General features: G+C 56.6%; 56 protein-coding genes and 1 pseudogene (1 of these 57 running past the window's edge). 45 read left to right on the forward strand and 12 right to left on the reverse strand.

Going from position 1 to position 57,671, the window contains the following annotated elements:
- Window positions 1-128: 128 nt before the first annotated feature.
- The 6 genes from LAP85_21795 to LAP85_21820 all read left to right on the forward strand — a co-directional run bounded on the left by LAP85_21795 (window position 129) and on the right by LAP85_21820 (window position 8,914).
- Window positions 129-275 (forward strand): hypothetical protein, encoded by a 147-nt coding sequence (locus LAP85_21795; protein MBZ5499040.1) that lies wholly within the window; start codon window positions 129-131, stop codon window positions 273-275.
- Between the two features lie 179 nt (window positions 276-454).
- Complete coding sequence (locus tag LAP85_21800; GenBank protein ID MBZ5499041.1) at window positions 455-922, forward strand: single-stranded DNA-binding protein; 468 nt, start codon at window positions 455-457, stop codon at window positions 920-922.
- Window positions 923-993: 71 nt separating this feature from the next.
- Complete coding sequence (locus LAP85_21805; GenBank protein ID MBZ5499042.1) at window positions 994-1,197, forward strand: DUF2256 domain-containing protein; 204 nt, start codon at window positions 994-996, stop codon at window positions 1,195-1,197.
- Between the two features lie 401 nt (window positions 1,198-1,598).
- On the forward strand, window positions 1,599-3,314 hold the full coding sequence (locus LAP85_21810; protein MBZ5499043.1) for a DUF2813 domain-containing protein: 1,716 nt from the start codon (window positions 1,599-1,601) through the stop codon (window positions 3,312-3,314).
- The gene (locus tag LAP85_21815; protein ID MBZ5499044.1) at window positions 3,311-5,224 is read left to right on the forward strand and encodes an ATP-dependent helicase; all 1,914 of its coding nucleotides are present in this window, start codon (window positions 3,311-3,313) and stop codon (window positions 5,222-5,224) included. The genes LAP85_21810 and LAP85_21815 overlap by 4 nt, the downstream gene beginning before the upstream one ends.
- 603 nt (window positions 5,225-5,827) lie before the next feature.
- Window positions 5,828-8,914: an N-6 DNA methylase gene (locus LAP85_21820; GenBank protein MBZ5499045.1), complete on the forward strand. Its 3,087-nt coding sequence runs from the start codon at window positions 5,828-5,830 to the stop codon at window positions 8,912-8,914.
- Between the two features lie 66 nt (window positions 8,915-8,980).
- On the opposite strand, the gene LAP85_21825 is transcribed toward LAP85_21820, so the two are convergent.
- The 3 genes from LAP85_21825 to LAP85_21835 are packed head-to-tail and all read right to left on the reverse strand — an operon-like array spanning window position 8,981 to window position 11,810.
- A complete protein-coding gene (locus tag LAP85_21825; protein ID MBZ5499046.1) occupies window positions 8,981-10,480 on the reverse strand; it encodes a putative DNA binding domain-containing protein in 1,500 nt (499 codons plus the stop codon).
- A complete protein-coding gene (locus LAP85_21830) occupies window positions 10,477-11,403 on the reverse strand; it encodes a hypothetical protein (protein MBZ5499047.1) in 927 nt (308 codons plus the stop codon). Before LAP85_21830 ends, LAP85_21825 begins: the two co-directional genes overlap by 4 nt.
- A gap of 5 nt (window positions 11,404-11,408) precedes the next feature.
- Entirely contained in the window at window positions 11,409-11,810 is a 402-nt protein-coding gene (locus tag LAP85_21835; protein MBZ5499048.1) for a hypothetical protein, read from the reverse strand.
- 453 nt (window positions 11,811-12,263) lie between these two features.
- Between LAP85_21835 and LAP85_21840 the strand changes: the two genes are divergently transcribed.
- The 6 genes from LAP85_21840 to LAP85_21865 all read left to right on the forward strand — a co-directional run bounded on the left by LAP85_21840 (window position 12,264) and on the right by LAP85_21865 (window position 19,400).
- On the forward strand, window positions 12,264-12,590 hold the full coding sequence (locus LAP85_21840) for a PadR family transcriptional regulator (GenBank protein ID MBZ5499049.1): 327 nt from the start codon (window positions 12,264-12,266) through the stop codon (window positions 12,588-12,590).
- Between the two features lie 19 nt (window positions 12,591-12,609).
- Complete coding sequence (locus LAP85_21845; GenBank protein ID MBZ5499050.1) at window positions 12,610-15,189, forward strand: ABC transporter permease; 2,580 nt, start codon at window positions 12,610-12,612, stop codon at window positions 15,187-15,189.
- A gap of 132 nt (window positions 15,190-15,321) precedes the next feature.
- Window positions 15,322-15,720, forward strand: coding sequence for a hypothetical protein (locus LAP85_21850; protein MBZ5499051.1), 399 nt, complete (start codon window positions 15,322-15,324; stop codon window positions 15,718-15,720).
- Window positions 15,721-15,954: 234 nt separating this feature from the next.
- Window positions 15,955-16,290: a PadR family transcriptional regulator gene (locus LAP85_21855; GenBank protein MBZ5499052.1), complete on the forward strand. Its 336-nt coding sequence runs from the start codon at window positions 15,955-15,957 to the stop codon at window positions 16,288-16,290.
- 83 nt (window positions 16,291-16,373) lie between these two features.
- Window positions 16,374-18,959 carry an ABC transporter permease gene (locus tag LAP85_21860; protein MBZ5499053.1) on the forward strand — a complete coding sequence of 862 codons (2,586 nt, stop codon included), beginning with the start codon at window positions 16,374-16,376 and terminating at the stop codon, window positions 18,957-18,959.
- Between the two features lie 54 nt (window positions 18,960-19,013).
- On the forward strand, window positions 19,014-19,400 hold the full coding sequence (locus LAP85_21865) for a hypothetical protein (GenBank protein ID MBZ5499054.1): 387 nt from the start codon (window positions 19,014-19,016) through the stop codon (window positions 19,398-19,400).
- A gap of 33 nt (window positions 19,401-19,433) precedes the next feature.
- Here LAP85_21865 and LAP85_21870 read toward each other — a convergent pair whose 3' ends face one another.
- Both LAP85_21870 and LAP85_21875 read right to left on the reverse strand, forming a co-directional pair.
- Window positions 19,434-21,929 (reverse strand): ADOP family duplicated permease, encoded by a 2,496-nt coding sequence (locus tag LAP85_21870; GenBank protein MBZ5499055.1) that lies wholly within the window; start codon window positions 21,927-21,929, stop codon window positions 19,434-19,436.
- A 10-nt stretch (window positions 21,930-21,939) separates the two neighbouring features.
- Window positions 21,940-22,266, reverse strand: a complete 327-nt coding sequence (locus LAP85_21875; protein MBZ5499056.1) for a PadR family transcriptional regulator — start codon at window positions 22,264-22,266, stop codon at window positions 21,940-21,942.
- A 232-nt stretch (window positions 22,267-22,498) separates the two neighbouring features.
- Between LAP85_21875 and LAP85_21880 the strand changes: the two genes are divergently transcribed.
- The 17 genes from LAP85_21880 (at window position 22,499) to LAP85_21960 (ending at window position 32,030) form a co-directional block, all read left to right on the forward strand.
- Window positions 22,499-22,756, forward strand: coding sequence for a hypothetical protein (locus tag LAP85_21880; GenBank protein MBZ5499057.1), 258 nt, complete (start codon window positions 22,499-22,501; stop codon window positions 22,754-22,756).
- Window positions 22,757-22,768: 12 nt separating this feature from the next.
- Window positions 22,769-24,073, forward strand: coding sequence for a hypothetical protein (locus LAP85_21885; protein MBZ5499058.1), 1,305 nt, complete (start codon window positions 22,769-22,771; stop codon window positions 24,071-24,073).
- A 49-nt stretch (window positions 24,074-24,122) separates the two neighbouring features.
- The gene (locus LAP85_21890; GenBank protein MBZ5499059.1) at window positions 24,123-24,488 is read left to right on the forward strand and encodes a hypothetical protein; all 366 of its coding nucleotides are present in this window, start codon (window positions 24,123-24,125) and stop codon (window positions 24,486-24,488) included.
- Window positions 24,472-24,672, forward strand: a complete 201-nt coding sequence (locus LAP85_21895; GenBank protein MBZ5499060.1) for a hypothetical protein — start codon at window positions 24,472-24,474, stop codon at window positions 24,670-24,672. The genes LAP85_21890 and LAP85_21895 overlap by 17 nt, the downstream gene beginning before the upstream one ends.
- Window positions 24,673-24,688: 16 nt before the next feature.
- Window positions 24,689-24,901 (forward strand): hypothetical protein, encoded by a 213-nt coding sequence (locus LAP85_21900; protein MBZ5499061.1) that lies wholly within the window; start codon window positions 24,689-24,691, stop codon window positions 24,899-24,901.
- Window positions 24,902-25,126: 225 nt separating this feature from the next.
- Window positions 25,127-25,468 carry a hypothetical protein gene (locus tag LAP85_21905; GenBank protein ID MBZ5499062.1) on the forward strand — a complete coding sequence of 114 codons (342 nt, stop codon included), beginning with the start codon at window positions 25,127-25,129 and terminating at the stop codon, window positions 25,466-25,468.
- Window positions 25,465-25,815 (forward strand): hypothetical protein, encoded by a 351-nt coding sequence (locus tag LAP85_21910; GenBank protein ID MBZ5499063.1) that lies wholly within the window; start codon window positions 25,465-25,467, stop codon window positions 25,813-25,815. Before LAP85_21905 ends, LAP85_21910 begins: the two co-directional genes overlap by 4 nt.
- Window positions 25,816-25,817: 2 nt before the next feature.
- On the forward strand, window positions 25,818-26,030 hold the full coding sequence (locus tag LAP85_21915; protein ID MBZ5499064.1) for a hypothetical protein: 213 nt from the start codon (window positions 25,818-25,820) through the stop codon (window positions 26,028-26,030).
- Between the two features lie 38 nt (window positions 26,031-26,068).
- The gene (locus LAP85_21920; GenBank protein MBZ5499065.1) at window positions 26,069-26,305 is read left to right on the forward strand and encodes a hypothetical protein; all 237 of its coding nucleotides are present in this window, start codon (window positions 26,069-26,071) and stop codon (window positions 26,303-26,305) included.
- A gap of 76 nt (window positions 26,306-26,381) precedes the next feature.
- Window positions 26,382-26,663 carry a hypothetical protein gene (locus LAP85_21925; GenBank protein ID MBZ5499066.1) on the forward strand — a complete coding sequence of 94 codons (282 nt, stop codon included), beginning with the start codon at window positions 26,382-26,384 and terminating at the stop codon, window positions 26,661-26,663.
- Between the two features lie 43 nt (window positions 26,664-26,706).
- Entirely contained in the window at window positions 26,707-26,955 is a 249-nt protein-coding gene (locus LAP85_21930) for a hypothetical protein (protein ID MBZ5499067.1), read from the forward strand.
- Between the two features lie 23 nt (window positions 26,956-26,978).
- Complete coding sequence (locus LAP85_21935) at window positions 26,979-27,323, forward strand: hypothetical protein (protein MBZ5499068.1); 345 nt, start codon at window positions 26,979-26,981, stop codon at window positions 27,321-27,323.
- On the forward strand, window positions 27,320-27,535 hold the full coding sequence (locus LAP85_21940) for a hypothetical protein (GenBank protein MBZ5499069.1): 216 nt from the start codon (window positions 27,320-27,322) through the stop codon (window positions 27,533-27,535). Before LAP85_21935 ends, LAP85_21940 begins: the two co-directional genes overlap by 4 nt.
- A gap of 230 nt (window positions 27,536-27,765) precedes the next feature.
- Window positions 27,766-28,017: a hypothetical protein gene (locus LAP85_21945; GenBank protein MBZ5499070.1), complete on the forward strand. Its 252-nt coding sequence runs from the start codon at window positions 27,766-27,768 to the stop codon at window positions 28,015-28,017.
- Between the two features lie 347 nt (window positions 28,018-28,364).
- Window positions 28,365-28,577: a hypothetical protein gene (locus LAP85_21950; GenBank protein MBZ5499071.1), complete on the forward strand. Its 213-nt coding sequence runs from the start codon at window positions 28,365-28,367 to the stop codon at window positions 28,575-28,577.
- A 403-nt stretch (window positions 28,578-28,980) separates the two neighbouring features.
- Window positions 28,981-29,316, forward strand: a complete 336-nt coding sequence (locus tag LAP85_21955; protein MBZ5499072.1) for a PadR family transcriptional regulator — start codon at window positions 28,981-28,983, stop codon at window positions 29,314-29,316.
- Window positions 29,317-29,327: 11 nt separating this feature from the next.
- On the forward strand, window positions 29,328-32,030 hold the full coding sequence (locus LAP85_21960; protein MBZ5499073.1) for an ADOP family duplicated permease: 2,703 nt from the start codon (window positions 29,328-29,330) through the stop codon (window positions 32,028-32,030).
- Window positions 32,031-32,047: 17 nt separating this feature from the next.
- Here LAP85_21960 and LAP85_21965 read toward each other — a convergent pair whose 3' ends face one another.
- Complete coding sequence (locus LAP85_21965; GenBank protein ID MBZ5499074.1) at window positions 32,048-32,206, reverse strand: hypothetical protein; 159 nt, start codon at window positions 32,204-32,206, stop codon at window positions 32,048-32,050.
- Window positions 32,207-32,576: 370 nt separating this feature from the next.
- Between LAP85_21965 and LAP85_21970 the strand changes: the two genes are divergently transcribed.
- A complete protein-coding gene (locus LAP85_21970; protein MBZ5499075.1) occupies window positions 32,577-32,948 on the forward strand; it encodes a BlaI/MecI/CopY family transcriptional regulator in 372 nt (123 codons plus the stop codon).
- A gap of 345 nt (window positions 32,949-33,293) precedes the next feature.
- Here the strand turns inward: LAP85_21970 and LAP85_21975 are convergent, their stop codons facing one another.
- The gene (locus LAP85_21975; GenBank protein MBZ5499076.1) at window positions 33,294-33,620 is read right to left on the reverse strand and encodes a hypothetical protein; all 327 of its coding nucleotides are present in this window, start codon (window positions 33,618-33,620) and stop codon (window positions 33,294-33,296) included.
- A gap of 542 nt (window positions 33,621-34,162) precedes the next feature.
- Here LAP85_21975 and LAP85_21980 point away from each other — a divergent pair.
- The 14 genes from LAP85_21980 to LAP85_22045 all read left to right on the forward strand — a co-directional run bounded on the left by LAP85_21980 (window position 34,163) and on the right by LAP85_22045 (window position 51,255).
- The gene (locus LAP85_21980; GenBank protein ID MBZ5499077.1) at window positions 34,163-34,639 is read left to right on the forward strand and encodes a JAB domain-containing protein; all 477 of its coding nucleotides are present in this window, start codon (window positions 34,163-34,165) and stop codon (window positions 34,637-34,639) included.
- A gap of 6 nt (window positions 34,640-34,645) precedes the next feature.
- Window positions 34,646-34,915: a hypothetical protein gene (locus LAP85_21985; GenBank protein MBZ5499078.1), complete on the forward strand. Its 270-nt coding sequence runs from the start codon at window positions 34,646-34,648 to the stop codon at window positions 34,913-34,915.
- A 302-nt stretch (window positions 34,916-35,217) separates the two neighbouring features.
- Entirely contained in the window at window positions 35,218-35,547 is a 330-nt protein-coding gene (locus LAP85_21990) for a hypothetical protein (protein ID MBZ5499079.1), read from the forward strand.
- A 14-nt stretch (window positions 35,548-35,561) separates the two neighbouring features.
- Window positions 35,562-36,233: a hypothetical protein gene (locus LAP85_21995; GenBank protein MBZ5499080.1), complete on the forward strand. Its 672-nt coding sequence runs from the start codon at window positions 35,562-35,564 to the stop codon at window positions 36,231-36,233.
- Window positions 36,230-36,427, forward strand: a complete 198-nt coding sequence (locus LAP85_22000; protein ID MBZ5499081.1) for a hypothetical protein — start codon at window positions 36,230-36,232, stop codon at window positions 36,425-36,427. Before LAP85_21995 ends, LAP85_22000 begins: the two co-directional genes overlap by 4 nt.
- Before the next feature lie 9 nt (window positions 36,428-36,436).
- Window positions 36,437-37,111, forward strand: a complete 675-nt coding sequence (locus LAP85_22005; protein ID MBZ5499082.1) for a hypothetical protein — start codon at window positions 36,437-36,439, stop codon at window positions 37,109-37,111.
- Window positions 37,112-37,584: 473 nt separating this feature from the next.
- Complete coding sequence (locus tag LAP85_22010) at window positions 37,585-37,977, forward strand: BlaI/MecI/CopY family transcriptional regulator (protein MBZ5499083.1); 393 nt, start codon at window positions 37,585-37,587, stop codon at window positions 37,975-37,977.
- Between the two features lie 451 nt (window positions 37,978-38,428).
- Entirely contained in the window at window positions 38,429-39,826 is a 1,398-nt protein-coding gene (locus LAP85_22015) for a TonB family protein (GenBank protein ID MBZ5499084.1), read from the forward strand.
- A 52-nt stretch (window positions 39,827-39,878) separates the two neighbouring features.
- Window positions 39,879-41,870, forward strand: a complete 1,992-nt coding sequence (locus tag LAP85_22020; GenBank protein ID MBZ5499085.1) for a redoxin domain-containing protein — start codon at window positions 39,879-39,881, stop codon at window positions 41,868-41,870.
- Between the two features lie 166 nt (window positions 41,871-42,036).
- Window positions 42,037-42,372, forward strand: coding sequence for a PadR family transcriptional regulator (locus LAP85_22025; protein ID MBZ5499086.1), 336 nt, complete (start codon window positions 42,037-42,039; stop codon window positions 42,370-42,372).
- Window positions 42,373-42,384: 12 nt separating this feature from the next.
- Complete coding sequence (locus LAP85_22030) at window positions 42,385-45,069, forward strand: ABC transporter permease (protein MBZ5499087.1); 2,685 nt, start codon at window positions 42,385-42,387, stop codon at window positions 45,067-45,069.
- An 89-nt stretch (window positions 45,070-45,158) separates the two neighbouring features.
- The gene (locus LAP85_22035) at window positions 45,159-47,903 is read left to right on the forward strand and encodes an ABC transporter permease (protein ID MBZ5499088.1); all 2,745 of its coding nucleotides are present in this window, start codon (window positions 45,159-45,161) and stop codon (window positions 47,901-47,903) included.
- A 48-nt stretch (window positions 47,904-47,951) separates the two neighbouring features.
- Window positions 47,952-48,422 carry an energy transducer TonB gene (locus LAP85_22040; protein ID MBZ5499089.1) on the forward strand — a complete coding sequence of 157 codons (471 nt, stop codon included), beginning with the start codon at window positions 47,952-47,954 and terminating at the stop codon, window positions 48,420-48,422.
- 187 nt (window positions 48,423-48,609) lie between these two features.
- Complete coding sequence (locus LAP85_22045) at window positions 48,610-51,255, forward strand: ABC transporter permease (protein MBZ5499090.1); 2,646 nt, start codon at window positions 48,610-48,612, stop codon at window positions 51,253-51,255.
- A 75-nt stretch (window positions 51,256-51,330) separates the two neighbouring features.
- Here LAP85_22045 and LAP85_22050 read toward each other — a convergent pair whose 3' ends face one another.
- Both LAP85_22050 and LAP85_22055 read right to left on the reverse strand, forming a co-directional pair.
- A complete protein-coding gene (locus LAP85_22050; protein ID MBZ5499091.1) occupies window positions 51,331-51,492 on the reverse strand; it encodes a hypothetical protein in 162 nt (53 codons plus the stop codon).
- A gap of 67 nt (window positions 51,493-51,559) precedes the next feature.
- Window positions 51,560-53,689, reverse strand: a complete 2,130-nt coding sequence (locus LAP85_22055) for a redoxin domain-containing protein (GenBank protein ID MBZ5499092.1) — start codon at window positions 53,687-53,689, stop codon at window positions 51,560-51,562.
- 107 nt (window positions 53,690-53,796) lie between these two features.
- On the opposite strand from LAP85_22055, the pseudogene LAP85_22060 reads away from it, so the two are divergent.
- Window positions 53,797-54,105, forward strand: a pseudogene (locus tag LAP85_22060) (helix-turn-helix domain-containing protein).
- Window positions 54,106-54,137: 32 nt separating this feature from the next.
- Here LAP85_22060 and LAP85_22065 read toward each other — a convergent pair.
- From LAP85_22065 to LAP85_22075, 3 genes are all read right to left on the reverse strand, one after another.
- Window positions 54,138-56,765, reverse strand: coding sequence for an ABC transporter permease (locus LAP85_22065; GenBank protein MBZ5499093.1), 2,628 nt, complete (start codon window positions 56,763-56,765; stop codon window positions 54,138-54,140).
- A 2-nt stretch (window positions 56,766-56,767) separates the two neighbouring features.
- Entirely contained in the window at window positions 56,768-57,142 is a 375-nt protein-coding gene (locus LAP85_22070; protein ID MBZ5499094.1) for a PadR family transcriptional regulator, read from the reverse strand.
- Window positions 57,143-57,328: 186 nt separating this feature from the next.
- Window positions 57,329-57,671 carry the 3' portion of an FtsX-like permease family protein gene (locus tag LAP85_22075; protein MBZ5499095.1) on the reverse strand. Its footprint extends 74 nt past the window's final position, so only the last 343 of its 417 coding nucleotides appear in the window; its start codon lies beyond the right edge, outside the window; it ends in the stop codon at window positions 57,329-57,331.

Here is a 57,671-nt window from a genome sequence, read left to right on the forward strand (position 1 = left end):
ATCGCCTTAGCGCGAGGCTCGCAAACCAGCCAACCCCCTCTGGGCAGACACCAAAGGATCTGCAGTGCTGTCCCGGAAAGATTCCATGCGAAAAATCAAGTGGGGGCTTGACAACTTGATTCCACATAATGCTGAAGCAGCTGGACTGTATTCTCTGGGGCATGTGCCAAAGAATCGAGCACAAAGTCGAGGGTGCAGGGCCGCGGGCCGGCGACATCAGCGTGTATGTCAAGCTGCTCCGTCTGATGTTCGAAGAGCTGGAAGCGGCTGTTTAGGCGCCGATTTCGGAAACCTGCAAAAACGCGAACGTCGACGACGGAATCATTTCATATGCGGCTCGATCGTCACCGCCCCACAAACGATCCAGGCGCGAACAAAGCCGATTCCAATTTCGCGTCAAATTTGAGGTTTAGGGCCATTTGGAAACCCGTTACCAACAACAAAAAGCACAATAATGAAATGTGCCATCAACACAGGAGGCGAATCAGTGTCAAGTTTGAACAAGGTAATGTTGATCGGCCGGCTCGGCAAAGATCCGGAGGTCCGGTACACGCAGAACGGCACCCCCGTCGCGACCTTCAGTCTCGCAACAAGCGAGAAATGGAAGGACAACGGCGGCAACCCGCAAGAGAAGACCAACTGGCACAACATCGTGCTCTGGAACAAGCTCGCCGAGGTTGCGAAGCGGTTCCTATCGAAAGGCGCCCTGATCTATCTGGAAGGCAAACTGACGACCCGGAAATGGCAGGACCAGAGCGGCGCCAACCGTTACACGACCGAGGTGGTCTGCAACAAGATGGTGATGCTTGGCGGAAAGCGCAATGGAGAAGCGGAGGAAGGCTCTGCTGAGATATCGGAAGCCGTTGAGCCCGCCGGATCTTCCGAGCCAGCGGGCATTGACGATTCGGACATTCCGTTCTGATACTTGCGAAACGAGTTGACACAGTCCGAGCAATGCATTATATTGCGTTGACAATGGAGGATGTGCCAACTATGGTTCGTCATGTCGAGATGTTGAGACCGCCGCTGGAAAAGGAAGAACTGCCCCGCCGCAAGTGCCCCGTATGCGGCAAGGAGTTCACCCCCAACCGGAAATGGCAGGCCTTCGACACCAAGCCCTGCCAACAGAAGTACTACGCCGCTACGCACCCGAGGGTTTCTGTTGAGCACCTGAAGGGTAGCCCCAAAAAGAAGTAGGACGGCGGGCTTTTATTTCGGGAGCCCGCCGGTTTCTCTTTCCAGGGGCTCGCGCTGGCTGCCAGTGTTGATTTGTAATCCGTAGGTCCGGGATTCAAGTCCCCGCGCTGGCTCCAGTGGTGGAATCAATGGTTGAACTGACACTGAACCAAATCCCGAAAGCCACAGGTAGCAGATAGGTGACAAATGGCGACCGATTGGGTTTGGATTTCCCCCCTTGTTCTCTCATCCGAATCGTTCCGCCTTTTCGCGGCGCTGAGGAATAGGTGCGTCCGTTTCGTCTGGATACGATCTGCGAAACAGTTCTGTTGCTTGTCGATGGTTTTGTATGGCAAGCTTACCTCACCGAGAAGACAGGCCGGATTTGGCTGTAGCCTGGGCAGGACCAAAGAGGCGCTCGCGTGAAGCTCATCCAAATCGACATTGAGAATTTCCGCGGGATTAAGAAGCTACAGGTACCGCTCGATGACCTTACGGTCCTCGTTGGTGAGAACAACAGCGGCAAATCCTCTGTCTTAGACGCACTCAATACATGTCTCAGCCGATCTCTGACCCGAAAGGGTAGCATCTTTGCCGAGTACGACTACCACTTGTGCGACGCTGAAGGCCAGCCTGCCAAAGCGGACCCGATCAGGGTGACTTTATTATTTAGAGAAATCAGAGAGAACGAATGGCCTGATGTGGTGCTCCAGGCGCTTTCCGAAGCGGTGCAGGTTGATGACGATGGAATCAACAGTGTAACACTCCGGATAACGAGTTCTTTTGATGAGGCTACAGGTCAGTTTGCGACACAGTGGGACTTCCTTGACGGTGCTGGCAACCCGCTGACCAAGGCAAAGAATCCTCGTCTAGCGATCCAACTCCAGCAATTGGCACCAGTCTTCTACCTTGCTGCATTGCGTGATGCTGCACAGGAGTTTGGTCCCCGATCTCAGTTCTGGGGTCCGTTCCTTCGCAATCTGAAGATTGATGACGCCGTCCGCAAGCAGCTTGAGGATACCCTTTCTGAGCTCAACCAGAAGGTCCTTGACGCCCACGTTGCGTTCAAGGATGTAAAAGATCGCTTGACGGAAACGACACGCCTTGTCTCTCTTGCTAGCGACGATCCAGTCCACATCGAGGCACTTCCGGGCAGGGCGTTTGACATGCTATCGCGGACTCAGGTGATCCTGAAATCGCGGTCCGGTGCCAGCCTGCCACTACATCGCCATGGCATGGGAACGCAAAGTCTGGCCGTGCTATTCCTTTTTGATGCATTCCTCCGAGTTCGGCTCCAAGTGGACTTTGACGCAAGCGCAGAGCCCATACTTGCCCTTGAGGAGCCAGAAGCGCACTTACACCCATCCGCTATTCGTTCACTTGGTAGCATGTTGCAGCAGTTGAAGGGCCAGAAGATCATCGCTACTCATTCTGGAGACCTGCTCGCAGGGATTCCTTTGAGCTCAGTTCGTCGTTTGGTTCGACGGGATGGTGACATACAGCTGTATCGTTTAAAGGCCGGCACGCTGACGAAGGATGAGCTCAATAAGGTTACGTACCACATCCGTTCACAGCGCGGGAATCTTCTCTTCGCCCGGTGCTGGATTCTTGTGGAGGGGCAGAGTGAGTACTGGCTGCTGCCGGAGTTCGCCCGCCAGCTTGATCACGATTTTGATCTCAACGGTGTGTGCTGCGTCGAATACCGCCAATTTGATCTTGATCCACTCATCCGCCTCGCTGACGACCTCGGTATTGCGTGGCATGCGTTTATGGATAATGACAGCCAGGGGCAGGACGATAAATCAAAGGCCATCGCGCGTTTGAACGGTCGGGTTCAGGGAGAGCACATATCAACTCTGCCCGAGCAAGATGTTGAGCATTGTCTTTGGCAGGCTGGTTATAGTTCAGTTTACGAAAAAGCTGTGTCACGAACTCGCCGTATCAGTATGATTTCAGCCCCCTCGACCGCTGCAGAATATCCGTCACAGGTAATTAGGGCAGCAGAGAAATCGACTTCGAAGCCATACTTGGCCACCGCCATATGTGTTGAATCGGCCAAGCCCGGCTCACCAGGCATTCCACCTGTGATTTCCGGTGCAATCAAAGCTGCGATCGATCTTGCTAAAAGAGCAACATGAACTTAGACCTGTCAGCGTTGAACGACAATCAGCGCCTCGCTGTAGAGTGGGGGGAAGGGCCGCTACTTGTGCTGGCGGGTCCCGGCTCTGGAAAGACGCGCGTTCTGACCTGTCGCATCGCACGTCTTATCGAGACCTCGCCAAACCAGCGCTACAAGATCCTTGGTCTCACCTTCACGAACAAGGCCGCGGCCGAGATGCGCGAACGGATTGAGCAGCTAGTCCCGGATTCATCAGCGCGGACGTTATTGACTACGTTTCACTCGTTCTGCGCGGATTTACTTCGACAACACGGACACCATCTAGGTCTGCGTCCAGATTTCACGATACTCGCACAGCCGGAAGATTGCGAAGCAGTGCTCGAAGAGGCGATCGGACAGGTGGCTGCTTCCGATGATTACAGGGCAGAACGTCTGATGCCGTTGATCGCAAGGTTGCTTGACCTAAATGTCGATGCCGCCCAGGCACGGGAGCGGCTTGAACAGTCTGGCACAGACGACAGTGAGCGACTCGCACACATCTATGAAGTTTATCGACAGAAACTGATTCAAAAGAACCGGTTGGACTTCGGTGCACTCCTCGCCGAGGCGCTGCGATTGCTTGAGACACATGCTGGCGTCCGAAAGCAGGTCCATCGCATATACCCGTTTATCTGCGTGGATGAATTTCAAGACACGAACCTGGCTCAACATCGAGTGCTGAGGCAACTCGTAAATCCCAAAACGCGCAATCTCTTCGTCGTCGCTGACGACGATCAGATCATCTATCAATGGAACGGCGCCAGCCCTGAGAGACTTAAAGAGCTTCGCGAGGAGTTTGAGATGGCCGTGGTTCAACTCCCCGAGAACTATCGATGTCCGGCCGCCGTGATCGAGATAGCAAACAAGCTGATTGCTAACAACCTGGGGCGTTCCACAAATAAAGAATTGCTGGTAGCGCATAAGGCAGAAATCGAAAGTAATCCGATAAGTCTAGAACAATTTGACACCCTGGACGATGAAGCGACCTGGGTGGCAACGAGCATTTCAATCCGACCTGCCGCTGACCGCGCGAAATGCGCCATTCTCGCGCGGACCCGGAAGGTTCTCGATGTATTTATCCATGCACTTGATGAGGCAGGCGTCAGTGGATTCCTCAGCGTGAGGAAGAACGAGTTCCTGACGCCTCCCATGCAATGGCTTCATTCCATGCTTCGCCTTGCCAACGCTCGCCAGGAGGGGGATCAACTCCGACGAGCATGCAAATCGTTTTACACGCTTGAGGGAATCAATCTCGATGTCAGAGATGTTGTCTCCACGGCATCGACTGAGGATGGAGATCTTCTACGAGCATGGCAGCGGGCGGTTCTGAATCGAGGGGAACTCGAACCTAAAACACGAGCGTTTATCCAACGGAGTGTTTCTGAACTCTGCGATCGACTCGATTTTTGGGGCTTCATAACGGCCGCGTTCAATTGGTTCGCCACCCTCGAACCTACTGAAATGGAGGATGTGGAGCAAGATAGAGAGTTCGAGGAAGAAAAGAACGTCTGGCAAGAGCTGGTTAACGAGGTGGTCACGCAGTACGGCAACGAGGCCATCACCTTGCACTTACTTCTGCAAGAACTAGATCTTCGATCTAAGACACCGGCTCCTCCTGCGGGTGCGATTCCGTGCTTCACTATTCATGCCTCGAAGGGAATGGAATTTGGTCACGTGTATCTCGTTGCCATGGTTGAGGACCAACTTCCGAGCTGGGCCGCTGTTAAGAAAGGTCCAAGTAGCTCCGAAATGCAAGAAGAACGTCGAAACTGCTTCGTAGCGGTTACTCGCGCCCAGGAATCCCTCACGCTCACGTTCTCAGAAAAAGTGTTTGGCTGGACAAAGCAGCCATCCAGGTTTCTGGGCGAAATGGGACTTCTCTCGCCTTGATGTAGTAGACATCTTGCCAAGAAACTCATCGGATATGCGACAGGTGAATTTCGGCAAGTCACGCTCCACCGGCTGATTCCTTGTGTGCTGGCGCAAGAGTGCGTAGGCGCCATTAGTTATTTGCAGGGGATTTTTGTTTTGCGATCGCTGGAAAAGAATCTGGATTTTGTGGATATCGCTGCCTGGATCTAGGAGCCCGGCGTCGGCCGCCAAGCCACTCACCGAGTCAGGGAGTCGCAAAACCTTGACTTCCAGATACCTGTCGAATATATACTCACGAATCTGCGAGTCGTCCGGCTGGCACTGACTTGTGCGCCGTGCCCGAGATCAGTGGCAACCAGTGCGGTTTCCGGCTCTGCGGAGGGAGGTGCTGCCATGAAGGCAATATTGACCTCTTTGCCCAAACACTCATGAACAGCGAGATAACCACAGGCCGGGTTGTTGGATCGCCAACCTGATGACCGCCCACCAGAAAGGCCGAAAAGATGTGGGTTCGCGGTAAGGCATGGTTCGAGGGCGCTGGAGGCGGGTCTGGCGCCCTCCTGGTGTTCATCTCCGAACTTTTTCCTGGTAGTTGTTGCTCCCGCATCAAAGGAAGCGCCCGTGCAAACGCTGGAACTCAAGCCAACGCACAAACCTGTACAGAGCTACTACGCGGCTCTGAGACAGTTTGAGGAACTGGGCGTCCGGCATGAGACTGCAGTCCGCTCGGCGTTTCAGAACCTTCTGGCCCATTGCGCCCGGCAACATGATTGGACGCTGGTACCGGAATGGGAAATCCGGCGTCAGCGCAAGCTCCCGCTCCGTGTGGATGGTGCTCTGGTCGATGGCTTCCGCCTGACACATGGCTATTGGGAGGCGAAGGACATCCGCGACGATCTCCAGCGAGAAGTCCGGCGTAAGTTCGAGGTGGGTTATCCGCGTGACAACATTATCTTCCAGACGCCTCATCGTGCGCTCCTTTACCAGAACGATACCCTGGCCATTGATGCTGACCTTACCAAGCCGCAGGCGCTTATCGACACACTTTCCATGCTTTTCAGCTATACGGCGCCTGCCTACGACCAATGGGAGCGCGCGGTCGCCGAGTTTCAAGAGCGCGTGCCGGAGCTGGCCCGCAGCCTGGTTGAAATCATCGAGCGAGAGCGTAAGACAAACCAACGTTTCATCCACGCATTTGCTGATTTCACTGACCTAACTCGGCGCTCGATCAATCCCAACCTGGCTGATGCCGCCGTAGAAGAGATGCTCATTCAGCATCTGCTCACGGAGAGGCTGTTCCGGACCATCTTCAATAATTCCGATTTTTCCCGGCGCAACATCATCGCCTGCGAGATCGAGAAAGTGATCGACGCGCTAACCTCGCAGAGCTTCAGCCGTGCGGATTTCCTCAGGAAGCTTGACCGCTTTTACGTCGCCATCGAACAAGCCGCCGCCACCATTTCTGACTTTTCCCAGAAGCAGCAGTTTCTCAATACAGTCTATGAAAAGTTCTTTCAGGGTTTCTGCGTCAAAGTGGCCGACACGCATGGCATTGTTTACACGCCGCCGTCAATTGTGCGCTTTATGGTCAAGAGCGTGGCGGAAATCCTGGAGAAGGAATTCGGCAAGACGCTCGGCTCGAAGGGCGTGCACATTCTCGATCCGTTCGTCGGCACGGGAAATTTCATCGTGCACCTCATGCGTGAAATCCCACGCAGCGCCCTGCCGCACAAATTCGCGCACGAGTTGCATGCCAACGAAATAATGCTGTTGCCGTACTACATTGCCAGCATGAACATCGAGCATGAGTACTACGAGGCGACCGGGAAATACGAGGCGTTTGAAGGCATGTGCCTTGTGGATACGTTCGAAACAGCGGAGGGAAAACAGTTCAAGCTGTTCACAGAAGCCAACACTCAGCGCGTGAAGCGGCAAAAGGAGTCCCCAATCTTCGTTGTGATAGGCAATCCGCCTTACAACGCGTGGCAGGCCGACGAAAATGACAGGAACAAGAACCGGAAATACCCGGTGATTGATAAACGGGTTGCGGACACTTACGGCGCAGACTCAACGGCGACACTTCAGAACAGTCTTCGCGACCCTTATATTAAGGCTCTTCGCTGGGCATCGGACCGCATCGGCGACGAAGGCGTCGTAGCGTTCGTCACAAATAGCGGATTTCTCGACGGCATCGCTGCAGACGGAATGCGGAAGAATCTAGTGGACGATTTCGATGTGCTCTACATCCTTGATTTGGGTGGAAACGTGCGGAAAAACCCGAAGCTTTCCGGCACGACTCACAACGTCTTTGGCATTCAAGTTGGCGTCAGCATCAACTTCTTGGTGCGGAAGCGGGTTGACAAAGGGAAGAAGACCAGCAAGCCGCTGATCAGCTACGCCTCGACACAGACGGACTGGCGCAAGGAGCAGAAATGGCGGTTCCTCGATGAGAAGGAATCGCTCGTCGGAGTCTCATGGCGACATCTCGAACCGGATGATAAGCACACATGGCTAACCGAAGGTTTGAGGGCAGAGTTTGATGCTTTTGTTCCACTTGGTAGCAAAGCGGCGAAGGCCAGCAGAAACCCAGAATCCATCTTTGGCACATTCAGTAATGGCGTGAAATCGAACAGTGATGCCTATGTTTATGACTTCAACCGCGACGAACTGACAGCGCGCGCTAAGCGGATGGTAGAGGCTTACAGCGCCGAGCTTGATCGCTGGCGTCGTGCCGGAACACCGAAGAACGTCGAGGATTTCCTGCGCGTGAACGAGCGCGAGTTGAAATGGATTCGGCGCACGAAGAAGGAGCTGGCCCGAGGCAAAGAGGTCGCCTTCGATCCCGGGAAAATTCGAGAGGCGCAGTATCGCCCGTTCGCGCGACTTGCCTACTATTTTGGGGACGCATTTAACGAGGATACTTACCAGATCCTGAGCTTCTTTCCCGACTTAAATGCCGAGGAGGAAAACAGGGTCATCTGGCTTAAAGTCGGGATGGAAGTCCCGATGTTCGCGTTGGCTACAAATCGAATCCCTGATCTGCTATCGCAGGGCGGCTCTCAATGCTTCCCCTTCTACACCTATGCCGAAGACGGGAGCGAGCGGCGGGAAAATATCACGGATTGGACTTTGCGGGAAGTCCAGTCGCGTTACGGCGACAAGAAAATCAGTAGGTGGGACATTTTCTATTTCGTCTATGCGGTACTGCATCACCCCCATTATCGCGAGCGTTACGCCGCCAACCTCCGCCGTGAGCTGCCTCGCATTCCTTACGCTCCCGACTTCCGCGGCTTTGCTACGGCGGGAAAGCAACTGGCGGAGCTACATGTCAAATACGAGCAGCAGGAGGAATATTGGTGGCATCGCATCGAAAATCCCAAGGTGCCGCTATCCTACCGCGTGGAAAAGATGAAACTCACCAAGGACAAGCGATCGATCATTTACAACGAATTCCTCACGATTGACGGTATCCCTCCTGAGGTTTTTGAATATCGCCTCGGCAATCGATCGGCCCTGGAATGGGTGATTGATCAGTACCAGGTAAGCACCGACAAGCGCAGCGGCATCACGAACGATCCGAACCGCCTTGATGATCCGGAGTACATCATCCGCCTCATCGGCCAGGTCATTACTGTGAGCCTCGAAACGGTGAAAATCGTAAGGGGATTGCCTCCACTTGAGGCAAGGCAAAATGGGAAGGGCGCATGACTCCCGCGCTAGTTACAATCAGGGGGATTATTCAGGACAGTGCAGCTGAACGCAGTTCTTAATTGCCTACCCCCGGAATTTCCCACCAGCCGCTTCGGCGATTAGACTGCGCCCCGTATCGGTCAATCGATATTTCTGAAGGCGGCTCTTGGGCTTTTCGGGGATCGTCATCTCAATCATGCCCAGTTCCAGAAGCCGCCTTACTTGTTTATGCAGCTCCCCGGAAACGGTCTTGTGACCCAGCCTGGAAGCGAGGCTTGCCTTGCCCTGATCCGCGTCCGCCAATAGGGAAAGGACTCTTGCCGCTAGCGCCGACTCTAGCCGTGACTCTAGCCGTGACTCTAGCCGTGATTCAGACCTCGACGTGGTTTGTTCTGCAGATTCTCCCGAAATTGGCGACGTACCTGCGATCGCTGTGCGCAAGACCGTGGCTTTGAACAGGCATCCCTCCCGGTCATCGGCCAACTCGATTTTAGGCCACGCCTCCAACGCTCGCTGGATACCTGAAGCGAGTCCGCGATAGGGCAGAATCCCCTTGGCAACATGGGAAACCAGGATTGGATTGCGGATATTGGAATTGCCGGCCCGGATCTTGTCCACCGTCAGGTTGTCGGGCAGATGACCAGGACTGATGATCTCGATGCGGTTGTCGAAGATAAAGAGGCGGATCGGCGCGCTGACCAGGTAGTCCCGATGCACCAGGGCATTGACCAGCAGTTCCTCAAAAACCACCGGCGGGATTTCCGGAACGCCGGGAGCGTTCACTCCCCGTCCCGCCTGCACCTTGTGCAGGTTGCGCAGCACGAACGCCATGGCGCCGTCAAACAGCTCACGAATCGGTCCCGCGAAATCCTCAGAGTCAAGAAACTCGGTCGCGTGAATGCTGTTTCCCGGGAACCGGATGGCCTTGAAGGTAAACTGCGGCATAAAGCGATCCGGTTGTTCGGCAAACAGCAGGAGCCCGGCGAGGTTCAGGAACCCCATGTCAGTCGCCAGATTCAGGTTCTGCAGCAGCCGTGTGACGTCGGCCGGCGAATCCGGGTACTCCTGCTTGTATGCATTCCGCAGGTAGTCACGTAGGCGCAGCTTGTCGAGTGCCTCTATGCCAGCCTTGGTGGGGAGTTCGTCGGCGTGAAACTGGCCGCTCATTTGAAATAAGCGCCGCAGCTCTTCCTTGGATTGGATGCGGCGGCGATCGCTCCCGGTCTTTACCCACATGACGCCATGACGGTCAAAATATGGCTTGTCGAGACCTTCGGGAACCGTGAGAACAATGACCACCCGCTTGCCGGCAACCGGTATGTTTTCTGTTGTCGGAGAAATGGGACTGCGCATGTGCTGCGTCGCGGCGTTGGCGATGAGCTGATTGATCCGCCGCACATCCGCGGAGTTCAATCCATGTGCGGCGCCGTCATCAGCGATGCCGATCAGGATCACTCCACCGCTGCTGTTTGAGAATGCCACAAGGTCGGCTGCCAGAGAGTCTGCATTCGTGACATCGGCCTTGAACTGGTGGCGAGAATCTTCACCAAGGGCAACCATTGCAAGAAGGTCATCGCGCGTCATCGGGCGCCTCCACGTCCTTGCTCGCAGGCGAACGTCGATTTGCCCAGCCGCTGGGCTTTGATCTCTACCTTCCTGGGGTCGATCAAGTTCACCTCGCACTCACCGGCGAAAAATAAAGTGATCCTGACGTTGTTGATCGGCGTCGCGCACCTCACGTAATTCGGGCCAAACTTCCATTCGGCAGTCCTTTGCAGAAGCGTGAAGGATTGCCCTGGTACCGATCGAAGCCATCGCGCGAGCGGCCCTTGCTCCCGCTCGAAACCGATCTCTCTGGCGACGTCTGTCCAGCACAGCTCGCATCGGAGAAAGCCAGTTTCGCAGCGGCAAACTGACGCATGGGCGACTTGAAAAGATACCTCCGCATCAGAGAACGCCTTTTGGTGCACGTCGAAATAGCGCTGAAGGATTCTGTTCTGGTTCGGCGAAAGATGCTCCAAAGTTTGCCAGCAGAACGTTCGTTTTGTGCCGACGCCTCGATACAGCACCAGCACTCCGTCCTTGATGAGAGGCTGCTCGTTCACATCGAAATCGAGGTGGCTGCCGTGCTGGAGGAGGAGATACATGTCGCGATTGTCCCAACCGGTTCGATACCTGTAGCTGCCAATCGGCGCGGTGAATCCGCCGTCGCATCGTCCGCCCATCAGGACATGGATGGGCTCGACCTTTCCAGCCCGCGCCTTGGCCCAGAAGTCCACGAACGGCTCGATGCCCCAACCGGAATATCGCTGGCTCAGACATGATCGCTTCCCGAAATAATAGTACCTCTTGTCCCGATAAACGCCGGGCATGAGCCAGCTGTACTGGAAAAAATAGTCCGAATCCGGCGGATTCTCTGGCGAATAGGCCAATGGACCCTCTGCGGCCAACCATGGCACGATGGCTCCGTCGGATCTCATGATTGATGTCGAGTATCGCTTTGCCATGCCGGTTAGTCCGCGCTCCTTGGTCTCCGTGCCCGGGCTCGTCGGACCGCGGCCTGGAACGATGCGATTCTTTCCTCGTCCCCTCCCAGGGTAACGATTGGGCGACTCGACTGCCGGCGTAAGGCTTCGTCAATGGCCCCTTTCAGAACATCTGACTTGTAGCTGTCCGGCATTGCTCCGATGCCCTTGGCGCGGACCCGCCAGCGAAGTTCCTTCGCCGGGAGGATCCCCACGATGTAATTGTCGAACCTGCCCCATACCGTGAGGCGCTCAGCTTTATCATTGAGCCAGAGCTGCTTCCTAACACGCACTTCGGCCATCTCATCGGGGATATCCAGCACCAGGACCTGTCCCCGCCATCCAACCGCATAGAGCGCGGCAGTGTGGGGGCAATCCGTGAAATTCACTCCCTCCAGCCCGTCAGGCCTTTGATCAGGTCGGTATGGTTCTTTCAGACCTCGATACAGACGCATCCAACACATCTCCGTTAAGCTCGACCGGCGAGGCCAGGCAGATGTAAGGCTGATCTATAAAGCTTTTTGTCACCGGGTACAACCGAGAAATCAGCGCCAGACCCTATTGCACCTTCGGCACCAGGCCCCGCGGCAGGCGCACGATGACAACGTCGCACCTTGCCCCACGCTTGGAAGGCCATCCCTGAGCTGCGAGAACAAGGTGACGCGCGTTGGGATACTCGGCCGTGCCTGGAGGTTGCATCCCAGCCGCGTCCACTGAACGCCCCAGGCTCCCTCCAGTCCAGATTTGAATCACTTCGCCAAGTACGAGGTACGCTCAGAAACTACTTGACAGGGTGCACTCGTTGGCAATAGATTCCTCCTGTCGCCACACGAGAGGAGCAAATGCCGAAAACCGAGTACTTACAAGGCGCACTCGACCTGCTGATCCTCCAAACCCTCGCACTCGGACCCAATCACGGTTGGGGTATCCAGCAGCGAATTCGACAAGTCTCGCGCGAGGCGCTCACCGTCAGCCAGGGATCGCTCTACCCCGCCCTCCACCGGCTCGAGGCCGCAGGGCTTCTGGCGTCGGAGATGGCGACATCGGAGAACAACCGCAAGGCGCGGATCTACACGCTCACGCCGGCTGGCCGGAAGCGGCTGTCGGCCGAGACCGAAGACTGGCGCGAGTTCGCGCTCGCGATTCGCAGGCTGTTGCAGACCAGCTGAGGAGGACATGATGGCGCTAATGACATGGTTGCGTGGGCTGTTCCAGCGCCCGAGGGTCGAGAGGGAGATCGACGATGAGCTGGCATTTCATGTGGAAATGGAGACGCAGGCGAACATCGCTCGCGGGATGGTGCCAGCGGATGCGCGTCGGGTGGCACTTGGCGCTTTTGGCGGAGTCGCTCAGGCGAAGGAGTTGGTTCGCGAGGTCCGGGCGCTACGGATCGAATCGCTCTGCCAGGACGTGCGTCACGCCGTGCGCACGCTCGCGGCGCACCGGAGCTTCACGCTCGCGGCGGTCGGCATGCTGGCACTTGGGATAGGCATCACCACGGCGATGTTTACTATTGTGGATTCCCTAGTTCTCCGCCCGGTCCCATTTCGTGATCCCGGGCAGCTCGCGCATCTCTGGATGGGCAGCGACCACGGAGGAGTCACCCTCGTCTCCCCAGCAGTCGTGCGCGCGTGGCGCAGCAGCCCGGCGTTTGTGGCGGTGGAATCGGCGGTCTCGGACACGGGGTTGCTCGAGGCGGACAACGACGTTGTCACACGTGGTGTCGCGACGGTTACACCGGGCGTGTTCAAGATGCTCGGCGGCGTGACGCCCTTGCGCGGCCGCTTGTTCGACCCTACTGAGGGAAGCCCAGGTCAGTCCGACCGAGTGCTCGTTTCGGAGACCGCGTGGCGGTCGCTCTTTGGCTCCGACGAGGCACTTGTCGGCCGTCCGATCAGGCTCGATGGCGAGAGATTGACGGTCATCGGGATCCTGCCCGCTAACTTCAGGTTCCCATCAGCAAGCACGGTGCTCTGGCGCCCGACCGACCTGGGCAGCGGCCGCGGAGAACCTCGTCGTGCGAGCAGATGGAACAAAACAGCGAAGGCTTACGTCCGCTTCGCGCCCGGCGTTCCGCGCGAGGACGCGCTACGGCTCGCCACCGAAGCAGCGCGTGCCGCCGATTCGAGCACCGCCGGCCTGCGTCCATGGGTGTATCAGCTAGTGGATCATCTTGACAAATACTCGAATCGCGCGATCCCGCTGCTTGCCGGCGGAGTTGTGCTGGTCTTCCTCGTTCTGTGCGCGAACGCGTGCAGTCTGCTGCTCGCGCGGCTGACCGCCCGCCGACGTGAGTTCAGCCTGCGCGCGGCACTCGGCGCCTCACGCGCGCGCTTGATGCGACAGGCGCTCGTTGAGAGCGGTGTGCTGGGTGTGCTCGGCATGGCCGTCGGTGCAGTGATCGCCTGGGCGCTCGTTTCGGTCGCGCAGGCGCTCTTGCCTGCGGCGCTGCTGCAGCTTACGCTGAATCCGCCGAGCCTGGACGAACGCGCGCTTGGTGCAACATGCATCGCAGGATTTGTTGCAACCCTCGCTGCCGGTCTCTTGCCGGCGTGGCTCGGCACGAAGGCAGATGCGGGCGACTCGTTGCGCGTCGTGGACCGCAGTGGAACGGAGGCTCGCGGCGCGCGAGCCCTGACGCGAGGCCTGCTCGTCGGTGAAGTCGCGCTGGCGTGCACCTTGCTTGTGGGCGCCACGCTGCTGACGCGCTCGTTCGTAAACCTCGCTACAGCAGATCGCGGCTTCGACACGTCGGGTGTCACAACGCTCTGGCTGAACCTTGGAGAGACTGCCGACGGCCGCGAGGCGCTTGCGCAGACGCTCAAGGAGGAGTTCCTGCACATGCCCGGCGTGCAACAGGCAGCCTGGTCCTATGGCATTCCGCCCGAAGGTGGCATTATTTCTTCGGGTGACTGGATCTCCGACCGGCCCGGCGCTGCTCCCGTCAACATGACGGTTGCGCGCTATATCGTCAGCCCTGAGTTCTTCTCGCTGTATGGGATTCCGATCATCAGAGGACGTACGTTCATCACCAGCGATGCACCCACCAACGTGATTGTCTCGGAGCGGCTGGGGCAGGCCTTGTGGCCGGGCGCCGATCCTCTCGGCCATACGTTACGCATCGAAAAGGTGGCGTTGCAGGTCGTTGGGATCGCCAAAGAGATTAACTACCCGACGCTCGATTCCCGCGACGACGGCCCCGAGCTGTACCAGCCCTACAAGAAAATCGGCAACACCGCGATGGTCAGCCTGCGTTGTGGACCCAGCTGCCCTCAGGCGGCCACTATTCGTCGCCGCCTCGCGTCGACGCACCCCACAGTCAAGGTGCAGGATGCCGGCCCCCTCGAGCGCGCCTACTCAGCGCAGCTTGTCCGACCACGCGCGGCCGCGGCTCTGGCGGTGACGTTCGCCGCGGTCGCGGTTCTCGCGGCCGCGGGCGGCCTGTTCAGCGTCTTGTCCTATGCCGTCAGCCGGAGGCGTCGCGAGTTCGGCATCCGTGCGGCGCTCGGCGCGTCGCCCAACCAGATCCGGCGCGTGGTGCTGCGCGACGGCCTTCTGGTCGCGACGACCGGCTTGGCGATCGGATCACTGTTGGCCGCTGCGCTGGCGCGTGGGCTCGCGTCTCTGCAATATGGCGTCACCCCGTACGATCCCTTGAGCTGGGCGATCGTGCTCGGGCTTATTGCCCTCACGGTTCTGGGTGCATGCTGGCGCCCCGCTCGAGCCGCTGCTCGGCTAGATCCGCAATTGCTGCTGCGAGAGGAATGAGGCGGGAGACCGCCCGTGGCACTCTTGCGGGAATGGCTGGTAGTAACGCTGTTGTCGTCGAACGCGCCGGTCGTCCCATCAACCGGCTCACCCGTGACGTGAACATCAGCGCCACGCTTCTTCGGAGGTCGCATGTCAGTTGTCCTTTCATCCGTCCTGTTGTGCCTGACCATGTCCGTTTCATCTCCGCAGACCGCATCCAAGCCGGACCCCCGCGAGAAGGTCGAAACGGCGATCGGTGCGGCTATTCACCTCCTTGAATTGAAGGACTACAAGACATTCTTGCTGCAGTTCGTCCCGCCCGATCAGGTCAAGGCGCGTGGTGGATCACCCGAGGCATTGGACGCATGGATTGAGTATTTCTCTGCCCAGGCAGACAGTATCCTTGCGGCACTTAAGGACGCCAGGACGCAGACTCCAACCTACGATGCCGCGAAGATCACGGCCACTTTCCCGTTGAAGGGAGAGGCTGGCCCGAAGTCGCTGAAGATGGCGAAAATCGGTCAATTCTGGTATATCGGGAACAAGTAGCGGGTAGTACTCGCAGCGGTCGAATCCTCAAGCGCCGTCTGCGCCGGCATGTGGGATTCCTGGCTTGCCCTCTAACTTGGGGGTCGTCGGAATGAGCGACATGCCTTCGGTTACCGGGGACATAATAGGACCTTTACCTGAAAGCAAGTAGAATCCCGCTTCAGTTGATTTCCGTTGACACGATCGCGCGGCAGGGCGTACATTCCTCTCGACACCCGAGAGAGGATACCTTTCATGGCTAAATCCAAAATGGACCTGCTTCAGGGGACGCTCGATCTGCTGATCCTGAAGACCCTCGAGCTTGAGCCGATGCACGGCTGGGGAATCACCCAGCGCATCGAACAGCAATCGCACGGCGAGTTTCGCATCGGGCCCGGATCCCTTTATCCGTCCCTGCATCGGCTGGAAGTGCAGGGCTGGATTTCCTCCGAAATGGGCACATCCGAAAACAACCGGCGCGCCCGCTTCTACAGATTGACGGCCGCCGGCCGGCGACAGCTTCGAACCGAATCCGAGAACTGGGGACGCATGTCCCTGGCAATGGCGCGAATCCTTCAGCCGTCGGACTGAAAACACCCAACGGGGGCCGGATGCTTCGGAAAATATGGCTTTTCTTCCAGACTCGCCTTCAGCGTCGCAGTGTTGAGCACGAAATGGATGATGAACTGCGCTTCCACCTCGAGATGCAAATTGAAAGGAACGTCGATCGTGGAATGAGTCCCGGGGAAGCGCGCCATGAGGCTATGGTTCATTTCGGAGGGATCCAGCAGGTCAAAGAAGAATGCCGCGATGCTCGCATGGTCCGATGGCTCGATGAGATAAGGCAGGATCTGCGGTATGCCTGCCGATCGCTCCACCGCAAGCCGGGCTTTACGATCACAGTAGCGCTGACATTGTCCCTTGGCATCGGGGCCAACACGGCCATTTTCAGTACAGTCAACTCCATCTTGCTGCGCCCGCTCCCCTATCGGGATGCCGGGCGTTTGGTGACGCTGTTGCAGCAGACGGAGCGCTTTCGTGAGCCAATCTCATTTACGTCTCCGGCCGACATTGACGACCTTATGAGCCGCAGCGCCGTTTTTGAGGACGCAGCCACGGTATATCGTACGAGTTATCGTGTCATCCAGCGGGAGAGCCCCGAAAATGTGGAGGGGGCGGACGTATCGCCGAACCTCTTTGCACTTCTTGGCATCACGCCCGCACGAGGTCGTCTTTTCCTGCCGGAAGACGACGAGCCCCGGAGTGATCCTGTGGCGGTTTTGAGCCACAGCTACTGGCTCAACGAGATGGGAGGAGATCCGGAGATAATCGGCAGGAAACTGAACCTCGACGGCAAATCGCGCACCGTAATCGGCGTCTTGCCTGCAGACTTCAGAGGGATGTTCGCCCCGAATGACTGGAAGACCATGATCTGGACTCCGGACGGCCTGCGCATAGCCAAGCCGTCTGGCCGCAATATGCGGCAACACGTAGCCGTTGCTCACCTCAGACCAGGAGTGAGTTTCAGGCAGGCGCAAACGGAAATTGATGCGATCTCCGGGCAGTTGGCGAGCGAATATCCCGAGACCAACGCCCATTTGAGCTTTGCCGTTCAATCCCTGCACGAAAGGATATACGGCGACACGCGCGCACCATTGCTGATTCTAATGGCGGCTGTCGGTTTGGTGCTGCTGATCGCCAGTGCCAATGTCGCCAACCTTCTCCTGGCTCGTAGTCTGGAGCGTGAAAAGGAGATTGCGATTCGGGCCTCGCTTGGCGCCGGACGCTGGCGCGTGATGAGGCAATTGCTGACGGAAAGCATTGTTCTTTCGATCTCAGGCGGAGCAATTGGCGCTCTCCTGGCGATTTGGGCTGTGAGTGTCATGCGTCCGGTGATTACCGGCGTGCTCCTCGCGAATGAGATTCACGTGGACCTTCACGCCCTTGGATTTACGCTGGCGTTATCCTGCCTGACCGGCATTTCATTCGGCTTGCTGCCGGCCTGGCAGGCGGCCCGGCTCAATCTGACCGGTACACTCAAGGACATTGGCAGGCGTACCCACGCTGGGCGCAAAAGCCGATGGTTGCGACAGGGGCTCGTGGCGTCACAAATTGCGCTCTCGATTGTGTTGCTCCTGGGCGCCGGCCTGCTTCTGAACAGCCTGATTCGACTTTTGCGTGTGGATCCCGGCTTCAAGACTGACAACCTGCTGTGCATGTTTGTTCGTTTGCCGCGCTCAAATTCGGGAGCATCGAGCGCCGCAGGGGATACGCTCAGTCAAGTCTTGGAACGGGTAAGGAGCATACCTGGAGTTCAGGAAGTCGCGCTGACGTCTTCACTGCCATTGGGCGATTCCCCCACGGTCACGAGCATCAGCACCGAAGACCGCCCGTCTTCTCTACCAGGGGGAGGCCTCAAGGCCAGTGCTGCGATTGTCAGCCCGCAATATGTTCGTTTGCTGGGATTGAGTTTGCGGAGCGGGCGATTCCTGTCGGAACACGACACTCAAGACGCCCCACAGGCCGTGGTCATCAATGAGAGGCTGGCAAAGACACTTTGGCCCAACGAGGGAGTGCTCGGCCGCAGAATCGTTCTGGGGCAAGGGGAAAGGAAAAATACTGTCGAGGTGGTAGGCGTAGTCAGCGATGCGCGGCATGACCTCACGCTCAAACCCATGCCGCAGTTCTATCAGTCCTATCTGCAGTCACAGGTCGGAGGCATATACCTCGTTGCGCGTGCAAATCCCTCGGTGCCAAACCTCGCCAAGACATTACGTGAGACCGTTCAAACCTATGACCGCCGCCTCGTCGTTGGAACGGTGCGCACGATGGAGCAGGCTACCGACAGGTATTTTGTGCGCCCACGTTTCTATGCATCGCTCTTCGGCATCCTGGCGGCGGTTGCGCTACTGATAGCGCTGGTGGGCACCTACGGCGTCATGTCGTACACCGTAGCGCAGCGCACCCACGAGATCGGCGTTCGGATGGCATTGGGCGCGCAAGTCAGCGACATCCTCCGGCTGGTTATTGGACGCGGCATGCTGACCACATCGATCGGCCTTGCCATTGGATTGGGCGCTGGCCTGGCCTTGACTCGCTTGCTGAAACAATTGGTCGCCCTCTATGGCGTAACCGCGTCTGATCCGGCGACCTTTGCCGGAATCGCTGGATTATTTGTCGTGATGGCCCTCCCGGCATGTTACCTGCCGGCGCGGCGAGCCATAAAGATTGAGCCTGTGATCGCGGTCAAATATGAGTAATCCGTTGGGCGAAACTCCGCCCGGCCGGATTCCGATCTTTCTTGGGAGAAGATCATGCTCAAAAAGAGGATAGTTCTGATTTGGCTTGTTGCGGCGACCGTCATTCCCTATGCCCTGCCTCAGACCAAAAACGGGACCGGGAATGCCAATATCAGCGGCGTTTGGGAATTAACCTGGACTTCGAACAACCGGACTGGGGACCTTGCCTTCGTGCAGGACAAGCAAGCCCTGAAAGTCACATTGAAACCACCCGACGAAGTAGCGATTACCGGCACAGGAACCATCAAGGCCAACGTGGTCGAATGGTCGATGACCGCCAGCGGCCCGCGTGGCAATCTCAAGCTGGCATTCAAGGGCAAGGTAGAAGGCGAGACAATGTCCGGAGAAGCCCAGATGGGCGACACAGGAACCTACGCATGGACGGCGAAGAAGAAGAAATGATCCTCAAGAAATCGGGGGAATCACGCTCATTGATTACTCGTAGCGCAAAACTTCCGCCGGATCTACACGCAGGGCACGTCTCGCCGGCACGACCGCAGCCAGAAGGGCAACAAAAAAGAGGATGCCGAAGCCTGCTGCATAGCTGATCGGATCGAGATTGCTCATGCCAAACAGAAGAGCACGAAGGGCACCAGAGAGTGCGATTGCAGCGACAAGTCCAGCTGTGCCCCCTGCCAGAATGGGCCACGTCATTGACGCCAGAGCAATCCGCAGGATCTGGCCGGAATCCGCACCGAGCACCCTGCGAATGCCGATCTCTCGTGAACGTTGGGAGACCGTGTACATTGCCAGGCCGAATACACCCACCGCAGCCAGGACCAAGGCAAGCGTTCCGAGCGCACTGAGAGCAAGCGCGATGACAACCGTGGCCTGAGTGACCTTCTGAAAGGCGGCAGTCATCGTACTGAGCTCCAGAACGACCTTGGCGTCGACGGAGTTTGCAGCGGCATTCAACAAGGCAGGGAGCCGGTCATTTTCGCCGTCATATCGTACGACCAGGGTTGCTGCATTGGCCTCTCCTTCGGTAAGTGGCTGGTAGAGTTCGACGCCTTCCTCGCCCAACAACCGCCACGCACGCGTGCTTTCCGCAATGCCGACAACGGTTTGCTTACCTGCGTAGATTCTGCCCAGTGCGTCTTGCCCAGGCCAAACCGCACGCGCCATAGCCTCGCTTACGATGACGACATTTCGATCACCCGCTTCGAAGCCGCGGCCTCGCAAAATGCGTATGCCCATGGTTCTGAAGTAGTCGGGATCTGCTTCGACAATATGCACTACACTCCCGTTCTCTGGCAGCCTGACTGTTGTCCTTGTCTGCCCGAAAGGAACTGCAATTGCTGCGGAAACCGCCACGACTCCCGGGATACCCCGCAAGCGGATTTTCATGTCCTCAATATATGCTTGCGCGCGTGCGGCGCTGTAACTATGGGTTCGGAAATGCGGATTGACAATCATCAGACGCGTGTAATCGATTCCCGGATCTTGGAAGGTTATGCGCGCGGCACTCTTTGCCAGCAGGCTTGCGAGGATCACCAGGATGCAACTGCCTGCAATCTGCACACCCAGCAGCCCCACACGAGCTCGCGAAGCCCGCACCGCCGAGCATGATATTCCCAATGCCGGAGTTAGCCCGAATATCAGCAGGGAGAGCAATGCCAGCGACGCTGTAAACAGTATTACCCGCCAGTCCAGCGATAGCCTGATTGGTTGAGACCCGGAAACAACCGTGAACACCCGCGCCCCTGCATAGCCAAGTAATGAACCTGCTGCGGCACCAAGTGACGCTAGTAGCAGACTTTCTGTTAACATTTGGCGCACAATGCGCTTCCGATCGGCTCCGATCGCCATCCGGATGGCAATTTCGCGCTGCCGGCAAAGGCCTCGAGCGATGAGCAGCGTCCCCAGGTTGCCGCAAGCCACCAACAGCACGAGGAGCACGAGGAAGGTCGCCATGGCAATCATCGGAATGGCTCTTTCAGGGATATTCGCCCTGGCGCCCGGCACGGCTTTAAGCCATTCTCCTGCCCAAACCTTGGTAGTATCTTGGGCACCGCGCAGCGAAGCGAGAGAATTCAAAGCCTGCTCTGCCGCCACCGGTGTCGTGTCAGGTTTCAAACGCCCATACATTAAAATCGCACTGGACTTGCTATCATCCAGGAGGCGGCTGTCTGACACGAAGCGAGGATGCTGAACAATCGGCAGCCAACCGTCAGCAGGGAGTGCCGGGGAGAGCCCGACGAAGTCCTCGGGTAATACTCCCGCGACAACTACCTTCTGGTTGTTTATTGTGATCGTGGTGCCAATGACCGCAGGATCGCTGCTGAAGCGCCTTGTCCAGAAAGTGTAGCTCAGTACAACACGCGGATCTGCGCCGCGATTGTCGTCAATGTACGGATCGAAAAGCAGACCGCGAACCGCTCGGGCGCCGAGTTCATGAAAGTAGTTGGCGCTGACAAATTGAGCTCGGACCCGCTCCGTTCCCTCTTGCCCGAAAGTCATTTCCTGATCGACCCGCGCCATCAGGGCCGAAAACACTCCGCTGTGCTGCCTATAGAATTCGAAGTCGGGATAGGGGATCGCGGTTGACATGGCGCGCGGGCTGTACCGTACCAAGCGGTAGATCGTGTCCGGGTCACGAACTGGAAGTGGCTTCAGGTACACTGCATTGAGCAGGTGAAATGCACCGATGTTGACGCCCATGCCCAGCGCCAGGACGCAAACAGCTGAAAGCGTGAAGCCCGGAAACTTCCGTAGCATTCGTACACCGTACGAGAGATCCTGCCCCAATCGGTCAATCCACATCCAACCCCAAGCTTCGCGTGCATCTTCGCGTAATCGCAGGATGTTGCCGAAGTTGGCGCGCTCTTCATAGGCCATACTATCGCGGTGCGCTTTCATCTCAGCCTCGAGTTCATGGTCAAACTTGTGGCGGCGGATCAAGTAATATACTCGGCGGAGAAGTTCGCGCATCGCGGCATCCTCAAGCAGTTCTGAGAATAGTTTGGATGGCATTCGTGGTCTGCTCGTACTCGGAGAGCTTGCTATCCAATTGCCTGTGCCCAGCCGGGGTCAGTCGATAAAACCGAACGCGGCGGTTTGTGTCCGAGATTCCCCATGCCGCCTTGACATAGCCCTTCCTCAACATGCCCTCGAGAGCCGGATAAAGGGAGCCTTCTTCGACTTTCAAAACATCGCCAGAGAGACTGTGAATCCGCTGGGCAATGGCGTAGCCATGGAGCGGTTCTGATTTGAGCACTCGCAAAACTAGCATTGTGAGTGCACCTTGTGGCATGTCTATCTTAGGCATAGGGTACCTAGGTATATGTAACCTATGCGTACATCACTTTGCAAGAAGAAAATGCGTAAAATGCGATTCAACCCAGTGTTTATCCAAGATCGAAACCGCCTCAGTCTGCTCGGCGCATCCTCTGGGCACGCATGGGAGTAAATAATTGATAATTAAAGAGTTGTGTAAGCTTATTAGATTGACAATGCATTGTCACCCTGATAAGATCTAAGCATAACGGAGGTGAAAACAAATGAACGAGATGACGGTTGAACAGAAAGTCAGGGTGGCGCGGAAGGCGATCGACAAGTTAATGGAGACCATACCGCTGGATGTCAATGGCTTCGAGATTGACGCCAATTTTGTTCGGCGGTTCCGATCGGTGCTTCGCGCGCTGCACCTATCCTTTCACGATTTCGCGGAGACGATGGACTTTATCATCCAGATCGAATTCGCCCATGACGCCTATTCGTCCGCTTTCGATCAGTTCCTTTTCTGCACGGCAGCCTGAGGGGCGCACTCCATGAAAGCCACTTACAGGATCCCGGAGCAGAACCTGGAAGAACTTAGAGGCAGAATCGAGAAGCTGAACCGGCGATGCGCCCGGATCGGGGTATCCCCCATTACGTTGACGGTCGCGGGCGAGGAGATGGTGGTCGAGAAAAAGTTCGTCCAGCGCGCTTTCACTGAAGACGAGATCCTTTGGGGTGGGGCCGGCGGATCGATGGTCGACAGCTTTCGCAAGGTTTTTGAAATCAAGGTCGAGGGCGAGACGCCAAAATACGAAGGCTGGGAATTCGTGGCGGTCATCCAGCACGAGGAGGCGGGTAACATCCTGCGGACGGTGCCGGGATTCGAGGGCGAAATCCCTCTGCAATACCGGACGGCGCAAAGATGGTGCGACTACTGCCAGATCGACCGGGGCTGGAAGGACACATACCTGATCCGCCACGAGGACGGGACCTGGAAGCAGGTCGGTCGCAATTGCCTGAAGGACTTCATGGGCCACGCAAACCCGCATCAGCTTGCGGAATTCGCCGAAATCCTGATCGACCTCGGCGATCTGTGCGCGAGCGCACGCGACGACGACTGGATGGGAGGCAGGGAGCGGATTGCGCGGTCCTGGGCGATTGAAACGTGGGTGGCGATCACAGTGGCCTACATCCGTACCGACGGCTGGGTCAGCAGGAAGGAACAGGACCTCAAGATGGTGCCCGCGACGGTCGGCCGCGTGTTCAATCACGTGAACCCGCGGTTCACAGGAAAGCGGGCGGAGGTAATCGATTCCGACTACGCCGAAGCCAAGGCCGCAATCGAGTGGGCGCGTAACCTGCCTGCCGACCTCAACAGTGACTACCTATGGAACCTGCGGGTTGCCTGCTCGAGCGACTACGTCAGCGCCAGAGCCACCGGGATCGTATGCTCGCTGATTGTGAGCTATCGGCGGGCGATGGAGCGCGAGATTGAACGCCGGAGGCGGTTTCAGAGCGACAAGGACAGCGAATATTTCGGCGAGGTCGGCAAGCGAGCCGTCTACGAGCTGACCGTGACCTTCACCAAGGAAATCGACAGCAACTACGGGTTAATGACGCTCGTGAAATTCCGCGATCGGAACGGCAACGTGGCCACGTGGTTTGCTTCCGGCCGCCCGGATTGGTTCCAGATGGGGATGACGCACAAGGTGAAGGCAACCGTGAAGAAACACGAACTTTACCATGGCGTCAAGCAGACGATCCTCACCAGAGTGGCCGAGGTCAAGCCGAAACCAATTGTTCCTGAGTACACGGAGGTGTTGGCGGCTGAGGAAGCGATGGCTCTCGGGCTGTAGCAATCGATCGCTCCCGCCAGCTTCCGGGCGGCGGGGCAGGAGGTACGCGATGAGATACAACGTTCACATTTTTGCGGTTGTCCGGGTGAAGGTGCCGGACGTTGAGGCCGTGTCACATCAGGACGCGATCAAAAAGGCAGTCGAGAGCACAGACCTGAATGAGGTGTTCGATCGAGTGAGCCCCGTGCCCGGCGTCGAACATACCGAATACGGTGAGGAGATCTCTCACTACCTGGTGGACGAGGTCGGCGACGAGGAGTGCCGGCGCTCGACCTTCTACCAGGATGCTCGCCACCTTGAGGTGATCAGCAACGACAAGTCAGAAGGCATCGAGGTCTACTCAGAGGAGCCGGAGCCTGCGGATCTTGACTCTGGGACCAGGGCAGGAGGTTATCAGCATGAACGGCTTTCCTAACCTGGCCGAAGGTGAAACGCAGATTGTCCGGGTCGTCGAGCCCTGTGGCTGCATTGCCTGCAAGGATGGCAGTCCGTGGTTTATGTGCAGGGATCCCCGAGAAATCGCCCGCTATGAAGTCGCCAGCTCGAGAGCCATCAAGATCATCCGCGAGCTGCACCCTGGCAAGGACCTGGTTTATTAAATGGAGGCCGATTTCAGTGATTACAGTCTACTGCGGTTATCAAAAGAAGGGCCGGCGCTTCAAGCTCACCTCCGACAAGGATTGCCTGCCGCCGGACATCGACTACTACAGTGAGCGCGCGCTGCTGGACATGGAGGCGGTCAGGGCATGCGTCGAAGCGCTTGAACGCGCCGGGTTTGCCGTGTGCGCCGATTTTGGAGAGTGGTTCTACGAAACCGATGCCGCCTGAAAACGGCCAACACGGAGATTTGCATGGAACGCAAACAGGTCAATCTGAGGCAGTGGATGGAGGCAAATCTAATCTACGCCAGGAGTGGCTGCAGGCCGGCGTCGAATTGGACGACTCTTCGAGAATTGCGCTGAACTGGGCGTATGCGTTCAAGGATGCAGGCGCTCACATCACCGACGTGCAAATCCTCAAGGTATACGAATCGATGACAGAAGGGAGCAGAGCATGAAACTCAAACAAATCATTGAGATCGCGGATCGGGCATACAGCGACGACGGCGCCGTAGCAAGGGCTTTCGAGGCGGAGACGGGTTCCATTGACGAGTTGCTGGTCGGCGATTCGCTGGCAGTCTTCATCGCCAGGGAAATCAAAGAGACCTACGACCCCGACGCTGCCAGGGAGCAACAGCTTGGCGAGGCCTACCGGGTAATGTCGGTTGCCCACGAGCAACTTGAGAACGTGCTAAACGCCCTAGCCATGGCAAGCACAAAGCGCCCATCGAAAAGCGCGGCGATGCGGATTCCTGGGATCAACGACAAACGAGCGCACAAAGGAGGGATCGCATGAGCAACGACAATTGGGAAGGGGAGGAAGTAATCTCCGTCTACGACGACTGCCAGGCGATCGAAGATGGCGTCATCGTGGACATCTCCGAACTGGGTCTAGACTTCCGAGGCCGGCCACTCAATCGCATAACCCGTGGCCTGTGGGACGACTTCCAGCCCTTCATCACCTTCGAGAGCACCTTCCCGGGATTACAGGCTCCGACGCCGATGGAGGAGCTGAAAAAGATCATGCGTACGAAGCTCCGGCTTGCATCGCACGAGGGCGGCATTTGGAAACTCCCGCCGGGATTGTGGCTGATCGAGAACGAAGTGCACGGATGGACAGTGATGAAACCAGAGGAGTATTGACCATGAGAGAAACTGAGCAGAAGCACCGCCACTATCTGTCGATTGACGAGACTGGCAGGTGGTCACTCATTATTTACGATAGCCTGCCAATGTGCGCACCGACCGCCGAAGGGAACGCCAGAGCGCTATGGATAAGGTTTCGCGAGAGCAACCGCCATCTGGAACTGCCGGAAGTTCCGCCCGTGTGGGATGGCGCATATGGCGCTTTCAGATAAAAAAGAACTGCTGGAACCAGAGGAATACCAGGAGGGGTATGAAAAAGATCGAGGATCTGACGACTGAAGAACTTAGAGAGATTTTGAGTGCGGTGCAGGAGATCCTGTATCTGGACATCACCTATTCTGAGGGACTGGGCGAAGATGTCGAAGCCTGGAATCCGCACAAGGAATGGGAAATCGAGACCCTGGATGCCATCGCATTTCAACTAAGAGCCCATGGGCTGGAGCCTGAAGAAGAACTTGAGAGGGCAGAAAAAAACGACAAGGCCTGATTTCTCTTGCTTTATTAGATTGACAATGCATTGGCAATCCGATAGAATTAGATCATAAAATCAGGAGAAAAAGACAATGAAAAACACCCAGGCGCAGCAGATGACGGTGGATCAGAAGGTTCGGGCGGCCCGCAAGGCGATTGACAGGCTGATGGTGGCAGAGGCTGACATGATCGAGAGGATGGACTGCGAGGTGGCGGCGTTTCAGACTGTCCGGCGCTTCCGGTCGGTTCTGCGGTCCTTGCACCTCAGTTTCAGGCAGTTCGCGGAAGCCATGGACGGCCTGATCCGCATCGAACTCAGCCGCGGAAACGACTCGGTGGCCCTGGACCAATTCTATTTTTGCACGGCAGCGTAAAACGCGCCCCTGGCCGGAGCGGCAGACAGTTATGGAGACTCACATGGCATACGACGTGAAGAAGGACATTACGGTTGCGAGCAGGGTGGCGCTCAATGACGGGACGAACACCCTGATCGTGTGCATCCAGCGGTACAACGGCGGCGAGCCCAAGATCCAAATCTCGCGGACGGTGAAGCTCAACAACGGCGAGACCCAGTACGTGAAACAGGGCAGGCTGACGTTCGCGGAGTGGGAAGCAGTGAACAAGGCGGTCGGCGAGATGCAAGCCGAACTGAAAGCAGCGAAATAACGAGGGGCATGATGCCAAGAGGAATGTTGGTTTCAATCCTAAAGGACAGCGACGGCTGCGACTGCACGAACCATGGCGTGACCTCGCGGATCAAGGAGGCGGTCCTGGTCGGCGCCGGGATTCCGGAATTGGCTGAAGCCAGTCCAGACCTCCCTGTCCTGTACGTCTATCCGTGGTGTGGGCACTTCAAGGCATCGCCGGAAGCAGCCATCGGTTTTGAGGAAGTCAGCGGCAGGCATGTGGCGAACGGGAAGATTCCCATATTCGAGCATCAATGGATGTTCGGCGGCAATTGGGTTTGGTCGTCGGACTCGCGATTTCCGGCAGTGGCACCGATCCCGGTTCACGACAGGAGGGAAGGTCAATGATTCGCGCAATTGATCCAGTCACGGAGATCGAGGCAAAGGGCCGCAACGGATACTTCAAGGTGGCACGCGCCGTGACCTTTGCCACCGAGGATGGGAAGTACGCTGACATCTGCTTCTACTCCAAGAGACAGGGCGACAGCGCCCCCCTAATCATCAAAGGGGAGCCGGCAGCCCTTAAGGCCCTTCTCGGTTTGCTTTACAACAGCATTTAGGGGGGTGCAGTGATGGCCGCACTAAGTCGCTTACGACGATATCAGATTCATGGCAGACGGTTACTTTGCCACCCTGAATGTATCAGTGGATTCCGCGAGGACCGGCGGGCCGGTCTGATCTACGGCCCATACATGCTCAGCAATGGCAGGTTCGCGAAAGATGCAGAAGAGGCGTCACGGAAAGAGCGGTTCTGCCCCTACTGCGGTCGAAGATAGGGATGGCGACCAAAATGGACGCACGAACAAGAAGGCAGATCAATTGTGAGTTATTCGACCTGACCCGCACGAATCCGACGCTGGGAATCGGCATCGGCCAGACGATCGAGATCATCCAGAAGCACCTGGGCGAGGACGCGGCGGATGTCGTGGCCGGAATCTACTGTGGCGAATTTGGCGAATCCCGCGAAATCATCCCCGGGCACAACTCTGCGCTCGTCCTCCAGTGGGGCTATAAGCGACTCGAAGTAGCCTACGTAAGCTGAGGATTCAGGCGGGCTGGCAGAATCGAGTGCTCGGGCGTCCGCAGAGCAGGCAATTACAGTCATGATCGAAAGGAGGTTCCAGAAACAAACTGACCAATTGCAATAATTCCCACCAACAACCCGCACCAAACCACCGCAGCAAGACCCGCAGGCCATCGCGCCTGCGGTTCCCCTGTCGCGTCCAGCAGAGCGAGTGTCAACATAGTGCTCGAGCGGAATGGCCAGGCCCTCCTGCCGATAGACTGCCTTCCAATCAGTGGTCACGCCACGTTCTTCCGCCTCCTTGCCTTCACGGCCTGAATCACCTCGTCCACCTGTGCACGCCTTTATTCGTCGGACAGCCGCGAATGATCGAGGTCGGATTCGAAGTTGTGAGTGCTTTCAACGGCGGGATTGACGAGGCCGGAACAATCGCGACCAAGCGCGTTGAGGAACGCGCTCGCGTAGCCGCTCTCGTTGGAGCCTGCCCGCTGGAAACCGGGATCGAAAGCGCGCAAGCGACGGTCAGGCCGGAAGTCGGGGCCCTCCCAGAATCCATCAGTCCAAACACGCGCTCCTGAATGCGTCGCATCCCGGTTGCGGGATCGTGCTCGAGGAGGCGCAGTTTCTTAAGCCGCTTGTATACCCAGAAGGGGAGATCGATCTCGACGCCATGAGGATTGAGGATTTTGCGGTCGAATTCGTCAGACAAAGCTTCGCCAATCAGCTGCTGGTTGTTTTGGGAGCTCCAGCCCGCTCGCGTCAGAATTGATTCGATGTAAGCGCAGCAGTCCAATATGACTCTGATCTACTACACCGGAAAGCCTATTTGTTCTCTCTGAAATCTGTCAAGGCTATCTGTACCAGTTTTTCATTTCGTACCGTCGGTACACACTCAATCATGCCCGGTAAATTTCGGATTTTCGTTGACAGGCCAGCCGGTATGGATTTAAGATGAATTTGCGACCATCGACAGGAGAGCCTATGACCCAATCAAAATCCGAAGTTCTGCAAGGCACGCTGGATCTGCTCGTGCTGAAGACTCTCGAATCTTTGGGGCCTATGCACGGGTGGGGTGTGGCGAGGCGCATCCAACGGGTATCGGAGGACGCGCTCCAGTTATCCCAGGGGACCATCTATCCTGCGCTGTTGCGTCTGGAGCAGCGCGGCTGGATTCTCGCCGAATGGGGCACCTCGGAAAACAATCGGAAGGTACGGTTCTACACCATCACCAAGGCGGGACGCCGGCAGCTTCGCGAGGAAACCGCGAGCTGGGAACGCATGATGGCGATCATCAATCGTGTACTTGAAGGCGCATAGTGGGAGGAAAAATGCTGGCATCAATCCGAGCGTTCTTCTGGCGACTCGCGCATCTTACACGTCGCTCAAAATCACAGGTTACTCTTGATGCCGAGCTTGAATTCCATCTACAGATGGAGACCAAGGAGAACCTCCGAAACGGTATGAGCCCGGAGCAGGCGAAGCGGGCCGCATTGCTGGCACTGGGTGGCATCGAACAAACCAAGGAAGCATACCGTGAAACCACGTCAATAAGATGGCTCGATGTACTCTGCCAAGATATGCGCTATGGCCTGCGAATACTGCGCAAGAATCCTGGTTTCACCTTGGCTGCCTCCTTATTGATCGCATTGGGGATCGGCATCAACACAACGGTCTTCAGCATCGTAGATGTTGTCCTGTTCCGACCGTTGCCCGTATCTGCGCCGGAAGAGCTGGCATACCTATACCCATCTCAATCCAACGCTCTCTTTTCCTATGATTCCTATCTGATGTTCCAAGAAAACAATCCAGCTTTCGTCGAAATGCTTGCACACGCCCCGGTGTCGGCAAAATTCACGGCTAACGGAGAAACCACGCAGCTCATAGGTGAGTTGGTCACGTCTAACTATTTTTCGATGCTGGGGATAGAACCCTTGATCGGGCGAGGTTTTATCGGGAAGGGGGCCGAGGCAAACGATCAAACCGAAATCGTTATAGGACACGATCTATGTAACCGACTATTTGCCAACACCAACGATGCCATAGGCAAGGCCATCACTCTCAATGGCGGCCAGTTCACCATCATTGGCGTCGCGCGAGCTGGATTCAAGGGCATATCAGCACCGTGGAGCCCCACTCAGTTTTGGATTCCAATTGCCTCCTGGGCTAAGCTCATGGGATACCCCCTCAACCAATGTCCTGCATATCCGATTGGGAGATTAAAACCGGGCGAGACTATCAAGGAAGCACAAGCAATTACTGCTACGCTGTTTGTCACTCGGAATCCGACATCAAAAGCATCCAGCTTGCTCCTGCTCCCATCTAGCAGGCTTCGACTTCCATTCGACCGAACTGGAGCAATTGTGCCCGCCAAGCTCGCGGCAGCCCTACTCATTGTTACAGGCATTGTTCTGCTGACTGCCATCGCAAATCTCGCCGGTGTCCTGATGGCACGTGGCGTCTCCCGTAAAAGAGAAATAGCAGCTCGATTGGCGCTTGGCGCTCCAAGATGGCGGATTGTCCAGCAACTTCTAACGGAGAGTGTCTTGCTTGTCCTCCTCGGTGGCGCATTCGCCATGGGACTAGCCCGTCTTTTGATTGGTTTGTACGTCGCGAATACTCCTGCCCGATTTAGCGCTCGACAGGTTTTCTTGGATGTGTCGATGGACGTTCGCGTCTTTTTCTTCACATTCTTGCTCTGCATCGTTACTGGAATATTAGTTGGTCTGGGGCCGGCACGACGGGCTTCCAGAATCGACCTGATGCGAGAGATTTCCGGAGGGACTGCATCCCCCTCCGCCCACGAGAGATCAAGCCTTCGCTACTGGATTGTTATCCCCCAGATCAGCTCTTCGCTCGTCTTGCTGCTTATGGCTGCCGGATTCATTGCAGTCTTATTAAGATCGGAATTTGCCGATCCCGGTTATACCTCCAACAACTTAACTGTCGTTGATCTCTCTATTTCCGATGCGCTTGTTTCCTCAATTCCGGTTCGGCGTGGAGGCGAAATCCCTCCGGAGGATCAATCGCGTCTTACCTGTCAGCGCATCCTTACCAGCATGCAATCGTTGCGTAGTGTCGACAGCTTTTGTTTGACGACCCGCTCGCCATTCCTTTCTGGTATGAGAAGGAGCACTATTATAGATAAAGATCAATTCCTGGCCGGCAATTCGCAAGGCTTTTCAATAGACGAGACATCCGTCTCGAGTCAATATTTCCGGATTACCGGGATTCATTCGCTCAGGGGACGTTACTTTGAAGATCGAGATATGAATTCTTCTCCTCCTGTGGCGATTGTGAGCGAGAGTCTGGGACGAGCTCTCTGGCCCGGCCAGAATCCAGTCGGGAAATACATTGCATCCTTCAATCCGCTGTCAAAACAATCTTCCGGAAAATGGTTTGAGGTCATAGGTGTTGTCCGGGACGTAAGGCCCGCGCTCTCTGAAGGCGGTCCAAATCCGATTGCTTATTTCGCATTTGACCAAAATCCGCTTCCCTTTGTTTCATTGATCGTACGCGGACAGGAGAATCCTCTAGTTATCGACAGGCAGGTAAAGAAAACCATAAGCAGTGCAGGCGTCAATGTTGAGATCAAGAACATCGCCAGCATGAGGGATGCAGTCGGTGAACTTCTATACCCGCGACGCATGATCACGGCTATCCTCACATTATCCGCACTATTCGCCTTGTTGCTTGCAACCGTCGGGATTTATGGTGTTATTAGTTATTCCGTGGCACAACGAACAAAGGAATTTGGGATTCGCTTCGCGCTGGGAGCAGAGGAAATCACAATAATGAAGCTCGTAGTAACCGAGGGAGCTAAGGTGGGGGCAATAGGAGCGATTTTGGGCATCATTCTCGCCATCGCAGCTTCACGAATCGCCTCGAGTATAATTATGCCCATCCCTGTAATTCAGTTAACTGTCTCTGCCGTTGTCATTGTCGCAATGGGATTTATCATCTTGATTGCCAGCTACATTCCAGCGAGGCGTGCTTCGAAGGTGGATCCAATTAAGGCCCTGCGTGATTTGTAGCTGCAGTCGCGTTGCTTTTAAGGGGGAACAATGAGAGCTGCATTTTCTAATGCAATAATCACAGGAGTATTTGCAATTGTATTTGCATCGCCCGATTTCAGCGGCACTTGGGTTTGTAATCCGATAAAAAGCGGAGCCAAAAGCGCTTCGGGGAACACTGAAATAACACTTGTCATTCGGCACACGAGCAGACAACTGAATATTCTTCGCAGAATCGAGGTCGCAGGCAAACAAATCGAATCGAATTACCAATTTGAATTGGACGGTGGCGAGCATACGGTGTCCTCTTCGGGCTTCGGGACATATAAATACACGGCCAGGTGGATCGGAAACGAGCTAATCATTGATGGAACTCGCTCTATGGCGAGTAAATCAGTGCCACACTCGTTCACCTACTCGCTCTCCGCGGATGGCAAGAGTCTGAATGTATCAGAGAGTCTCGGGCAAGGTGTTCAGCCAACCAAACAGGTGTACGTTAGAAAATAGCATTCATGTATATCGTTAGCAACGCATAGGTTAGTGCCAGGGACATGCAAGAGAATTGAGATGAAAAGCAACTCACCTTCCCAATTGCAGCTGGAGATGCTTAGGCTCATCTGGAAACACGGTTCTGCAACTGGTCGCCAAGTGCAAAACGCATTGGTTTCGAATCACCCTTTAAGTTACTCAAGCGTTCGAACCATTTTGCGCAGGCTTGAAAAGCGCGGCTACGTACGGCATCAGCCAAGTGTCAAGCCCTATGTTTATGAAACAACCATCAGGCCGCTTGGAATTGGCGCGGGACTGGCAAAGCAACTGATTGAAAGATTTTATCGGGGTAGAGTCAGATTGTTCCTGCAGGATATGGTAGAGGAAAAGGTCTTGCCGTTGCGCACCATCCTGAGGTTCAGTAGGAACGGACATCGAAATACTCGGTAGGAACGAGACCTTGGTGTAAGTCGACACCTGACATGGAACGGATTATTGCACCTCGGGCGGCTCAGCCACTGGTCGCCGCCGAATGGCAGTATGCATCTTGGGATTTCCTCCTCTCAGGGGAGATCTTATCCAGAAATGCGATCACAGCGCATCTCTACGGTACAGTCAGTGGAGCCTTTGAAGCTGTTCAACCGTCCTCATCCGAGATGACGTTATCCTGACGCACATTGAGAAGTTTTTCACGGCCTTTCAGTCGGACCCTGATTCTGATGCGCCTGCGATAGACCCAGCCGGTCAGGAAAGAACGCGCGGGAGAGTGCAGCCAAATTACATGGTCCCCTGGTTTCATGGAATGGCTCTCAGTCCTGACCGATCCGGATCGTTAGACTCCTCATAAGCTTGGTTCCGATCCCATTCGGCACGCATTTTCGCAATCCATTCCGAATTGGCGGTGACCTGAGCTTGGTGCTGCAACTCGCAAGCGATCTCGTAAAGCTCCGCGATATTCGGGAATCGCGAGAACCTCAGGACGGCACGATCGGAAAGCTGCTTCCAGTGCTCTGGATTCAGCCGCCAGCGTTCGAGCGATTTCAGATACCGCCTGGTCGTCACTTCCGACGGCTCGATCCTGTAGGCGGCCGCCAGATCCTCAAGCCACGCGATCAGATCCATGATTCCTTTCCTCCCGTTCTTTACGGATTTTGTCGAACACGGTTCTGGCGTCATCACCGGGACTCGCCCTTGCGCCGGAGTCGTACCGGCCTTCAAGGGCCCGGATCATTAGAACCGCGTATCTTATGGATTTTATTGGGCCGAAAGACAGTTCGTAATCAGTAGGCCCGCGTTGCAAATGCGACCGTTGGCTGCCGCAGAATCAACACTTGCAGACATTTGCCAAAATTTCTTAGATAGTGAGGAGCGCAGTCGCCGGCGACCGTAGCTTCCAAAGAGCCAAACCATCGGCAGTCACAAGCCACCACAGGCAAACAAGGCCGTTATCGGATGAGAAATTTCGTCTAAGATCCGGGGTTACTGGGGAAAACCTCGTTCGCAGAGACGCTAAAGATATCCTTGTTGGTTTTCCCCGCCACTGCGGCTCCAAAAATCAGCAAATAACGACAAGTCCCGACACAATCGATTGACAATGCATTGATATATCGTTAGAATGAGGGCATGAACAATCAGAAATTCCAAACAAACATTCAGGGGAGATTATGGACGCCAAAGCCGAGGTTCTGAGGCAGTACCGCATTCCTTGTTACAGAGTCTCCTTGGTACGTGAAGGCTCGGTTGCTTCTCCGCACCAGAGGTTCAGCAATTCGCGAGAAGTCTTTGAGATCATGCGACCGCTCACGCGGGATTTGGATCGGGAGCACTTCATCGTTCTCATGCTCGATTCGAAAAACAAGCTGATCGGCATGAACACCGTATCGGTCGGCTCGATAAGCACCTCGGTCGTGCACCCCAGGGAGGCAGCCAAACCGGCAGTGGTCCACAACGCAGCGGCAGTCATCGGGATCCACAACCATCCGAGTGGGGATGCAACTCCCTCTATCGAAGATCGGCAGTGCACCGAAAGGCTGGCGCAGGCATTCAAACTGCTGGGCATTCGGCTCTTGGATCACATCATCATCGGCGAGTCCGATTACTTCAGTTTTGCCGATGCTGGATTGCTCGGGCATGGGGAGTGAGCGCAAATGAGAATGACGATCGAGGTTGAAATGAGTAACGCTGCCTTTACTGAGGATGGCCCTGGGTCCGAGAGTCACGAGGCAGCCCGGATTCTCCGGGATCTGGCTGGCAGGATCGAATGCCATCCGCACTTCTCGCCCGGGCTCACGCAGGCATTGCACGACATCAACGGAAATAACGTGGGACGCGTCGATGTTCGTGGAGATCGAGTCCAGACCTCTCTGCCAGTCAATCAGACACTGGGGATCCACTCAACGATGGAGTCGAAGAGATGATGACCAGGATCGACATTGAGATTGACAGGCACGAGGCGGCAATCGAGGCCGGCCAACTCCCGGCGTATTGCCCGTTTTGCGAGGACACAGATTACGCATGGGTGCGGTGTGAACAGTGCGGCGCCCGGGTGTGCGAGCACTGCGCCGTCTCAATTGATGCCACCGGCCATCTGTGCCCGGTCTGCGCCCAGGAATCAGCCTGCGAAGAATGTGGCTGCGTGGGCGGCGATCACTTCCCGAGCTGCGCTTTTTTTGAATCTGTAACGGTTGACAATGCATTGGCCGTGTGAGGAGAGAATGCGATGCCCTTCGAACTGGAAACTTGTGGGTGGTGCGGCCTGCCAGATCCCGAACACAGGAGCGAGTGCCCATATGGCCGGGCTTGGGAAGATCGGACCGTCTACAAAGGTTTCCGGGTGTCGGACCTCCGCAAAGTCTTCAACAAGCTGGCGAACCCGCAAGACTGGAGGGGCCCGATCGCGGCATCGATGCCAGGCGAAGCCGTGCTGGGCGCCTGCGCAGCCATCGAATATTGCACGGCCACGCTTCCCCGGGTGTGTCTGGACACGCGAACGATGACCTACGTGGTTACGAGCGAAGGCTACCGAATGGGGCCGGCAGGCGATCACTGAGACCGGAGCGAGCAATGCAAGTGCAGTTGATTTCGTGGAACCGGAAGAAGCAGCGATCGATGGCTCACATGATCGCGACCGGCGGCGCGAAGACGCTCTGCGACAACATACCTGGAACCGGGACCGGGCCAGCCGGTTTAAACCAATATCCGCTCTGCCGCTGTTGCGTGGTGAAGGCTCGAAAGTTGGGGGTCCCGACGGAGTTTGTGCCTATTGTACCGGCGCCGCCAACGCCGAGACTATTGAAGTCGCCCGGCAAGAAGAAACCGTTTCTGCCTAATCCATACAAGAACATCCTGTGCGCGATTCAGTATCTCGGCGGCATCAATCCGCGCAAGCTCCGAAGGGCGGGCTGGTGGACGGAGTTTTATGAGTTTTTGCCGGCCAGTATCCGGCGGCGCATCTTTCGGCACGCCAGCACGAACAGCGTCGACTCGATCGCCACGGAACTTGCCGGGTACGGCTATCCGGTGGAGGACGCCGACAGCCTGCTCGAGTACCTGAAAGACCAGAAGAAGGTCAACTGGTCTCAGGAACCGCAAGAAGTGCAGATGACGAACGAAGACTACCTGGAACTGCGCATCAACGAACTGCTGATAGAGAACGAGGCGCTCCGGCAGCAAATCGAGAACCTGACCCGGGCGGAGGGATGCTTCGATCCGGTTGAAATGGAGGAGCCATTTTGAGAATCGACGAATTGGCACGCGAGATGACCGAAGCACAGACCCGGCAGCGCGAAATGGTACGCAGCGAGGTCGTCAACCGGGTGCTCCGTGCGCCCGAAACCCCAAATCAGAGCAAACGAACCATGCTTGGTTTGGATCGAAAGCGGCGGCCGCAAAAATCGGCGCCGATGTTTGAAGACAAGGGGCTTTTCTAGGGAGGAGTCATGTCATTACCAGCAGAGGAGTTTCAGTCATTTGCAAAAGCGATCGCGGCTGAGTTGGGCTGGACGTACCGCGAACGGGAAGCGGATAGACGGGACAGCGCGGATATCGATGGCCCCGATGGGATGAAGCTTTATCTGAACAACGGCTACTGGGATCACAGCCGAATCACAATCATGGGGAGCAGGCCCCAACAGAAAAACGGCAAACATTTCAGCGTGAACTGGCCCGACAACCTCAGGATCACAGTCGCGCCGAATCGACCGGCTAAAGCGGTCGCCAAGGATATCGAGCGGCGGCTGCTCCCCAACTATCGCGTGGCATTTCAGAAAGCCTCTGACGACATTGCGGAGCGTCATGAGCAACGGATGGAGGCAGAACGCATCGCCAACAACCTCGCCGGCATCCTCGGCTGCCAGGTCTCACAAAACAATGGAGCCGGCTCCGATTTCCAGATTCATCCCCGCAACCTGAGGAACGGCTACGCAGACATCAAAGTCAGCGAGTACTCGAACGAAGTGGAAATCAACCTGCGCTGGATCTCCGCGGAGCTTGCGGAACGCGTTTGCGCTGTCCTGAAACAGGAGGTATGTCACGAGCCCGCAATGGAAGCAATAGCAGAGCGAGCGAATCGTGGAGAGCATGAAGCCGAAGAATCTCAGGGAGCACGAGCATGAGACGTGTTAGCGCCAAACGGATAGAAGACTGGGAGGCAGAACTGGCGAGGATCGAGGACCAGATCCTGAAGAGTATTCGACGGGGGGAGGCGCGCCGCTTCGCGGCCCGGGCCGGTTGGAATCGGCATCAACGCCGCAACTGGTTGATTGATCACATCTCTTCCGCGAAAGCACAGAAAGTCGCATCTGCTTCCCATACGACCGCAGTACCAAACCCCTGACTGACTCTTGAACACCTGACGCATTAGGCGTTACTGGGGGGTAACGAAGTCGGCGTAGCCGCACTCAGGTGCGATGGGGAAAATCCCATCCCCGCATTTTAGTCGATCGCTTCATCAATAAGATCTGGCGCGACCCTCGACCAAGAATCTCTCATTGAAAAGCTCTTGTTGACATGTCCTTGGGTCTGGTATATCTTGTGTCCTACACGCGTAGGACACATACCGACAAATCTGGAGGAACGCAAGAAGATCATGAAAGAAAGGCCGAAGGGCACGTTCGGCGAACGAGAACTTGATGTCCTTCAGGCGCTGTGGCGGCTTGGTTCCGCGACGGTAACGGAGGTGCAAGAGGAGCTGCACGAAAAGGGGCATGAACTCGCCTACACCACCGTACAAACGATTCTGAATCGACTTGAAGGAAAGGGCCGTGTCGCGCGTGACTCTTCCGATCGTGCGCACCGCTATCAGCCGCTGTTTCAAGAACCCGCGGCAGTGACGGGTGCCATCCAACGCCTGGCAGATCGGTTTTTCCGTGGTTCGGTGGAAGATCTCGCCACTCATTTGGTCGAACGGCATCTCACACAAAAGCAGCTTCAACGCATACGAGCCATGGTCGAAAAGAATCGCAAGGAGCCCCAGAAATGAACTCGACCTCTTCCCCGATTTCGGTGGCCATCTGCCTCCTGATCAATCTGACGCTGTTCGGGGCCTCTTTGGCTGCCGGAGTGGCATTGGCATTCCGGTTCATTCCGATCGGCCTGCCGAGGTTGAGATACCTGATCTCGCTAGCAGTTTTTGTTGCTGCTTCCATAATTCCGGTCCTTGTCACCCTGGGAATGCCTGCCACCATGCAGCCTTTCAGCTTCCCGGTCGTGATTCAAGGAGATGCAATTGGCAGGCTGCCGGCTCACGCGGCGCAGGGACTCTATCCTCAGTCGGATTCATCGGCCCAGCCGGGCATGTCTGGCTTAAGCGAGCGCTTGAAGGCATCTATTTATCGATTTTCTCAGTCTGCAGCCGCACCATGCTTGTTCTGGTTATGGCTCGGCCTCTCTCTCTCTTGCTCATGTGCCGGGAACTTATGGGACATCTTCAGATGGCACGCGCAAGGCATGGGTGGATGGATGCCCCTGCGGCGTTGCGGGAGCAGTTGAGCTTTCCGGCATGGACCCGTCTTTACATTGACCCGCACATTGGACCATGCGCAGTGGGATGGCTGCGTGCCGCCGTCATTCTGCCGGTGCGGATTTTTGGCGGCACGACGCCCGCGGCATTACGTCAAATCACGCTGCACGAATCATGCCATGCACGCTGGCGCGATCCGCAGATCAACTCTCTGTTGCGGCTGCTGCGGGCTGCGCTGTGGCCAAGTGTGCCGCTATGGTACCTACAGCACCTTATTCAAATGGAGCGAGAGGCTGCCGCCGATCAGGCGGCCATCGCAGGGACGCCAATCAAGGGCGAGTCGGACCAAGTAACTTTGGACTATGCTGCCGTCCTCATTTCCATCGCGCAATGGCCGCAGAATAGCAGATGCTCATCCTTCAGTCAGGCGGCTCCCCACGCTGGAAGCAGAAGCCGCTTGGAAAATCGTGTATCTCGCTTGTTGAAGGAATCGCCGCATTTGAGCCTCACACGTTCGACATTCGGGGTGGTTGCCTTGCTGAGCGGATTCATAGGAACTGCGTTCCTGCCTGCAGCGGTTTTTGACCCTGCAATCCCTTCTTCGGGAAATGCCGCCAGGTCGATTGGGGGGATACCGATCCGAGCTGACAACCAGGCCGAAGGGCCGCTGCTGATCTCTTGCGCGGGCTTCACGACAATTGATAATGGTCGAATCCAGGCAAGTGTGGCTCTGCTGAACAACACAAGCCGCCGCATAGCAGGATTTAGAATGCGCCTTGCACATGGGTACCTGCCGTTCGAGAGAGTGTTCCATATCTACGGAGTGAAGATTGAGCCTCGCCAATCTTACCTGGCAAATCTCGATTGGCAGCAAGGCCACCAGCCGGATTGGCACGCGCCTAATGCGGGACTCCTACAAGTTCTCGAAGTGCAATTCGAGGGTGACGCCCGAGCTCAGTCGGAGAATCTGCCCCCACGGATAGTCGTGAATAACCCCGGAGGAGGCACGATCCTTGTGTCAAAGACCGCCAGTGGTGAAGTGGAAGAGCCGATTCTGAAGAAGTCCGAGGCAGAGCTCATTTCCTCTGCCACTGAACGCGCCGCCCCTGCCTACCCCGGCGGCGGCATAGGCGAGCAGAATTCCAATGCGGTCCTGGTTTCTGTATTAATCGACGAATCCGGCAACGTGATCCGGGCGCGCGCGGTCGCCGGAAACAGGGATCAGCTGGCTGAAGAGAGGGCGGTCGAGGCCGCCCGGAAATGGAAGTTCGTCCCGGCAGTTGCGGAGGGCGTGCCGATCAAGGAATTCGGCAGCCTGACCTTTTTCGGACAGATGGATTTCTCCAGGGGATGGATCAGCATCCGATAATTGCGCTCAACCATCCGGCGCAAAACATCTTAGATTAAGGAGATTGGCGACTATGAGACCCGTTTTCATAGCACTATGGTTGACGTGTGTGTTGACGACAGGAATCGCCACCCAGACCGCTGACCTCGGGCGGCATCTTGATGACCCTGTACCACAAGCCGCGCGCGACCTGATCAAGCGTGGCATGGACCTCGCCGGCCGCGACCGCATTGATGAAGCGATTGCGACACTCAGGAAGGCGATTGATGCAGCTCCGACCTCGCTTGAGGCACATCGTGCCTACTTACAGATCAGGATCAATTTTCAAGCGAGGAAGGATGCCGCAAAAGCAGAGTACGAAGCTCTGATGGGAAGAGAACCGGATAATCCTATCTATCCGACGGCGCTGGCGTTGGAAATGAGAGGCAAGAACGAGCTGCCGTGGTTGACGAAGGCCGCATCGCTGGCGCCAAATTGGTCTTGGGGGCACTATGCGAACGCAATCCTGACATTGGGCCGATCATGGCTTACCATCAACGACACACTCGACGGCAAGGGAGATCAGGTCCTGGCCGAGCTTGACAAGGCCACTGAGATGAATCCGCATGTTGAGTCTTTCTACAAGACATCGATCTCCTTTCAGGAGGCTCTGGGGAGGATCGACGACGCGATTCAGACGGCGGGGAAGATGACCGCGCAGCCGGAGTTACGCGCTGCCGGGCTCCTCCAATTATGGCGCTTGCGCCTGACCAAGGCCAAAGCCTCAGTAGCTGCCAAAGACGCACTACAAGGCGAGTTGGCGCAACTGTCCCGTGGAAGCAGGGACATTGACCTCTTAACATCTATCTATCAAGCGTACGTCACCCTGCTGACAGACGCTTCCAATGCCAATGCGGTAGCCGCCGAGATCCGTAAGCTCGATCCTTCCTGGTATCCCGAACGCGGCAAGGCCATCAGCATTGTGGAAACGAATACCAGCGGCATCCCTTATGCGATTCTAGCGGCGAACCACCAGTTCGCAATTTATCAAAGAGTCAAAGAGACTGTGCTCAGGCGCAACGCCGACTGGCGGAAGACCGCAAGCCAGTTGGAAGGCATCCTCGCACTTCGTCCAAATCCAGGTCTGAAGAAACTGATTAACTACATTCTTTTCGGAACTGCCCGGAACGCCGGTGATGCAGCGGCCATGATCAAATATAACGACCAGATTCGCGCGATAGACGCCAATGATCCGGCGCCTTCGGCCATGATTGCATTGGTGCTGACAGACAATAAAGCTGATTTATCCAAAGCGTTGGACTATGCACGACGGGCAGATCTCGCCCTCGCAGAACTTCACCCAATGAAGTGCCCTCCTGACATTTCTGCAGATGATTTTGAATCCAGGTTCTCATTGGAAAAGCAACAAGAGAACTATCAGCGCCAACGATCGCTCGCATTGGACGCCAATGGATGGGTGCTTTTCAAGCTGGGGAATGGGAAGGAAGCCGAAGGAAAGCTCCGCCAGTCGGTTGAGATAAATCGCAATGAGACCAATCTCATCCATCTCGCTGAAGCACTCAAGCAGCTTGGCCGAGCGGAGGAAGCACGGAGGCTCGAAGCGGAAATCACCGATAAACTGGCGGTAACCGTGCGGAAGGAGTTCACAAGCAAACCGGCGGTAGATTTTCAACTTGAGGCGGTTAATGGCAGGAAGTACCGCCTGTCCGACCTCAAAGGGAAGATTGTCCTGATCAATTTCTGGGCCACCTGGTGTGGGCCTTGTGTGAGTGAGATGCCGCTCTTCCTCAAGATGTACGAAAGCTACAAAGACCAGGGATTCGAGATTCTGGCCATCTCCGGCGACGATCCCGGCGACCGGGGCAAGGTCGCGCAATTTGCCAAGGAGCACCAATTCAATTTCCCGGTCCTCTACGATGACGGCGTATCAAAGCTCTACAATGTCACGGGCTATCCAACCAGCATTTTCATTGATCGTCAAGGCAACATGCGATACCGGATGGAAGGAGGATTTGGATCCGACGAGCGCCGCATAGAAATGATCATCAGTGAACTATTGAAGTGATGTCTTTTCATTATGGCCGGATTCCGACGCCTGCACCAGGTTGCGAGACGGCCTCTCTGTCCATCCTGACATTCGAGTAAACGGCGATGATGTTCGACTGTTTTCTTGTTGACAGTTGCGCGCCAGAGTCTTAAGGTGTGCTTACGACCGTCTACAGGAGTGAGCGATGACGCAACCTAAATCCGAAGTATTGCAGGGCACTCTCGACCTCCTCGTGCTCAAGACCTTGGAAACCATAGGACCTATGCACGGCTGGGGCGTATCGCGTCGAATCCAGCAGGTGTCCGACAATGCCCTTCAGTTGACCCAGGGCACAATCTACCCGGCACTCCTGCGCCTGGAGCAACGCGGCTGGATTGACGCGGAGTGGGGCATATCGGACCAGAATCGCAGGGCGCGATTCTATTCCATCACCAAGGCAGGCCGCAAACAGCTCCGCGAGGAAACGGAGAGCTGGGAACGCATGATGGCGATCATAAACCGGGTGCTTGAAGGCGCGTAGTAGGAGGAATTGATGCTGGCATCGATTCGAGCATTTCTCTGGCGGATCGTGCATTTCAACCGCCGGACGAAGTCGGAGGCCACTCTTGACGGCGAGCTGGAGTTTCATCTGCAAATGGAGATTGAGCAGAATTTCCGTCAGGGCATGAATCACGAAGAAGCCCGGCGACAAGCGCTTATCGCGTTGGGCGGGCTGGAGCAAACCATGGAAGAATGCCGAGATGTCCTGGCAGTCCGCCTGTTGCGCGATCTCGTGCAGGACCTGAGTTACGGGTTGCGCCAACTCCGCCACGCCCCAGGCTTTGCGGCTGTCGCTGTCATTACGCTTGCCCTCGGCATCGGGGCGAACACGGCCATCTTCACGGCTGTCAACGCAGTACTCCTGCGACCGCTGCCTTTTGGGAACGCAGACCGCATGATCACCATTTGGGAAAAGAACCTGAGCGCGGAAGGGGCCAAGTTTCGCTCGCTCCAACCCGACCACAAGGAGCTAATTTCCACCTCTGTTCCAGTGCTGAGAGAATGGCAGGCGCAAACAGACCTGTTTGAGGATGTGGGCGCTTACAGCTCCTTCCCGGCGCGCGTAGTGCTGACGGGAGGCGGCGAGCCGGAAGAAATTGTTGCGGGCCGGGTCACGGCGAATTTCTTTTCGACGCTTGGCGTTGCGCCGGAGCTCGGTCGCGGATTTCTGCCCGGCGAGGATCGGCTGGGAAGGACCAATGTCGTGGTTTTGAGCCACTCTCTTTGGCAGCGGCGGCTTGGAGCCGACCGAACGATTTGCGGCAGGCCTATCATGTTGAATGGCGCGGTTTCTACCGTAGCTGGAGTCATGCCACCCTCGTTCCCACCGATGGCGGGTGAGGAGGCATGGGTGCCAGACCCAATTGACTCGCAGTCTTACGATGGTTTCCGCGGCTCTCGCAACATGGAGGTGATTGCGCGGCTGAAACCCGGCGTGAGCGTTGCGCAGGCCCAGGCCGTATTGACGGCCGGCGCCGAAGTTCGCGCTCGTCTCTTCCCAGAGTCGAGCAAGAATTATGCCACTGTCATAGTGCCGCTGCGCGAGTACCTAGTCGGCGACATGCGCGGGAGGCTGGTGCTATTGTCTGCGGCTACGTTGTTTGTCATTCTGATTGCCTGCGCGAACGTCGCCAACATGCTGCTGGCGCGAGGTACGGTGCACCGGCGGGAGATGGCGCTACGCGCTGCCCTGGGCGCTGGCTGCGGGCGTCTGGTCCGGCAAGCCATTGCCGAAACCATGCTGCTGGCGTTGTTAGGCGGCGCAGCCGGGCTCGGTATCGGCCTGTGGGCAGTAAGTTGGCTGGCGGGCATGGGTGGAGCGAACGTCAGCGAACTCGGGAACCTCCGCGCCGACTGGCGCGTGTTCTGCTTCGCATTGGCCGCATCCGTTGTGGTAGGCCTGCTTACGGCGCTCGTGCCGGCATTGCAGGCCTCGAAGGCGGACGTGAACCAAGGATTGAAGGAATCCGCCGGCGCTCAGGGCGGGCGCGCCGCAGCCCGTCGACTGAGCGGCCTGTTGGTGGTTGCAGAAGTTGCATGCGCGCTGATTCTGCTGGCCGGCACCGGCCTCATGGTGAACACACTTGCCCACCTCGCGGATGTAAGCCTCGGATTTTCCTCGCAAAATCTTCTGACACTGCGCCTGACGTTGCCGCCGTACAAGTACTCAATCGCCGGGAAGAGCTGGAACAATGCAAGGGCGCGCGCCTTTCTTGCTGGCGCCCTCGCGCAGATAAAGGCAGTCCCAGGAGTGCGCGAGGCGGGCGCCGTTTATCCGCTTCCATTCAGTAAAAGTCAGGAGGGTACGGGTGTTTCCGCTGAAGGCAGCCCGGAAGGCTCGGACCTGCCGACTCACTATCGCATCGGAACCCCTGATTATTTCCGGGCGATGAAGATCCCGCTCGTTCGCGGACGCATATTCACCGATCACGACACGGCCGATATGCCGCCGGTTGTCGTCATCAATGAGACATTGGCGCGACAGCTTTGGCCGAACCAGGACCCGATCGGGAAGCGGGTGCAGTTGAAGAACAAGTTACAGGAAGTTGTGGGCGTGGTCGGCGACGTGCGGCACCTGCGGCCCGACTTGCCATCGGGCGCGGAGAGCTACGTGCCACGGGCGCAGACAGGCGGCTATAGCACTATGTTCGTTGCCGTGCGGACGGCGGGCGATCCTACTCGTGCAGCGGAAGCTGTGCGAGCAGCGATTTGGGCCGTCGACAAGGACCAACCAGTGCAGGACATGAAAACCATGGACGAGCGTCTGAGCGGCTTTGCCGCCTTAAGACGCATCTATACGCTCCTGCTTGGGATTTTTGCGGGGATCGCGGTCGCGCTTTCCGCCGTCGGCATTTATGGCGTCATCAGCTACTCGGTGTCTCAGCGACAAAATGAAATCGGTATTCGCATGGCGCTCGGTGCGAAGCCCGGCGAGGTGATGCGCATGGTGCTCCGGCAGGGACTGCTGCTGGTGGCCATCGGTGTGTTGCTCGGAATCGCTGGCGCTTTGGCGACGAATCGTGCGCTTTCGAACATGCTTTACGGCGTCCGTCCGACGGACCCGCTCACGTTATTAGCAGTTTCGCTTGTCTTGGCCGCCGTGGCCCTGGCTGCCTGCTTCCTCCCCGCGCACCGTGCCACCCGCATCGATCCATTGCTAGCGCTGCGCAAGGAATAAGTGCTGAGCTTATGATGCCAGGAAGAATGAAGGTAGGAGCGCGTGAGGCCGGTCACAAATCAGTCCTTGCAGGATCGTAGGAGGCGGTGATGCTGTCGTCGATTCGTGCCTTTGTGTGGCGTGTGATTCACCTCGCGCGTCGTTCAGGATCGGGATCCCCATTCGAGAAGGAGTTGGAATTCCATCTGGAGATGGAGATCGAAGAAAACCTGCGTCGTGGCATGAGCCGCGAAGAAGCGCGGAGGCAGGCTCTTATCTCGCTTGGCGGCCTTGACCAGACGAGGGAGGCGTGCCGCGAAACACGCGCGATCCGGTGGCTTGATGAATCTCTTAATAACCTGCGTTACAGCCTTCGCAGTTTGCGCCATACCCCTGTGTTCACAGGTGCTGCCGTCATCACACTGGCGCTCGGAATCGGCGCACTCACGTCGGTGTTCAGTCTGTTCAATTCTGCGCTCCTGCGACCGCTTCCCTATGAGGGTCAGAATCGGTTGCTTTCAATCAGGTATTCAGGCCTCCCCTATTCACCGTTCCCGGGAGGTGAAACTGTCATTCATTCACCCAGCCCCATTTCCATGTCTTATTCCCAATATCGGGCAGTGAGAGAAAGGAACTCTGCATTCGCCGATGTCAGCCTGTATCAGATCAGACAGGCGGAGATCCGGACGGGGGAGCCGAGAGAGAAATTCAACCTGGCAGCCGTCACAGCAAACATGTTTCAGGCGCTTAGGACTCAGCCTCTCCGCGGTCGGGTCTTTACCGCAGAGGAAGATCGACCAGGAGGCCCGTGCCTAGCGGTGATCAAGGCCTCATTCTGGCGTAACATGTTAGGCGGACAGGAAGACATCCTGGGGAAGCAGATAGTGATTAATGGCACTTTCTACACGGTTATTGGGATTCTGCCGGCTTCGTACAACATCCCCTCTAATGATATCGAGGTGTGGACCCCGTTACTTGTAGACAATGGAAATGTCATCGGCACAAATCGCCCGATGGGTGCGCTGATGGCAACCTTGAAGCCAGGCGTCAACCTCTTGCAGGCCGAGGAGAATCTCCGATCCATCATCGGCAACCTAAATAAGGATTACAAAACATTCTTTCGTGCTTCACCTCTCGAGCCGCCCACACTCATGTACTACCGTGACTACCTCATTGGGAACTATCGACCGGCATTCCCAATATTGTTGATCGCAGGCGCTTTTGTGATGGCGATAGCGTGCGCGAATGTAGCGAATCTCTTTCTCATCCAGGCGGAGAGGCGGCGGAGAGAGCGGGCACTGCGGGTTGTTCTTGGCGCGGGCAAGGGTAGGTTGCTGGGTCAAAGCCTAACAGAGGCTCTGTTGATTTCTGGGGCCGGGAGTGCCTTGGGAATCGCCTTGGCTTGGTGGAGTTTGGAATATATGAGGTTGCTGGCGCGGCAGGTTATACCACGGTTGAATGAAGCGGCCATTGGATTGGAGGGGGTCGGTTTTGCAGTTGCGATATCCGTGGCAGCGTCCGTGGTGGTAGGGGCAGTACCGGCAATGAAATCGGATGCTTTGTTGGTGAACGATCTGAATGCCACGCCGACAGTATCGAGCCAGAGCCGTAGCCGGGTTCGCGGTTTCTTGGTGATATTGGAATTTGCCCTGGCGCTGGTACTGTCATTCGGGGCAGGATTGATGATTCGTAGCCTTCATAACCTGCTCAATGTCGGATTGGGATTCAATCCTGACCACGTGTTGACCTTCTCTCTCAACCTGTCGCGCAGCCAATATCCTACAGGCCGAGCAGTTGAGTTTTATGATCGTTTGGAGCAACGGCTTGCCAATTTACCCGGTGTCCGGGCTGCAGGAATGACGAACTACCTTCCATTGGCCAATTCCGTCATATCCAACGAAATTCGATCCGAGCAGATGGCAACGAGACCATCAGTGGCGACGGTGCGTTATGTCGTTTCGCCAGGCTATTTCAATGCGATGGGCATTCCAATTTTGAGAGGACGTTGTTTTTCAGAACTCGACCTCAGTCAAAAAGAACAAGTCGTCATCATCGATGAGAATCTAGCGAGGAAGTTCTGGCCCAACGAAGAGGCGCTTGGAAAGAGATTGTTTGTCGACCCAACTCAAGCTGGTGTTCCGATGAATTCGGAGCAATCGCCGCCGCCGGAGGCCATTCCGCTGACTGTTGTCGGAGTCGCGCAAAGTGTCAGGAAATATGGTTTCCGAACCAGTGCTCCGCGAAGAGAAGACGAGGAAATAGGAGAGTATTATCGGCCGTCCGGAGCATTCGATGGTGCAGTCAATCTCGTTTTTGTGGGAACGTCCTTTGCGGTTCGGACGCAAAGCGATCCCACCAAATTGATAGATGCGGTCCGGCGCGAGGTGATGGCTCTGGACAAGAATCTGACTCCGACTCAATTCACCACTATGGAGAATCGCTGGCTCGATTTTTCAGCGGAGACCCGATTCTACACGATCATCTTGAATGCTTTCGGCTTGAGTGCGTTGCTCTTGGCTGCGGTGGGTATTTATGGGATCGTCGCCTATTCCATCTCCCAACGCACGCATGAGTTTGGAGTGCGCATGGCTTTGGGAGCTGAAGCGCATCAAATCTTCCGGTTGGTTGCCGGGGAGGGTATGAGGTGGGTCGTGGTGGGAGTCGCAGTCGGCTCCTTTGGCGCATTGGCATTGAGCCGATACCTCAGTTCAATGTTGTTCGAGGTAAGCAGCAGCGATGCTCTTACATTCGGAACCTCAGTCTTGCTTTTGGCAGGGGTTGCATTCTTCGCGTGCTATAAACCAGCGCGTCGAGCAACCAAACTCGATCCTTGGACGGTTCTGCGCATAGACTGAGGGACAGTCTACTTGGAAGCAGGGTTTGGCACACAGAGGAGAGACGCAATGACTCCGATGATCGATATCTGTTTGTTTGTCTTTCTTCTTCAGACTCCAGATGCTGGTGTTTCCAGGATCGATGACAAGGAGATGCAACAGAGGATCGTCAAGACTGTTGACTGCTTCATTTCTGAGGAAGAGGTCAAAAAGGCACTATTGGAAAAGAAAGGAGAAAACAATTTTACGAGGAGCGTATCGATCGAAGTGGTTGTGGACAAAGCTGGGAAGGTCGAATCTGCAAAACTTGTCAGAGGCAATCCGATACAGGAGAAGGCCGCGATCGAATGCGTGAAACAATGGGTGTTTCGGGCTGTGGGGCAGAGATACAAAGGCAATGTCATCGTGATCTTCAAGCCAAAGGTTAGTAAAGCGACGTCGATCCACTTCGACCTTCAGCCCAGGTTGACTTTGCACGGCGCTAGGGACGGTCTGGCGAACATGCGGATAAGGCCACAATCGCCTGTGTCCCCATCTTGACAGTCACTGTACCGAGGACAGGTGTGTCCCCCTTTTTTGATGTTTCACCTCGGTCAACAACCGGAAGGCGCGGTTTTATGCCATCACCAAGGCCGACCGCAAAAGGCTCCGAGATGAAACAGAGAGCTGGGAGAGCATGATGGCGATTATCAATCGTGTCCTGGAAGGCGCATAGTCGGGGGAATCCATGCTGGCATCGATTCGAGCATTAATGTGGCGGATCTCGCATCTCCACCGTCGGACGAAATCAGAGGCCACTCTTGACGGCGAACTGAAGTTCCACCTGCAGATGGAGATTGAAGAAAATCTGCGTCAGGGCATGAGTCCCGAAGAAGCCCGGCGACAAGCGCTTATCGCTTTGGGCGGGCTGGAGCAGACGAGGGAGGCGTGTCGTCAAGCGTGCGGAATCAGATGGGCCACAGAACTCTGGCAAGACCTGCGTTACGGATCGCGCATGATGCTCAACAATCCGGGATTTAACACCGTTGCCATCCTGACCCTGGCCCTAGGCATCGGCGCAAATACGGCCATTTTCACCGTGGTGAACACCTTGCTGCTCAGGCCGTTGCCGTACCACGATCCAGACCGGCTTGTTTGGGTGACGGAAAACGAATCTCTACCCAAGAGTGAAATGATCCCCGGCCCGCACTTTTTTGAGTGGCGCGCACGAAGTAAGGCGCTGGAGCAAATCGCGGCTTTTGGCGGCGGAACCGTAACACTATCGGGCGCAGGTGACTCTGAAAGACTGGATTGCGGGAAGGTTACGGCTTCGTTCTTCGAAACTTTGGGCGTTCAGCCTCTGGCCGGCCGTTTCTTTGCCGCAGAGGAAGATCTTCCGGACCGCAATCGGGTCGTAGTCATAAGTCGCGGCCTGTGGCAGCGTCGTTTCAACTCGGATGCCAACATTGTCGGCAGGACTATCCGGCTTGATGACGATAGTTATCAGATTGTCGGCGTGCTGCCGGGTGATTTTCGCTTTTCGACTCCCTTCGAGCTGTGGAGTCCCCTTGCGCTCGATCCGCAGGACGAGGGCCCCAAGCATGGGATTCATTCCCTGAGCGTGATTGCCCGCCTTCGACCTGGAGTCACGGAACAGCTGGCACAACGGGAATTGGAAGCCATTCGCAGCCATTTCGAAAAGATCACCCAGTGGGGCATTCATTTCTCCGGCGAGGTGCGGGTGATTTCACTGCACGAAAAACTAGTAAAAAACGTGCGGCGTCTGGCTTTGTTGCTCTGGGGTGCCGTCGGTCTGATTATGCTCATTGCGTGCGCCAATGTGACAAACCTACTGCTGTCTCATGCAGCGGTGAGAGAGAAAGAACTGGCCGTTCGCGCAGCGCTGGGCGCCGGCAGGCTGAGGCTGGTGCGACAAATGCTCACGGAGAGCAGCCTTCTTTCTTGCTGTGGAGGAGCTTGCGGGCTGTTAATAGCTTATGCGCTGGTCAGAGTCCTTGCAGCGGTCGCCGCCCTTCCGATGTTCGGGGAGATTTCGCGTCTGGTCGTCATTGCAGTAGATTCGAGGTCGCTGTGCTTTACGCTTCTGATATCAGTGCTCACAGGGTTGCTGATCAGCGTGGTCCCTGCGCTTCAACTTTCACGTCCGGATTTGCAGCCATATCTCAACAAGGGCGGATGGCGGGGTGCCTGCAGTACGGGAATGATGCGCCAGGTTTTGATGTCCGTCGAGGTCGCAACAGCGGTAGTGTTGCTCCTTGTGGGCGGCCTGCTCATGCGGAGTTTTGTCAAGCTCCTCGACGTCAATCCGGGATTCAAGGTCGAAGGACTGCTGACGGCGCGCATTTCACTTCCGTATACACGATATCCCGATCGCGGCCGGCGGGCGCAGTTTCTTCAGCAGGTGTTGCAGCGCGTCTCGACCCTTCCAGGGGTCCAATCCGCCGGCACCACCAACCGCCTGCCGACGACCGCCTCACTTTTCGCCGGCTATTTGCATGTTGAAGGACGGCCAGTAACTACAGAACAACAGGCGACGCCTGTACCGATCGGCTTGGTCAGCCCCGGCTATTTCGCCACGATGGGAATTCCATTGCGCGCGGGGCGTGCTTTCACGGACTCTGATGACGCGAGCGCGCCCCGGGTCGTGATTCTGAGCGAGAGCCTGGCACAATGGCTTTTCGCGGCCGAAAATCCTATCGGCAAGCGCGTCTGGGTCCCGGGCCCCGGGAAGGGCACCCCCACTGTGGTCGGCGTCGTGGCGGATGTGCGGTCTCAAGGCCTGGACCGGGAGGTCAGGCCGGAAGTCTACGTACCTTATCTGCAGAATTCCATGTATGTGACGACTTTTGTGATTCGAACCAGAGTGAATCCGCTCAGCCTGGCTTCCGCGGTACGGAGTTTGATTCAGGCCGCCGATCCGGAGCTTCCCCTTTACGACGTGAGCACAATGGAACAGCGGCTGGCGGACTCCATTGCGCCGCATCGTCTGAATTTGTTGCTGCTTGGCGTCTTCGCGCTGCTGGCGCTGCTATTGGCAGCAATGGGAGTCTATGGCGTGATTTCTTACCTCGTCGCGCAGCGCACGCATGAGGTCGGCATTCGCGTTGCACTGGGAGCTCGCCCCGGCAATGTCATAAACATGTTTCTTTTGCAGGCTCTTGGCTGGATCATAATCGGCGTGGCGATCGGCACAGGCGTCGGATTGGCATTCGCACGGTTCATGTCGGCCCTGCTGTTCGAAGTGAGCCCGACCGATCCTGCAACGTTTGCAGGCTGCACGGGGCTTCTGACCGCCGTTGCTCTTCTGGCATGCTATCTTCCCGCGCGGCGAGCAGCACACCTGGACCCAATCAAGGCCCTGCGGTGCGAGTGAACTGAAACGACACGTCCCGGATTTCTTTCCTCTAAGAAAAATCGACGGTACATCCCGGTTTTACATCTAATTCCATTATTGAATGATATAAAGGCATGAAGTGTAAGCCGGCATGTCCGCTCCGTAGTAACCGAACCCGGTGGTCGAAATCACGGGCCGAGCAGTTTTGGCCAATGGGTTTGCCGCACCTACTACGATAACCATCGTCAATGCGAAGATCAAACGTATGCGTTTCAAAGGGGGCCTTCTCTCTCGAGAATCCTGGTCCAGCGACAAATCGCACTCATCTGTTATGAGGCGGCACTCATGGCAGGCGGGGTGGAATCGATCCTCGGATCGCCTCGATCCGCCAGCTGAATTCTTCGAGCAGCTTCTCGCTCCACCCTTCCTTTTCGAAGACCTTGCGGCCCTGCGGATCAAGGAACCAGGTAGTTGGGAAACCGCTGATTCCGGCCTTGCTCACGTAACCGTCATCTATCAGGACCGGAAACGTGTACTTCTTCTGGGCCATCCACGGCGGGACATCGTCCTGATTTGCGTCGTTATCGATGGTCAGGATCACGACATCGGGGTCCTTCGCGTATTTGTCAAAAAGCTTCTGGTACTCAGGCAACTCCGCAACGCACCAACCGCACCAGATGCCCCAGAAATTGACGACGACGATTTTGCCCTTCAGCCCCTCAAGTGAGATTCTCTTTCCGTCGAGTCCCTTGAGGTTGAAGGCGGGCACGGCGGTGGGCGCGGCAATCCGGCTGGCCAGCACCCGATCGTGACGATTTGCGCGGTCGGCATCCTTGAGTTTTGCATAGTACTCGTCGATGCCTTCCAGGCTGCCGTGGTTCTTATCGTATAAGGATCGAAGCGAAGTCTCGCAGGGATTTGTCCCGCGCCCCTGCACAACCAGTCCCTTTGCGAAGTATTCTTCCGCTTTTGAGGTTTCGTTCTTTGACAAGTAATAACGGCCGAGATGATCGAGGTTTCGGCGATCCTCGTGGTTGAGATCGTAGGCGGCCAGAAGCTCTTTCTCCGCCTCCGGTACACGACCTTCGGCCAGGAGCACCCATCCGACTGCGTCATGTCCCATTGCCGTCGCCCATCCCATTTCATGTTCGTATTCCCCTGGGGATTTATAGACGGAGCGCTGGCTTTCGATCTTCTTTCTCAGCTCCTCGATGCCCGCGCGCGCAATCCGCTCCGCATCGGCGAGGTCGATCTTCCGGTCCGCCAGCTCAATCGGTATCACGACATAGGTGATGTGCGGATTGTTCTTTTCAAACTTCACTGCTCCCTCGGCCGCCTGATACATCTCGTCGGCCGAAGCAGACTTGTCCTCCGCCAGTGCAGAGAAGAGATTCAGATAGGCTTCGCCCAAAAGACCTGGAATATGGTGCTGCGCGCGGGCGATGAACTCGCGCAGGATCTTACGATACGGGGCCGACTTGGTTCCTTCCTGGGTCTGTTCAAGTTCACGCCATCGCGAGGCAAAGATCCACTCCGCTTCCGTGCTGTCGGGAAACTGCTTCAGAACCTTCTCTTCACATTCTTGCTGCCTATCCGTCCACTTCATGCTCCGGGACACATCAGCTACCGCGGAGAGCGCGCCCGGGCGATTTCCGTTTGCCTGCAGGAATGAAACAACGTCCGCTTCCACTTCCTGCCGCTTCCGGTCGGCCGTGATTACGGTACTCCCAGTAATGGCATCCCAGTAGGCCTTGTGCACCGCAGTCGATCCCGGGGCGAGTGCCACAGCCTTCCTCGCCAATGGATAGGCCTCGTCGCTTCGGCGCAGGCCCGTAAGATAGGTGCTGGGCAGGTACCACGCGCTCAGGTTTGTCGGATCAATGCGGCGCGCTTCCTCGAAGGTGGCGAAAGCCGTAGCCAACAGCGCCTCGTCGCGCGGCGGGCCGGAAGACTGACGGTATTGAGCATATGCCTTTGCAGCCAGGATATCGGCGGGATTTTTCACACGGGAACGCTGGGCATCCACAAAGGCAATCGCCTCGGCACGATGTTGCTCGTCATTGGCCAGGGTCTGTGCCCGAAGCCAGATCACGTCGGGATCGGCGGGAAGTAGCTTTAGGGCCTTTTCGCCGGCAGACAGGGCTTCATCGGCCCGTACTTGGGCATAGTTGAGAGCGCCGGCAAGCGCGAACCAACTCCAGGCATCCTGTGGCGTCTTCTTCGTCATTTCCTCGGCGAGAGCGATACCATTCCGTTCCTGCCCGCTGCGCACGAGGTTGAGCACATACCACGCCTTCAGGTTCGTCGAGTTTGGATTCGCTGCCACTAGCTTCGAGCCTTCAATCGCGCCGGTCTCAAAATCGCGTTGGTAAAACAGCGATCTCAGCCTTGCATTTGCTGATTGTGCGGCGCTTTGGACGGCCATGCAGGACAAGATGCTGAGAGTGACAAGGACAAACCGCAGTGTTTTCATGGCAGTGCTCCCATTTCGGATTAAACGGCGGCGCTTTACCTGGAGACAAACCAAACTCTATTCTCCTGAATGTGCAACACACAACTCGTGTTGTGGATCGATTGATCATGAACCTCAAAATCACGCCATCAGCCGGAAATGTGTTTCCGGATCTCGGATTCCGCCGCGATGAGTCGGAACATCTTTTGATCCGGGCGGATCTCCTGATCGAGGTCTAGAAGCTCATCGCCTCGCGGGGTCTTACACAAAGAGAGGCAGCCGGGCTCTTGTGTGTCTCCCAGCCTCGGGTCAGCGACCTGTTACGCGGCCGGATCGACCTGTTCAGCACGGATGGCCTCATCGACGTGCTCGCCCGCCTCGGCGCCCGGGTCCGCCTGACCGTGAAGCCGACCCGCCGGAGCCGGAAGGCCGTATAACTAGCGTGACCGCTCCTTCCCGCAGATATCCTCTATTCATATTTCAGAGCGGACGAGGGTTCGATCCGCGAGGCGCGGCGCGCCGGGATCAGGCACGCAAAAATGGCGACTGCGACCAGCAGCACCGATACGATGCCGAGGGTGATTCCGTCTGTGGGCGCAACGCCGAACAGAAAGATCCTGATAAAACGAGTAAGGCATAGCGCACCGACGATTCCGCGCCCCGCTCCTACCAATGCTATGCGCGTCCCATTTCTGACAACCATGCCAAGCACATCTTTGGCCTCGGCGCCCAACGCCATCCGGATTCCGATCTCCTGCGTCCGCTGACCGACGGAGTAGTTGACCAAGCCATAAAGTCCGATCGCCGCCATCAAGACTGACACGACGGCAAAAAAGGTGAAGAGACCGAGATAGAACCGTGAGCTCGCGATATGAGTCTCAAAAAGGTCTTTCAACATTTCCATTTCGATTGGCATCTTCGAATCGAGCGCCCAAACCTCGCGCCGCAGATCCGGCGCCAGATTGCGCGGGTCGCCTGCGCTTCGAACGACGAAAGTGACATTACGCATAATCCAGTTGTCGGCGGCTGATACGTAGACTTTCGGGCCGAATTGCGCCTGGAGTGACCCGTACCTGACGTCGCCAACCACACCAATAACCTCGCGCGGGATCGATTCCCCGGTAAAGAAGAGCTTCTTGCCCAGGGGATTTTCACCTGGACAAAATTGTTGTGCCGCCTCTTGACTCAAGATCACCTCGGGGAGCACCTTCTGGCTATCGTATTCCGCAAACCCTCGTCCGCGAAGCACCGGGATTCCCATCGTGGCAAAATACCCGGAGGTTATGCCCACCGGCTCTATGTTGCGCCATCGATCGCGATCCTGCGCGGCTTCCGACATGCGGGCACTCGTCATGGCATTGGAACCATCCAAGGGGAAAATGCTGGATGCCGCTACCGCGCGCACCTGTGGCAGCGCCTGCAACCGCCTCAGCAGTTGATCAGCAAAAATTGTCCTATTTTGAGCGAGAGCTTCACGCGCACCCGATTCTGGAACCGCTACCCTAAATGCAATCACGTTTTGCGGGTCAAAGCCGAGGTCGACGTGCTGCAGCCTAATGAAGCTCTTCATCATCAATCCTGCTCCCGTGAGCAGGATCAATGCGAGCGCCATTTCAACGACCACCAGCGAGGCCCGTTTTCTATTTGAGGCGCGGCGCGTGAGGCTCCCGGTTCCCTGCTTTAGCGTCGCCAAGAGATCCGTCTTCGAGGCGTGAAGAGAAGGCAACAGGCCGAACAAAAAGGCAGTTGCTGTGGAGGACCCGACCGCAAACAGCAGCACGCCCGGATCTAGGCGCGCTTCACTGGGCCCCGGAATCCCGGGCGCCTTCAAGGCCAGAAACAGGCGGACTCCCCAATAGGCAAGCAGGAGGCCGACGGCCCCTCCGATGAAGGACAGCAACACACATTCCGTCAGCAGATGGCGGACAATACGCAAACGCGAAGCGCCCAGTGCGGAGCGCAGAGCGATTTCCCGCGCACGGACGGAAGCGCGCGCCATAAGCAGGTTGGCTACGTTTACGCAAGCGACCAGCAGAACGAAGAGTACCGCGCCGAACAGCGTCCAGACTGTGGATTTGCTCAAGGGACTGACGTTATCGGTCATGGCTCTGAGGGCCACGCTATACTTCCTGCGAATTCTGTCCGATTCTCCGAGATGGGATTCCAGCACATTCATGATCGACTGGGCTTGCAGCAGTGGACATCCAGGTTTGAGGCGTCCGACTACCGTGAAGCCCCCGCCGGGAAATGGGAATGAACGCATCGGATCTTTATCAAGTACCCACGGAATCCAGTAATTGATCTGGGCCGTGGGGAACCCCTTGCCAGCCGGCATAACGCCAACCACGCTGCAAGGTCTGTTGTTGATCAGGACACTCCTTCCGACAATGTCCGGAGCGCCTCCGAAACGCCTTTGCCAGAAACCGTACCCAAGAATTACGACATTCTCCTTGCCCGGCGTGTCTGCGCCGGGATCGAAATTGCGGCCCCAAAACAGCTCCACTCCTGCCATACGAAAGATATTGGCGGTGGTTTCGATTCCGACGATGCGCGCGGGTTCTCCCCCATCGATCCACGCAACGGAGGTGCGACGATACGCCGTCAATTCTTGGATCACATCGCTCTTCTGCCGCCAGTCATCAAAGCTGCCGAAGGAAGGCGCGAGCGAATGTTTGCCATCCGTGGAAGAAACACTCACGATATGCTGCGGATCGGGAAAGGAGTACTCAGGGTAAAGCACGGCATGGACCACGGTGAAGATGGAGGTGGTTGATCCGATGCCGATGGCGAGGGTCAATACCGCGGCAAAGGTAAAAGCACGGCTCTTCGCCAGCATGCGCGCGGCGACACGCACGTCCTGGCAAAGCCGGTCCAGCCAACCAAAGTGCCAGACCTCGCGGGTCAATTCCGTCGAAAGCGCAACATTGCCAAACTTCCGTTGCGCCGCATAGCGCGCTTCTTGCGGATCCATTCCAGCCTCGATGTTCTCATCCATTTCGATATCGAGGTGCGCTTGGATTTCGGCGTCGAGTTCTGCATCTCGAGGACGACGGACAACCTTGCCCCAAAGATCCCTGATCCTGCGAAGCGGATTCATGATCACATCTCCTCCGGCGATGCTTGTGTAATGCGCGCGATCGCCCGTACCAGCCGTTCCCATTTCGTGGTTTCCACGGCGAGCTGCTTCCGTCCCGCACTCGTTAGACGATAGTACTTAGCTCGGCGGTTATTTTTCGATATGCCCCAAGCAGAAGTAATCCATCCCCGGCGAAGCAGCCGGTGCAGCGCCGGGTAAAGGGAACCGTGATCGATCTTTAATACATCTTCGGATGTCTTCTCAATGGAGGTTGCGATCGCGTGACCGTGCATCGGCCCGAAAAGCAACGTGCGCAGGATGATCATGTCCAACGTGCCCTGGAGCAATTCCTCGCGTTCCTCCTGCTTCTTTCGAGCGGCCGCTTCAGAATCTGTCATATTCTTTTCCTCGCCCGGTGTTCCAACTGGAGATTCGAGCCACGCCTGACACGTGCTTACCTTTTCTTATTAGTAGAATATCTACCAGTAGTCTAAAATCAGTCAGGTAGAATGTCAACCAAAAACGGGCGATGTCCAGCTGGCCCACTCGGACACATTGGGAGGGATTATTCACGGTTACCGCATTTAATCTGAACGTAGAGCACTCATGGGATCGAGGCGGGCGGCGCGGCGAGCAGGGATGTAGCCGGCTGCAAGGGCGACTGCGCCTAGCACAACCATGGCAAAGGCGAATGTCGCAGGATCTTCCGGTGTGACGTCGAACAGAAGCGGTTCGAGCCGAACCGTGAACAAGACCGTGCCAGCGCTGCCAAGCGTGAGGCCGATGGCCAACAAGACGATCACTTCAGGTAGAAGGAGCGCGTGGATCTGGGAGGGCCGCGCGCCAAGGGCAAGGCGAACTCCGATCTCAGGAGTACGGCGTTGGGCGGCGTAAGCAACCACTCCGTAAAGCCCGACGGCTGCTAGG

The sequence above is a fragment of the Terriglobia bacterium genome (genome assembly GCA_020072565.1).
Classification (GTDB): Bacteria; Acidobacteriota; UBA6911; order UBA6911; family UBA6911; genus JAFNAG01.

Coding starts and splice junctions, on each gene's coding strand:
- LAP85_21995 (MBZ5499080.1), top strand. CDS start 35,562: ATGCAAGTGCAGTTGATTTCGTGGAACCGGAAGAAGCAGCGATCGATG.
- LAP85_21830 (MBZ5499047.1), bottom strand. CDS start 11,403: ATGGCAAAGCGATACTCGACATCAATCATGAGATCCGACGGAGCCATC.
- LAP85_22015 (MBZ5499084.1), top strand. CDS start 38,429: ATGGCACGCGCAAGGCATGGGTGGATGGATGCCCCTGCGGCGTTGCGG.
- LAP85_21950 (MBZ5499071.1), top strand. CDS start 28,365: ATGATCGAGGTCGGATTCGAAGTTGTGAGTGCTTTCAACGGCGGGATT.
- LAP85_21850 (MBZ5499051.1), top strand. CDS start 15,322: ATGTCAGTTGTCCTTTCATCCGTCCTGTTGTGCCTGACCATGTCCGTT.
- LAP85_21960 (MBZ5499073.1), top strand. CDS start 29,328: ATGCTGGCATCAATCCGAGCGTTCTTCTGGCGACTCGCGCATCTTACA.
- LAP85_21880 (MBZ5499057.1), top strand. CDS start 22,499: ATGAACGAGATGACGGTTGAACAGAAAGTCAGGGTGGCGCGGAAGGCG.
- LAP85_21890 (MBZ5499059.1), top strand. CDS start 24,123: ATGAGATACAACGTTCACATTTTTGCGGTTGTCCGGGTGAAGGTGCCG.
- LAP85_21885 (MBZ5499058.1), top strand. CDS start 22,769: ATGAAAGCCACTTACAGGATCCCGGAGCAGAACCTGGAAGAACTTAGA.
- LAP85_21845 (MBZ5499050.1), top strand. CDS start 12,610: ATGACATGGTTGCGTGGGCTGTTCCAGCGCCCGAGGGTCGAGAGGGAG.
- LAP85_21870 (MBZ5499055.1), bottom strand. CDS start 21,929: ATGCGCGAACTTCTCCGCCGAGTATATTACTTGATCCGCCGCCACAAG.
- LAP85_22065 (MBZ5499093.1), bottom strand. CDS start 56,765: ATGAATCCGCTTCGCAGGATCAGGGATCTTTGGGGCAAGGTTGTCCGT.
- LAP85_21965 (MBZ5499074.1), bottom strand. CDS start 32,206: ATGACAAGTGTTATTTCAGTGTTCCCCGAAGCGCTTTTGGCTCCGCTT.
- LAP85_21920 (MBZ5499065.1), top strand. CDS start 26,069: ATGAAAAAGATCGAGGATCTGACGACTGAAGAACTTAGAGAGATTTTG.
- LAP85_21825 (MBZ5499046.1), bottom strand. CDS start 10,480: ATGACGCGCGATGACCTTCTTGCAATGGTTGCCCTTGGTGAAGATTCT.
- LAP85_21910 (MBZ5499063.1), top strand. CDS start 25,465: ATGAGCAACGACAATTGGGAAGGGGAGGAAGTAATCTCCGTCTACGAC.
- LAP85_21875 (MBZ5499056.1), bottom strand. CDS start 22,266: ATGCCTAAGATAGACATGCCACAAGGTGCACTCACAATGCTAGTTTTG.
- LAP85_21865 (MBZ5499054.1), top strand. CDS start 19,014: ATGCTCAAAAAGAGGATAGTTCTGATTTGGCTTGTTGCGGCGACCGTC.
- LAP85_22040 (MBZ5499089.1), top strand. CDS start 47,952: ATGACTCCGATGATCGATATCTGTTTGTTTGTCTTTCTTCTTCAGACT.
- LAP85_22055 (MBZ5499092.1), bottom strand. CDS start 53,689: ATGAAAACACTGCGGTTTGTCCTTGTCACTCTCAGCATCTTGTCCTGC.
- LAP85_22005 (MBZ5499082.1), top strand. CDS start 36,437: ATGTCATTACCAGCAGAGGAGTTTCAGTCATTTGCAAAAGCGATCGCG.
- LAP85_21975 (MBZ5499076.1), bottom strand. CDS start 33,620: ATGGATCTGATCGCGTGGCTTGAGGATCTGGCGGCCGCCTACAGGATC.
- LAP85_22070 (MBZ5499094.1), bottom strand. CDS start 57,142: ATGACAGATTCTGAAGCGGCCGCTCGAAAGAAGCAGGAGGAACGCGAG.
- LAP85_21805 (MBZ5499042.1), top strand. CDS start 994: ATGGTTCGTCATGTCGAGATGTTGAGACCGCCGCTGGAAAAGGAAGAA.
- LAP85_22025 (MBZ5499086.1), top strand. CDS start 42,037: ATGACGCAACCTAAATCCGAAGTATTGCAGGGCACTCTCGACCTCCTC.
- LAP85_21945 (MBZ5499070.1), top strand. CDS start 27,766: ATGGACGCACGAACAAGAAGGCAGATCAATTGTGAGTTATTCGACCTG.
- LAP85_21895 (MBZ5499060.1), top strand. CDS start 24,472: ATGAACGGCTTTCCTAACCTGGCCGAAGGTGAAACGCAGATTGTCCGG.
- LAP85_21935 (MBZ5499068.1), top strand. CDS start 26,979: ATGTTGGTTTCAATCCTAAAGGACAGCGACGGCTGCGACTGCACGAAC.
- LAP85_21915 (MBZ5499064.1), top strand. CDS start 25,818: ATGAGAGAAACTGAGCAGAAGCACCGCCACTATCTGTCGATTGACGAG.
- LAP85_21815 (MBZ5499044.1), top strand. CDS start 3,311: ATGAACTTAGACCTGTCAGCGTTGAACGACAATCAGCGCCTCGCTGTA.
- LAP85_21940 (MBZ5499069.1), top strand. CDS start 27,320: ATGATTCGCGCAATTGATCCAGTCACGGAGATCGAGGCAAAGGGCCGC.
- LAP85_21980 (MBZ5499077.1), top strand. CDS start 34,163: ATGGACGCCAAAGCCGAGGTTCTGAGGCAGTACCGCATTCCTTGTTAC.
- LAP85_21860 (MBZ5499053.1), top strand. CDS start 16,374: ATGGATGATGAACTGCGCTTCCACCTCGAGATGCAAATTGAAAGGAAC.
- LAP85_21970 (MBZ5499075.1), top strand. CDS start 32,577: ATGAAAAGCAACTCACCTTCCCAATTGCAGCTGGAGATGCTTAGGCTC.
- LAP85_22010 (MBZ5499083.1), top strand. CDS start 37,585: ATGAAAGAAAGGCCGAAGGGCACGTTCGGCGAACGAGAACTTGATGTC.
- LAP85_21905 (MBZ5499062.1), top strand. CDS start 25,127: ATGAAACTCAAACAAATCATTGAGATCGCGGATCGGGCATACAGCGAC.
- LAP85_22045 (MBZ5499090.1), top strand. CDS start 48,610: ATGCTGGCATCGATTCGAGCATTAATGTGGCGGATCTCGCATCTCCAC.
- LAP85_21985 (MBZ5499078.1), top strand. CDS start 34,646: ATGAGAATGACGATCGAGGTTGAAATGAGTAACGCTGCCTTTACTGAG.
- LAP85_21800 (MBZ5499041.1), top strand. CDS start 455: ATGAAATGTGCCATCAACACAGGAGGCGAATCAGTGTCAAGTTTGAAC.
- LAP85_21855 (MBZ5499052.1), top strand. CDS start 15,955: ATGGCTAAATCCAAAATGGACCTGCTTCAGGGGACGCTCGATCTGCTG.
- LAP85_21930 (MBZ5499067.1), top strand. CDS start 26,707: ATGGCATACGACGTGAAGAAGGACATTACGGTTGCGAGCAGGGTGGCG.
- LAP85_21990 (MBZ5499079.1), top strand. CDS start 35,218: ATGCCCTTCGAACTGGAAACTTGTGGGTGGTGCGGCCTGCCAGATCCC.
- LAP85_22030 (MBZ5499087.1), top strand. CDS start 42,385: ATGCTGGCATCGATTCGAGCATTTCTCTGGCGGATCGTGCATTTCAAC.
- LAP85_21840 (MBZ5499049.1), top strand. CDS start 12,264: ATGCCGAAAACCGAGTACTTACAAGGCGCACTCGACCTGCTGATCCTC.
- LAP85_21925 (MBZ5499066.1), top strand. CDS start 26,382: ATGAAAAACACCCAGGCGCAGCAGATGACGGTGGATCAGAAGGTTCGG.
- LAP85_22020 (MBZ5499085.1), top strand. CDS start 39,879: ATGAGACCCGTTTTCATAGCACTATGGTTGACGTGTGTGTTGACGACA.
- LAP85_22035 (MBZ5499088.1), top strand. CDS start 45,159: ATGCTGTCGTCGATTCGTGCCTTTGTGTGGCGTGTGATTCACCTCGCG.
- LAP85_21795 (MBZ5499040.1), top strand. CDS start 129: ATGCTGAAGCAGCTGGACTGTATTCTCTGGGGCATGTGCCAAAGAATC.
- LAP85_21955 (MBZ5499072.1), top strand. CDS start 28,981: ATGACCCAATCAAAATCCGAAGTTCTGCAAGGCACGCTGGATCTGCTC.